Below are 56,180 nucleotides of genomic sequence, written 5' to 3'. Positions count from 1 at the left end.
CCCGGTTCGACGAGAAGGACGCCCCGGCGGCGGAGGCCGACGCGGGCACCGAGGGCACCGAGAGCACGGCGGAGACGGCCGCCGAGCCCGCGGCCCCGAAGGGCGAGAGCGCGCCGGAGGACGAGGCGCAGGGGCAGCCCGAGGCGGCCGACGGGCACGCGCACGCGGCCGCCGCCACCACGGACGTTCCGGAGGACACCACCCCGGAGCCGGCCGAGCAGGAGGCCCGCCCCACGACGGCGCCTTCCGCCAACTCCGTCAAGCCCTCGGGCCACTTCACGGTGCCGACCGCGGTGGCGGTCCTGCCGGCCGCGCCGATCCCGCGCCCGCTGGTCACCGGCGGCTTCGACTTCTTCGGCACGCAGAAGGGCTCGCCCGCGGGCGGTCTGGAGGCCATGCACAACGAGGACCTCGCGGACGTCGTCGGCCAGGAGACGCTCGCGCTCCACAAGGCCGAGTCCGAGGCCGAGTTCAAGCCCGCCGACGCGCAGGCGCGGGGCGTCGGCCAGGTCATCGACCTGACCGCGCACGACGAGACCGAGCAGATCAACCTCGGCGGCCTGCGCAGCGCCGCGTCCTGAACACGCGGCGGTTCTGAGCCGGGGACGGACGGTCGGTGGTCGGGTGCGGCGCCGTCGTGGCTGGTCGCGCAGCAGTTCCCCGCGCCCCTGAAGGGGCGCTCACCGCGCCGACCTGCTTTTAGGGGCGCGGGGCCGTATTTGATATGCGGCTGCCGCCGCGTGGGCGCGACCAGCCCCCACGCACCCGCACCCGATCACCGACCGGTCCGGCCGTCAGGCCATCCAGCGGTCCGGCCGTGCGGTCCGGCGTCCCGTCCGTGACCGCTCGGCCTGCTCCCGCAGCAGCGACGCGGCCTCCCCGGCGCCCCGCAGACGGGCCGTGACGGTCTTGTCGGCCCCCGTGTCCACATGCACGTCCGCGAGCCGCCACAGCCGCCCCCAGGGCCCCTGGGTCAGCCGTACGCTCTGGACCTTGGCGTGCGGGACGAGCGCGAGGCGCCGGCGCAGCAGCCCGTGCCGGGCCGCGAACACCGCGTCCGTGACCGCGAGGCCGTACCCGCGCCACCACAGCGGCACGCACCACCGGGCCCGCCCCGGCGGCCGCAGCAGCTCCCCGGGCACCGTCGCGCCGGGCAGCACGCGCGCGACCACCGACTCGGCGACCGCGCGCGGGGCGACCGGCACCAGCACGGAGTTCGCCGACCCGGCCACGTCCAGCTCCACCCGCACCCAGCGCAGCGGCCGCCACATCAGCGGCTCCACGATCCGCACGGTCTGCACCCGGCCCGGCGGCACCGTCTCGTGCGTGCGGTCGAGGAGCCCGTGGTCGATGCGCAGCCCGTCCGGGGACTCCCCGACCGTCCAGTCGTACTCCCCGACGAACCGCCCCACGCTGGTCGTGGCCGCCGCGCCGAGCAGCGGCACGGCGGTGGCGAGGACCGTCCACACGCTGTGGGTGGTCAGCCAGAGGAACGGCGGGGCGACGAGGGCGGCGGCCAGCGAGCCCCAGGTGGCACCCGTCAGCAGGATCGAGATCGCGAGCTTGCCCGGGGGCACGCGCATCAGCTCGTGCGACGGCGCCTCGCCGACCTCACGCGCCGTCTCGGGCGCGAACCCGGCGGCGCGCGCGAGCAGCTCCGCGCGGAGCCGACGCGCCTCGCCCTGGCCCAGAAAGGCCAGTTCGTCCTTCTTGTCGGTGCCGACGACGTCTATGCGCAGCTTGGCGACGCCCGCCACGCGCGCGAGGAGCGGCTGGGTGACGTCGACGGCCTGGATCCGCTCCAGCCGGATGTGCGCGGTACGCCGGAACAGCAGGCCGGTACGTATCCGAAGTTCGCTGTCGGTCACCGCGAAGTACGTGAACCACCAGGTCAGGAAGCCGTAGAGGGCTCCCGCCGTGACCAGGACGGCGAGCCCGCCCAGGAACATGGTCGTGGTCAGCTTCGTCAGCTGCTCCTGTGCCTGGTTCGGGTCGTGCACGGCCCAGCCGGTGAGCACCGCGACCGGCGCCCACGCCCGCCGGAACGGCGTCACCGGGTGCAGCCGCCGCTCACCCACGGCCTTGCCCGCGTGTATGGCGCCCTCGACGCCCGGCGCGGTCACAGCCCCGCCGATCGGGCCTCGCCGAGCTCGGTGAGCCGGTCGCGCAGCCGTTCCGCCTCGGCCGGGTCGAGCCCGGGGATCGTCGCGTCGGTGGCCGCGGCAGCGGTGTGCAGCTGCACGCTGGCGAGCCCGAAGTACCGCTCGACCGGCCCCGAGGTCACCTCCACCAGCTGCATCCGCCCGTACGGCACCACGGTCTCCTCGCGCCACAGCACCCCGCGGCTGATCAGCAGGTCGTCGGCGCGCTCGGCGTACCGCCAGGAGCGCCAGTTGCGGCCCAGCAGCACCCAGCCCCAGGCCAGCAGGGCCAGCGGCAGCAGCGCGAAGGCCGCCCACACCGGGCCCGCGAGCAGGCCCGGCAGCAGTCCCACGGCCAGGGCGAGCAGCCCCAGCCACACCACCAGCAGCAGCCGGCGCATCCGCAGCAGCCCCGGCGGCAGCCCTGTCCACTCCGGCTCGGTCCCCGTCGTCTCGGCGCCGGCCGCGCTCCCCGTCTCCATAGGGCCAGCGTACGTAGGGGAGACTGGGTCCATGACGCCTACGACGGAGACCACGGTCGGGATCGGCGGTGCCGCGGAGAGCACCGACATGGTGCTCAACATCGGCCCCCAGCACCCCTCCACGCACGGCGTGCTGCGGTTGAAGCTCGTGCTGGACGGCGAGCGGATCGTCTCCGCGGAGCCGGTGATCGGCTATATGCACCGCGGCGCGGAGAAGCTCTTCGAAGCGCGCGACTACCGGCAGATCATCATGCTCGCCAACCGCCACGACTGGCTGTCGGCCTTCTCGAACGAGCTGGGCGTGGTCCTCGCCGTGGAGCGCATGCTGGGCATGGAGGTGCCCGTCCGCGCGGTGTGGACGCGCACCCTGCTCGCCGAGCTGAACCGGGTCCTCAACCACCTGATGTTCCTCGGCTCGTACCCGCTGGAGCTGGGCGGGATCACCCCGGTCTTCTACGCGTTCCGTGAGCGCGAGGTGCTGCAGAACGTCATGGAGGAGGTCTCCGGCGGGCGCATGCACTACATGTTCAACCGCGTCGGCGGCCTCAAGGAGGACCTGCCGGCCGGCTGGGCCGCACGCGCGCGTGGCGCCGTCTCCGCCGTGCGCTCCCGCATGGACGTCTTCGACGACCTGGTTGTCGGCAACGAGATCTTCCGTGGCCGCACCCGGGGCGTGGGCGCCCTCGCGCCGGAGGCCGTGCACGCGTACGGCGTGAGCGGCCCCATCGCGCGCGCCTCGGGCGTCGACTTCGACCTGCGCCGCGACGAGCCCTACCTGGCCTACGGCGAGCTCCAGGACACCCTCAGGGTGGTCACCCGGACCGAGGGCGACTGCCTGGCCCGCTTCGAGTGCCTCCTGGAGCAGACGCACATCGCCCTGGACCTGGCCGACGCCTGCCTGGACCGGCTCGCCGACCTGCCGCCGGGACCGATCAACCAGCGGCTCCCCAAGGTCCTCAAGGCGCCCGAGGGCCACACCTACGCCTGGACCGAGAACCCCCTCGGCATCAACGGCTACTACCTCGTCAGCAAGGGCGAGAAGACCCCGTACCGGCTGAAGCTGCGCTCGGCGTCGTACAACAACATCCAGGCCCTGACCGAACTGCTGCCGGGGACGCTGGTGGCGGACATGGTCGCGATCCTCGGGTCGATGTTCTTCGTGGTGGGGGACATCGACAAATAGAGCCGACGGCTGGAGGACCGACGGCTGGAGGACCGCCGGCTAGAGGGTCGACAGCTAGAGCAGCGGGTTCTCGATGCCCACCGGCTGGAGCAGCCAGCCGAAGTCGCCGAGGCCGCCGGGGGCGGTGAGTTCGGTGGCCTCTCCGGCGATCGACAGGGCACGCACATAGGCCGTGGGGTGCGTGGAGGCGAGCGTGAGCGGGGGGCGTGCGCCGATCAGGCCCAGGGCGCGCAGGGCGTCGCGTTGCGTGCACAGGAGCGCCTCGGGGAGCCTCAGCGCCGGGTCGAGCGCCGCGCAGGCGTCCAGTGCGACGTGCGCCGTGATGTCGCACGACCCGTCCGGCACGGGCGCCGTCCCGCGCCCCTCCCGGAAGCCGGTGAGCGTCCCGAACGGGGGACGCGCGGCCGCGGTGTGCGCGTAGTCCACGGCCACCGCGAGCCCTCGCTGGAGGCTGGTGACGGCGGTCGCCCACGCCTGGTCCCGGGGCAGCCCGATCTCCGCGCGCAGCCCCGGCTCGCCACCCAGCGGCCACCACCGGGCGAGCCACTCCGCCTCCGCGCCCGACACCGCCCGCCCCAGCACTTCTCCGCCGTCGCGGCGGACCAGCACCAGCCGGGACACCCCGGCCGCGTCCACCTCGGCGACCTCGACCGGCACGTTGTCCAGCCACTCGTTGGCGAAGAGCAGGCCGGTGACCGTGCGCGGGAGTTCGGTCAGCCAGGTGATCCGGTCGGGAAGGCCCGGCGGGCGGTCGGCGAGTTCGACGGCGTACGCACGCACGCGTGGAGCCACGTCGGCGGGCAGGGCCGCGAGCACGCCGGTGACCAGCTCGCCCCGGCCGGCGCCCATGTCGACGAAGTCCAGCGTCCCGGGGCGGCCCAGGGCCTCGTCGACCCGGCACAGCAGCTCGGCCACGGCCTCGGCGAACAGCCGCGAGGCGTGCACCGACGTACGGAAATGCCCGGCCGGGCCCTCCGGGCGGCGGTAGAAGCCGCCGGGGCCGTACAGGGCCGCCTCGGTGGCCGCCCGCCAGCCACGGGCGTCCTCGGCCGTCTCTCGCGTCGCCTCATCCGTCACCGGGCCAGACTAGGCGCACAGGTGATCACCTTCTCCACCTTGCGGAGTACGCGTGCGGAACAGGGATCGGCCCTCCGGTTGACCCCTGCACCTATCACGCTTCCCTACTCTGGGTTACGTGCAGCGCCTCTATGACTTCCTCCGCAGGCACCCGACATGGGTCGACAGCTTCTGGGCCGTCGCCCTGCTCGGGATCTCCGGCGCGAGCATCTGGAAGCTCGGCGGGAACGAGGGGCACCACGGACCAAGGGCCGCCATGGTGGCCGTGTCCGTCGTGATGAGCGTCGTCGTCGCGCTGCGCCGCCGTTACCCGGAGCCGATGCTGCTGCTGGCCGCGGCCACCGGCCTGGCCCAGCTGGTGCTGGACGTGGAGACGACCGTCGCCAACTTCGCCATGCTGGTGATCGTCTGCACGAACGCCGCCGTCGGCGCGCGCTGGGCGTCCCGGTTCGGTCTCTACGCCGGGCTGTGCGCGGCGCCCCTGGCGCAGATCAGGTGGCCGCAGCAGGAGGCGAGTTTCCCGGGGCACGTCGCGATCGTGCTGTTCCAGACGGTGCCGTTCGTGCTCGCCTGGGTGCTCGGCGACTCCATGCGCACCCGCCGCGCCTACTTCCTGCAGCTGGAGGAGCGTGCCGCCCGGCTGGAGAAGGAGCGCGAGGCGCAGGCCAAGGTCGCGGTCGCCGCCGAGCGCGCCCGGATCGCGCGCGAGCTGCACGACGTGGTCGCGCACAACGTGTCCGTGATGGTGGTCCAGGCCGACGGCGCCGCCTACGTCCTCGACGCCGCCCCCGACCAGGCGAAGAAGGCCCTGGAGACGATCTCCTCGACCGGCCGCCAGGCCCTCGCCGAGATGCGCCGCCTGCTGGGCGTGCTGCGCACCGGCGAGCACAAGGAGGTCGGCGAGTACGTCCCGCAGCCCGACGTCGAGCAGATCGACGAGCTCGTCGAGCAGTGCCGCAGCTCCGGCCTGCCCGTCGACTTCAAGGTCGAGGGCACCCCGCGCCCGCTGCCCAGCGGCGTCGAGCTCACGGCGTACCGGATCGTGCAGGAGGCGCTGACCAACACCCGCAAGCACGGCGGCCCCAACACGGGCGCCAGCGTGCGGCTGGTCTACTTCGACGACGGACTCGGCCTGCTGGTCGAGGACGACGGCAAGGGCGCCCCGCACGAGATGTACGAGGACGGCGGCGCCGACGGCCAGGGCCACGGCCTGATCGGCATGCGCGAACGGGTCGGCATGGTGGGCGGCACCCTCGACGCGGGCCCCCGCCCTGGCGGAGGATTCCGCATCAGTGCCCTGCTGCCGCTCAAACCGGCGCATTGACGCGGACGCACGCCCCCAGTTGACACCTGTCACGCCCCCAGGCCGAACGGCCGAACAAGAAACGGAAGAGGACCCGATGACGATCCGCGTGATGCTCGTCGACGACCAGGTGCTGCTGCGCACCGGGTTCCGGATGGTGCTCGCGGCCCAGCCGGACATGGAGGTCGTCGCAGAGGCGGGCGACGGCGTCGAGGCCATCCAGGTGCTGAGGACCACCCCCGTGGACGTCGTCCTGATGGACGTGCGCATGCCCAAGCTGGACGGCGTGGAGGCCACCCGCCGCATCTGCGCCGAGCCCGACGCGCCCAAGGTGCTCATCCTGACCACCTTCGACCTCGACGAGTACGCCTTCTCGGGGCTGAAGGCGGGTGCCTCCGGCTTCATGCTCAAGGACGTGCCCCCGGGCGAGCTGCTGACCGCCATCCGCTCCGTGCACAGCGGCGACGCCGTCGTCGCGCCCTCCACCACCCGGCGCCTGCTCGACCGCTTCGCGCCGATGCTGCCCTCCGCCGGCAAGGACCCCCGGCAGCAGGAACTGGACCGGCTCACCGAACGCGAGCGCGAGGTGATGGTGCTGGTCGCACAGGGCCTGTCGAACGGCGAGATCGCGAGCCGGCTGGTGCTGTCCGAGGCCACCGTGAAGACCCATGTGGGCCGCATCCTGACCAAGCTCGGGCTCCGCGACCGCGTGCAGGTGGTCGTGCTGGCCTACGAGACCGGGCTGGTGCGGGCGGGCGGCGGGCACCTGTGACGCCGCGCTGCGGCTAGCGGAGCATCCCCTCCAGGAAGTCGCTGCCGAGCCGGGCGACGACCGTGACGTCGAGCTGGTGGAGCACGTAACGCCCGCGCCGGCGCGTCGTGACCAGGCCCGCCTTCTTGAGCACCCCCAGATGCCGGGAGACCTCCGGCGCCGACAGGCCGTGCACCTGCGCCAGCTCGCTGGTGGTGTGGGCGCTGCGCGCCAGCTGCCGGCACAGCCGCATCCGGACGGGGTGGGACAGCGCCGCCATCCGCAGCGTCAGCTCCTCCACGGACGCGGGCGAGGCGAGCTCGGGCGAGCCGACCGGGTAGTGCAGCACCGGCTGCCAGCCGTAGCGGTGCAGGACCATCAGATGCGGCCGGCCCAGGCTGGTGGGCACCAGCAGCAGGCCGTCGGCCGCCACGCGCGCGTGGCCGTCGGTGAGCTTGTCCACGGTGATCCGCGCGCCCGTCCCGTCGAGCGTCACGGCGGGGGAGACCGCCGCCAGCGCCTCGGCCAGTCCCTTGCGGCGCAGCAGCTCCGTCTTGTGCCGGGCGTCGGCCGCGAGCTGGTGGCGCAGCCGTGACCAGACCTCGTCGAAGAACGCCTCGGCACAGTCCGCCAGGAACCGGCGCAGCCAGGTACGTACGCTCGGCGGATCGTCGAGCAGCCGCTGGGCGAACCGGACCTGCCGCGGACCGCGCGAGGCGGCCACCTCCAGCGCCCGCCGACGCGCGGCGGGGTCCGAGAGCAGAGCCGGTACCTCGATGCCGTACGACAGCGCGCACGTGAACTCCAGCGCCGCGTCCACGAACTGTTCGTCCGACAGCCCGTCCAGCTGGTCCAGCTCCTCGGCCAGGGTGCCGCCCGGGACGGCGCCCGGGACGGCCGCGTACGGCAGGAACAGGTCCGAGAACGTCGACCGCCACAGGAAGTCCGCGTCGCACATCCGGTCGGCCAGATGCGGCTCCATACGGGCGGTCACGCCGGTCGCCCAGCCCTGCAGGCCGGGGTGGTGCCCCGGCTCGGACAGCGCGTGCAGCGCCATGCCGAGTTCGGCCAGCGGTGAGGGTACGAAGGTGACGCGCTCGGGGCGTAGCCCCGGGATGTCGATACGTACGCTCATATGTCCATCGTGCACGTTGCTGCGGCGTGGGTGGGCCGGGCGCCCAGTGGGGTGCCGGGTACGGTCGGGTGGCGGATGCGAGTCGATGGGGCCGGTCGCGCCCACGCGGCGGCAGCCGCATATCAAACACAGCCCCGCGCCCCTAAAGGGGCGCTTCAGGCAGCCGCCTCACGAAGTCCGCGACCGACGCCCTCACGTCCTCCGCCGTCCAGTCCAGGCCCTCGGCCGTCACCGTCACCTCGGTCATGGACAGGCCCGGGCCCTTCGGGTCCCAGAGGCCGACGAAGAGGTAGGTGCCGGTCTCCTCGGCCTGGCGCACCGCCGCCTCCAGCAGTACGTCCGCGTCGTACGGCAGCCAGAGCTGGAACTGGTGGGTGTGCGGTTCCCCGGGGTGGACGCGGGCCCAGGGGACGGCCGACCCGGCGAAGCCCTCGCGCAGGGCCGCGGCCACCACGCGCGCGTGCCGTACGTAGTCCGGGAGGCGGGGGAGTTCGCGCTCCAGGCCGATCAGGGCCGCGAGCGCCGTCGGGAACTGCTGGAAGACCATGCCGCCGTAGCGGTGGCGCCAGGTCTTCGCGTCCTCGACCAGGGACTTCGGGCCGGCCAGCGCGGCGCCGCCGAAGCCGTCGAGGGACTTGTAGAACGACACGTAGACGCTGTCCGCCAGGTCCGCGATCTCGGACAGGGAGTGGCCGAGGTGGACGGTGGACTCCCACAGGCGCGCACCGTCGAAGTGCACCACCGCGTCGCGCTCCCGCGCCGCCTCCACCAGCTCCGTGAGCTCCTCCCAGGAGGGCAGGACGAAACCGGCGTCCCTGAGCGGCAGCTCCACCATCAGCGCCCCGAAGGGCTCCGCGAAGTCGCGTATCTCCTGGGCGGTGGGGAGCCGGGGCTCGCCGGTGACGCGCACGGTGCGCAGGCCGGCCACCTCGCGGAAGGCGTCGCGTTCGTGCACCTCGGGGTGGGCGAGGGCGTGCAGGGCGACCGTGGGGTTGCCGGTGCGGGCCGCCCAGCAGCGCAGGGCGACCTGCTGGGCCATCGTGCCGGTCGGGAAGAACGCGGCGGCCTCCGTGCCCAGCAGGGCCGCGACGCGCAGCTCCAGGGCCTCGACGACGCCGTTGCCGTAGAGGTCCGACGGTTCGTCCAGGTCGTACACCTCGGGGGCCGCCTCCTGGAGCCGCGCGAGCCGTTCGCGGAGCGGGGCCCGCAGGCCCATGCGCGCGAGGACGCGGGTGGCCCCCCGGTAGGCGGCGGCGCGCCGCTCCCGCATCCGCTCCTCCGCCGACAGGGGTTCCTTCGGCTCTTCGTCCCGGGCCGTCGTCTCGTCCTGGGCCGTCGTCGTATCGCTCATGCCGTGGATGATGCCCTGGCCCGTCGAGCGGGGGCCTCGCATTTTCCGTGCCACCTTTCCGTGCCATCTTTCCGCGCCACCGGTGTGACCGGTCACCCACAGCCTGTGGACGGCCAATCGGCCCCGAACCGGATAGCGTTAACATGACGAGAAATCGTCCGGTACCCAGAGCGGACTGGAACGGGAAGGCCACCCTCGCGTGAGTACAGTCCAACAGCCAGACCTCGGCGACCGCCCCGCGCGGCTCACCGTCGGTGTCGTCGGCGCCGGCCGGGTGGGCCCCGCGCTGGCCGCGTCGCTGCAGCTCGCCGGGCACCGCCCGGTGGCCGTCTCCGGGGTCTCCGACGCCTCCCGGCGGCGCGCCGAGGCGATGCTGCCCGACGTCCCGCTGGTACCCCCCGCCGAGGTCCTCCGACGCGCCGACCTGGTCCTGCTGACCGTCCCCGACGACGCCCTGCCCGGCCTGGTCACCGGCCTCGCCGAGACCGGCGCCGTACGGCCCGGCCAACTGCTCGTGCACACCTCCGGCCGGTACGGCGCGAGGGTCCTGGACCCGGCCCTGCGCGCGGGCGCGCTGCCGCTGGCCCTGCACCCGGCGATGACCTTCACGGGGACGCCGGTGGACGTGCAGCGGCTGGCCGGCTGCTCGTTCGGGGTGACCGCGCCCGAGGAGCTGCGGCTGGCCGCCGAGGCCCTGGTCATCGAGATGGGCGGCGAGCCGGAGTGGATCTCCGAGGAGAACCGTCCGCTCTACCACGCGGCCCTCGCCCTCGGCGCCAACCACCTGGTCACCCTGGTCGCCCAGTCCATGGAGCTGCTGCGCACCGCCGGTGTCGAGGCCCCCGACCGGATGCTCGGCCCGCTGCTCGGCGCCGCCCTGGACAACGCCCTGCGCTCCGGCGACGCGGCGCTGACCGGGCCGGTCGCGCGCGGGGACGCCGGCACCGTCGCCGCGCACGTCACGGAGCTGCGACGGCACGCCCCGCAGGCCGTCGACGGCTACCTGGCGATGGCCCGCGCGACGGCCGACCGGGCGCTCGCGCACGGCCTGCTGAAGCCGGAGCTCGCCGAGGACCTGCTCGGTGTCCTCGCCACCGGGACGCACACGCCGCAGAACGGGGAAGACCGATGAGCCGCCGCCCCTTCGAACTCGCCCCCACCGTCGACGACCTCAGGCACGTGCAGGACCACTTCGCGGACTCGGGCCGCACCGCCGTCGTCATGACCATGGGCGCCCTGCACGAGGGGCACGCCACCCTGATCCGGGCGGCCCGCGAGCACGTCGGCCGCAAGGGCCTCGTGATCGTCACCGTCTTCGTGAACCCCCTGCAGTTCGGGCAGGGCGAGGACCTCGACCGCTATCCGCGCACCCTGGACACCGACCTGAAGATCGCGGAACAGGCGGGCGCGGACGCCGTGTTCGCCCCGTCCGTCGACGAGGTCTACCCGGGCGGGCAGCCCCAGGTGCGGGTCACCGCGGGGCCGATGGGCACGCTCCTGGAGGGCGCCTCCCGCCCCGGGCACTTCGACGGCGTCCTCACGGTCGTCGCCAAGCTGCTGCACCTCACCCGCCCCGACGTGGCCCTGTTCGGGCAGAAGGACGCCCAGCAGCTGGCCGTGATCCGGCGCATGGCGCGCGACCTGAACTTCGGCATCGAGATCGTCGGCGTCCCGACGGTGCGGGAGTCCGACGGGCTCGCACTGTCCAGCCGCAACCGCTACCTGTCGGCCGACGAGCGGCGCACGGCGCTCACGCTGTCCCGTGCACTGTTCGCCGGCCGCGACCGGCACGCGGCACAGGAGGCGCTGCGTGCGCGGGCGCGCGAGGTGCCGTCCACGCGGGCGCGCGCCGAGGCGCTCAGCGCCATAGGCGAATCCCGCGCGGCCGCCGACGCGCACGCCGTCGCCAAAGCCGTGCCCAACGCCGCCGCGGCGGTCCGCGCGGCCGCCCGCCAGGTCCTGGACGACGCGGTCCACTACGACCCGCCGCTCCAACTGGACTACCTCGCCCTGGTCGACCCGTCCGACTTCACCGAGATCGACGACGACTTCACCGGAGAGGCCGTCCTCGCCGTCGCCGCCCGGGTCGGGACGACCCGGCTGATCGACAACCTTCCGCTCACCTTCGGAACCCTCGGAGCCGCCTCGTGACCAGCACAGGCACCAGCACAGGCACCACCACCGGCATACGACTGCACGCGCCCGCCCCCGGGTGGAGCATCTCGGCGGACGTGGTCGTCGTCGGGTCCGGGGTGGCCGGGCTGACCGCCGCACTGCGCTGCCAGGCCGCCGGACTGACCACGGTCGTCGTCACCAAGGCCCGCCTGGACGACGGCTCCACGCGCTGGGCGCAGGGCGGCATCGCCGCGGCCCTCGGCGAGGGCGACACCCCCGAACAGCACCTCGCGGACACCCTGGTGGCCGGCGCCGGACTCTGCGACGAGGACGCCGTACGGATCCTGGTCACCGAGGGCCCCGGCGCGGTGCGGCGGCTCATCGACACCGGCGCCATCTTCGACGAGTCCTCCGAGGGCGGCCTCGACCTCACCCGGGAGGGCGGCCACCACCGGCGCCGGATCGCGCACGCGGGCGGCGACGCCACCGGCGCCGAGGTCTCCCGGGCCCTCGTGGAGGCGGTACGCGCGCGTGGGCTGCGCGCCATCGAGAACGCGCTCGTCCTGGACCTGCTGACCGACGCCGAGGGCCGTACGGCCGGTGTCACCCTGCACGTCATGGGCGAGGGCCAGCACGACGGCGTGGGCGCCGTGCACGCCCCCGCGGTCGTCCTCGCGACCGGCGGCATGGGCCAGGTGTTCTCCGCCACCACCAACCCGTCGGTGTCGACCGGCGACGGCGTGGCGCTGGCCCTGCGGGCCGGCGCGGAGGTCAGCGACCTCGAATTCGTGCAGTTCCACCCGACCGTGCTCTTCCTCGGCCCGGACGCCGAGGGCCAGCAGCCGCTGGTCTCCGAGGCGGTGCGCGGCGAGGGCGCCCACCTGGTCGACGCGGACGGCACGCGCTTCATGGTGGGACAGCACGAACTGGCCGAACTGGCGCCCCGGGACATCGTCGCCAAGGGCATCATGCGGCGCATGCAGGAGCAGGACGCCGAGCACATGTACCTCGACGCCCGGCACTTCGGCGCCGACATGTGGGAGCACCGCTTCCCGACCATCCTGGCCGCCTGCCGGGCCAACGGCATCGACCCGGTCACCGAGCCCATCCCGATAGCGCCGGCCGCGCACTACGCCTCCGGGGGCGTACGCACCGACGCGCGGGGGCGCACGACCGTCCCCGGGCTCTACGCCTGCGGAGAGGTCGCGTGCACCGGCGTGCACGGCGCGAACCGGCTCGCCTCCAACTCCCTGCTCGAAGGCCTCGTCTACGCCGAGAGCATCGCCGCCGACATCACGGCGGCCCGCGCGGAGCACGGCCTGCACGCGCGCGTGCCCGCACCGGTCCCGCACCCCGAGAAGCCCGCGCACCCGCTGCTCGCCCCCGAGACCCGCTTCGCCATCCAGCGGATCATGACCGAGGGCGCCGGCGTGCTGCGCTCCGAGGAGTCCCTCGCCCGGGCCGCCGAACAGCTCCAGCGGCTGCACGCCGACGCCCGCGGCGCACTGGACGAGAACGGCAAGACCGCCGAGCCCGGCGTCGACACCTGGGAGGCCACCAACCTCCTGTGCGTCGCGCGCGTGCTCGTCGAGGCGGCCCGCCGCCGCGAGGAGACCCGCGGCTGCCACTGGCGGGAGGACCACGCCGACCGCGACGACGCCCGGTGGGAGCGCCACATCGTCGTACGGCTGAATCCGGACCGCACGCTGGCGGTGGCCACCACCGACACCGCAGACTTCCCCCCTACCCGGCCCCACCAGCCACACCAGGAGCAGTGACAGACGTGAGCACCAACGACCTTCCCCTCGACGACGGCGGCGGCTGCGGCGACGGCTGTGCCTGCGGCGCCGAGGGCGACGAGGAGTACCTGGAGTGCGGGCTCGACCCCGCGCTCGCCGAGCTGCTGGCCGCGGCCGGACTCGACCCCATCGAGGTCGAGGACATCGCCAACGTGGCCATCCAGGAGGACCTGGCGGGCGGCTTGGACGTGACGACCGTGGCCACGATCCCCGAGGAGGCCGTGGCCACCGGCGACTTCGTCGCGCGCGAGGCCGGTGTCGTCGCGGGCCTGCGGGTCGCAGAGGCCGTGGTCTCCGTGGTCTGCACCGACGAGTTCGAGGTCGAGCGGCACGTCGAGGACGGCGACCGGGTCGAGGCCGGGCAGAAGCTGCTCTCGATCACCACCCGCACCCGCGACCTGCTCACCGCCGAGCGCAGCGCGCTCAACATCCTGAACCGCCTCTCCGGCATCGCGACGGCCACGCGCGTGTGGGCGGACGAGCTGGAGGGTACGCAGGCACGCGTGCGGGACACCCGCAAGACCACTCCGGGGCTGCGCTCCCTGGAGAAGTTCGCGGTGCGCAGCGGCGGGGGCGTCAACCACCGCATGTCGCTCTCCGACGCGGCCCTCGTCAAGGACAACCACGTGATCGCCGCCGGCGGTGTCGCCCAGGCCTTCAAGGCCGTCCGCGAGGCCTTCCCGGAGCTGGCGATCGAGGTCGAGGTCGACACCCTGCACCAGCTGCGCGAGGTCGTCGACGCGGGCGCCGACCTGATCCTGCTGGACAACTTCACGCCGATGGAGTGCGAGGAGGCCGTCGCGATCGTCGGCGGGCGCGCGCTCCTGGAGGCGTCCGGGCGGCTCACGCTGGACAACGCGCGGGCGTACGCCGACACGGGCGTGGACTTCCTGGCCGTCGGCGCCCTCACCCACTCCTCGCCGATCCTGGACATCGGCCTGGACCTGCGCGACGCGGAGTGACCCCATGCTCCTCACGATCGACGTCGGCAACACCCACACCGTCCTCGGGCTCTTCGACGGCGAGGACATCGTCGAGCACTGGCGCATCTCCACGGACGCGCGCCGTACCGCCGACGAGCTGGCGGTGCTCCTCCAGGGCCTGATGGGCATGCACCCGCTGCTCGGCGACGAGCTCGGCGACGGCATCGACGGGATCGCGATCTGCGCGACCGTGCCGAGCGTGCTGCACGAGCTGCGCGAGGTGACCCGGCGCTACTACGGCGACGTGCCGGCGGTGCTGGTGGAGCCCGGGGTGAAGACCGGGGTGCCGATCCTCACCGACAACCCCAAGGAGGTCGGCGCCGACCGGATCATCAACGCGGTCGCCGCCGTCGAGCTGTTCGGGGGGCCGGCGATCGTCGTCGACTTCGGTACGGCCACGACCTTCGACGCGGTGTCCGCGCGCGGGGAGTACGTCGGGGGTGTGATCGCGCCCGGTATCGAGATCTCCGTGGAGGCGCTGGGTGTCAAGGGCGCGCAGCTGCGGAAGATCGAGGTGGCGCGGCCGCGGAGTGTGATCGGGAAGAACACGGTGGAGGCCATGCAGTCGGGCATCGTGTACGGGTTCGCCGGGCAGGTCGACGGGGTGGTCGGGCGGATGGCGCGGGAGCTGGCCGATGATCCGGACGATGTGACGGTGATCGCGACGGGTGGGCTGGCGCCGATGGTGCTCGGGGAGTCGTCGGTGATCGACGAGCACGAGCCGTGGCTGACGCTGGTGGGGTTGCGGCTGGTGTACGAGCGGAACGTGTCGCGGATGTGAGCGGCCGGTGGGGGCGGGCGTGGGTGTTTCGCCCCCGCCGCCCCCGGGCCCCCGCTTCGGCCTGAACGGCCTCGTCCTCAAACGCCGGACGGGCTGGGGAGTGGCGGGCTTGTTGGTCGGCGGCGGCCAGGCGGGTGGCGCTGGGGCGCCACACCCGTGCGGTATGTCGAGTTTGTCTGATTTACGCGTATCTTCGGACCATGCCCACGCCATACGGATCCCGCGGCGGCATGGTGTTCGGTGCGGAGGAGCTGCGTGTGCTCCGCCGTGCTCTCGCCCTCGCCCTTCACCCCGGTCCCGTCTCCGCCGAGGACGTCAAGGACTGTCATCGGCTCGCCGAGTCGCTCGACGAGGCGATCGGCGAGGGGGCCCGGCTTCGTGCCTTCCTGGTGGCCGATCTGGCCCGGTACCGCGCCGCCCTGCCGGGGACCGTCGCCGGTTACCTAGCCCTTCTGGAGGAGGCGCTGGGGGCCGGGTACCGGCCCACCCCGGACGATCTCGCCGCGCTGCGGGCGCTGCGGGGGAACGCAGGCGCCGCCGCACTGCTCGGCCGCTGCCAGGACCTCGCCGAGCGCGATGTGCGGGCCCGGCTCGCCCAGGGGGCCCGGAAGGTGCCCGCCCCCGCCGTTCCGGGCTCCAGGGTCCGGCTGACGGCCCTGCCGGGCGGCGTGGCCAAGGAGCCGGAGAGGAAGCCCAAGGAGAAGCCCGCCGAACGGCCCGCCCCGCAGCCCGCGGCCCCCGAGCCCGACGCGCCGAAGCGGCCCATTCCGACTCCGGGCGAGGTCTTCCCCCGGCGTCGGCCCGCCTCGCCGCCGGCCGGGCCCCCGCAGCAGCTCGCCGCGGGCTGAGCGGCCGTCCGGGGGCGGTTCGCCCACCCCGCCCCTTTCGCCCGGTACCCCGTGGCTACTCTGGACGCATGGACTACGTCTCCGCGCTGCTGCCTCCGGTCGTCATGGCCGTCTTCTTCATCGGTCTGGTCCGGGTGATCGTGAAGACCCAGGGCGGGGCCGCCAAGGCCAAGGAGGACGCGGCCGTGGACGCCGCCCTCGAGCGCGCGGCGAGTGCCCGCCAGGCCGCCGTCTCCAAGCCCGACGGGGCCTGAACCGGGCCGCGGTCTCCCGGCGTACGGCTCGCCGCGCGTCGCCCGTCGAGGCCGCGCTTTCCGAGTCGTGCGCCCTTTTTGTTCGCCTTTGCTGATAAAAGTGCACGTCCGGCATGTCATTGGCAGGATCTCCCACTATTGTTCTGAGCTGTGCCTCGCCCATTGGGAGAACTCGAAGACGCGGTCATGACGCGGGTGTGGAAGTGGAACCGCCCGGTGACCGTTCGAGAAGTCCTGGAAGACCTTCAGCAGGAACGGTCGATCGCCTACACCACGGTGATGACCGTTTTGGACAATCTCCATCAGAAGGGCTGGGTCCGGCGGGAGGCCGAAGGGCGCGCCTATCGATATGAGGCCGTCTCCACCCGGGCCGCCTACGCCGCCGCCCTGATGAACGACGCCTGGTCGCAGAGCGACAACCCGGCCGCCGCACTCGTCGCCTTCTTCGGGATGATGAGCGACGAACAGCGGCAGGCCCTGCAGGACGCCGTACGCATCGTGCAGGGTCCGGATAGCCGGGAACGGCGGGAAGAGAGGGAAGGCCGGGAAGCTCCGCAAGAGGAGAACCCCGGCTCCGTGGCGGACACCCGCGGGCGATAGCGTCCGCTCATGTCAGCGACGCGCCCCGAAGTCACCGCAAAAGCCATCACCGTCCGGCGGGCCCGGACCAGCGATGTCCCGGCGGTGCGCCGCCTCCTCGACGCGTACGTTCGCGACCGCATCCTGCTCGACAAAGCCACCGTGACACTTTACGAGGACATCCAGGAGTTCTGGGTCGCGGAACGCGACGACAACGCCGAGGTGGTCGGCTGCGGCGCTCTGCACGTGATGTGGGAAGACCTCGCGGAAGTACGCACACTCGCGGTGAACCGGAGCCTCAAGGGCGCCGGTGTCGGTCATCAGTTGCTGGAGAAGTTGCTGGAGACCGCGCGTTGGCTTGGTGTTCGCCGCGTTTTCTGTCTGACCTTCGAAGTCGAGTTCTTCGGGAAGCACGGCTTCGTGGAGATCGGCGAGACGCCCGTCGACACCGATGTCTACGCGGAGCTGCTGCGTTCCTATGACGAGGGTGTCGCGGAGTTCCTCGGACTCGAACGAGTGAAACCGAACACCTTGGGCAACAGCCGGATGCTTCTGCATCTGTGATCGTCAAGAGGGAGCTATTCCCGGCGACCCGCCTTGCCCAGGTGCCCTATGTCCGAAACGCGCATGTTTCCGGGTGGGAGCGGGCCCCTCGGTCTCTCCCAGGGGTTTGTGTTTTTCCCGCAAAAGCGGTTTGCTTTCCGACGTACTGCAGTACTGCATATAACAGGGGGCGGCGAAACGGCGGACGCCGCACACCCCCGGCCCTGAAGTTTTCGATGAAAGGAAATCCGGTGGCACAGAAGGTTCAGGTCCTTCTTGTCGACGACCTCGACGGCGGCGAGGCGGACGAGACCGTGACGTTCGCGTTGGACGGCAAGACGTACGAGATCGATCTCACGACCGCCAATGCGGACAAGCTGCGCGGTCTTCTCGACCCCTATGTCAAGGGCGGTCGGCGTACCGGTGGCCGTGCGGCGGGCGGACGTGGAAAGGCCCGTGCGGCTTCCGGCGGCAGCCAGGACACCGCGCAGATTCGCGCGTGGGCCAAGGAGAACGGTTACGAGGTCAACGACCGCGGCCGTGTTCCCGCGACGATTCGCCAGGCCTACGAGGACGCCAACGCCTGACAGCCGTCCGGCCCGCGGCCCGCGCGCCGCAGCCGGATGCGGTGGCACTCCGTGGCCACCGTGTTCACCAGCCGTACGAGATCGGGGGCGCCTTTCACGCCCCCCATGGCCGACAGCGTCGGCAGCGAGGCCTCGACCTCGCACCCCGACTCGGGGGGCCGCAACCAGACGGCGGCCCCCTGTACGGGCCCGCACGGCCCGTCGCCGGGTCCGGACGACGACCGGACCCCGTCGACCGCCGGCCCGGGCCGCGCCGGGGCGTCCATCGCGCCCCCGGCGCCCAGCGCCCGTAGATCGAGGCCGAGGGCCGGCGCGCCCCACTCCAGCCAGTCCAGCAGCCCCGGCAGCTCCTCAGCGCTGCCCGCGGCAACCAGCAGCCGCATCCGGCCGCCCTGAAGGGCCACCGGAGAGCCCGGCGCCAGGTGCCCGAGCGCCCGCACGCCCGCCCGCGCCGGCACCTCGAGGACGTCGAAGCGCACACCCGTGACCAGCCGTAGCGGCTCTCCGGGCGTCGCGGGCACCGTCGCCCATCCCAGTTCGTTCTCGTACCAGTGCCGGAGCCGGCCCGGCTGCCCGGAATCGGGACCGGCACCGCACTCGGAACCGGAACCTGGGCCGGAACCGGAACCGGAATCGAACGGACGACGGGGGTGAGGGACCGTGGAAGCTGCCGGAGGCGCTGTGCCAGCCATGCCGGGTGCAACCGTCGCCAAGCCACCAGAGTTACGCTGGGTGTACGTGTGACCGCGCAGGGTGCCGGAAAACGGGTCGGGTGGGGGTCCGGAGAGACGCAAGGTTGTTCGCCCGTAGCGGAGGGACCGGGGGCCCACGGCATGGACTGTCCGTAGCTGCGGGTAAGACATCCCTAGTGGGAGGGGGCGACACGCAGGCGAGGCCGTCTCACGTTCGCCATCGGCGTACTGACGGAAGGGGTAACTGCCTGGCCTGCGGGAACATCGTCTCGCACCATCGGGTTGGAGCATATGTCGGCGTTCGGGGTCAGGAGGCCATCGACGGTGTCGGCAGTTGGAATGAGCGGTCCCCGCTTGCGGGACTAAGCTGCGGAAGGACAGGGAGGGGAAGTTCCCCCCACTGCCTGACCGCTCTGAGGAGCGATTAACGATGTTCGAGAGGTTCACCGACCGCGCGCGGCGGGTTGTCGTCCTGGCTCAGGAAGAAGCCCGGATGCTCAACCACAACTACATCGGCACCGAGCACATCCTCCTGGGCCTGATCCACGAGGGTGAGGGTGTCGCCGCCAAGGCCCTTGAGAGCCTCGGGATTTCGCTCGAGGCGGTCCGCCAGCAGGTGGAGGAGATCATCGGGCAGGGGCAGCAGGCCCCGTCCGGGCACATCCCCTTCACCCCCCGTGCCAAGAAGGTCCTGGAGCTGTCGCTCCGGGAGGCCCTTCAGCTGGGCCACAACTACATCGGCACGGAGCACATCCTGCTCGGCCTGATCCGTGAGGGCGAGGGCGTCGCCGCCCAGGTCCTGGTCAAGCTGGGCGCTGATCTCAACCGGGTGCGGCAGCAGGTCATCCAGCTGCTCTCCGGTTACCAGGGCAAGGAGACCGCCACCGCAGGCGGGCCTGCCGAGGGCACCCCCTCGACGTCCCTGGTCCTCGACCAGTTCGGCCGGAACCTCACCCAGGCCGCTCGTGAGTCCAAGCTCGACCCGGTCATCGGGCGCGAGAAGGAGATCGAGCGGGTCATGCAGGTGCTGTCCCGCCGTACCAAGAACAACCCGGTCCTGATCGGTGAGCCCGGCGTCGGCAAGACCGCCGTCGTCGAGGGCCTCGCCCAGGCCATCGTCAAGGGCGAGGTGCCCGAGACCCTCAAGGACAAGCACCTCTACACCCTGGACCTCGGCGCCCTGGTCGCCGGCTCCCGCTACCGCGGTGACTTCGAGGAGCGCCTGAAGAAGGTGCTCAAGGAGATCCGCACCCGCGGCGACATCATCCTGTTCATCGACGAGCTGCACACGCTGGTCGGTGCGGGTGCCGCCGAGGGCGCCATCGACGCGGCTTCGATCCTGAAGCCGATGCTGGCCCGCGGTGAGCTGCAGACCATCGGTGCCACCACCCTGGACGAGTACCGCAAGCACCTGGAGAAGGACGCGGCCCTGGAGCGCCGCTTCCAGCCCATCCAGGTCGCCGAGCCGTCCCTGCCGCACACGATCGAGATCCTCAAGGGTCTGCGTGACCGGTACGAGGCCCACCACCGGGTCTCCATCACGGACGAGGCGCTGGTCCAGGCCGCCACCCTGGCCGACCGCTACATCTCCGACCGCTTCCTGCCGGACAAGGCGATCGACCTGATCGACGAGGCCGGTTCCCGGATGCGCATCCGCCGGATGACCGCGCCGCCGGACCTCCGCGAGTTCGACGAGAAGATCGCCGCCGTCCGCCGGGACAAGGAGTCCGCGATCGACTCGCAGGACTTCGAGAAGGCCGCCTCCCTCCGCGACAAGGAGAAGCAGCTCCTGGCCGCCAAGGCCAAGCGGGAGAAGGAGTGGAAGGCCGGCGACATGGACGTCGTCGCCGAGGTCGACGGCGAGCTGATCGCCGAGGTGCTGGCCACGGCCACGGGCATCCCGGTCTTCAAGCTCACCGAGGAGGAGTCCTCGCGCCTGCTGCGCATGGAGGACGAGCTCCACAAGCGGGTCATCGGCCAGGTCGACGCCGTCAAGGCGCTGTCGAAGGCGATCCGCCGTACGCGTGCCGGTCTGAAGGACCCGAAGCGCCCCGGTGGCTCGTTCATCTTCGCCGGCCCGTCCGGTGTCGGTAAGACCGAGCTGTCCAAGGCCCTCGCCGAGTTCCTCTTCGGTGACGAGGACGCGCTGATCTCCCTCGACATGTCGGAGTTCAGCGAGAAGCACACGGTGTCGCGTCTCTTCGGTTCGCCCCCCGGCTACGTGGGCTACGAGGAGGGCGGCCAGCTGACGGAGAAGGTGCGGCGCAAGCCGTTCTCGGTGGTCCTCTTCGACGAGGTCGAGAAGGCCCACCCGGACATCTTCAACTCGCTGCTGCAGATCCTGGAGGACGGTCGCCTGACCGACTCCCAGGGCCGGGTCGTGGACTTCAAGAACACGGTCATCATCATGACGACCAACCTCGGCACCCGGGACATCTCCAAGGGCTTCAACCTGGGCTTCGCGGCCACTGGTGACACGAAGTCCAACTACGAGCGCATGAAGAACAAGGTCCAGGACGAGCTCAAGCAGCACTTCCGGCCCGAGTTCCTCAACCGCGTGGACGACGTGGTCGTCTTCCCGCAGCTGACGCAGGAGGACATCCTGCGGATCGTCGACCTCATGGTCGGCAAGGTGGACGAGCGCCTCAAGGACCGGGACATGGGCATCGAGCTCTCCCAGTCCGCCAAGGAGCTGCTGTCCAAGAAGGGCTACGACCCGGTGCTGGGCGCGCGTCCGCTGCGTCGCACGATCCAGCGCGAGATCGAGGACACGCTCTCGGAGAAGATCCTCTTCGGCGAGCTGCGCCCCGGTCACATCGTGGTCGTCGACACGGAGGGCGAGGGCGAGACCGCGACCTTCACCTTCCGCGGCGAGGAGAAGTCGGCGCTGCCCGACGTCCCGCCGATCGAGCAGGCGGCCGGCGGAGCCGGACCGAACCTGAGCAAGGAGGCGTAAGCCTCAGGGCCACGCCTTGAAGGGGCCGGTGCTTTTCGGAGCACCGGCCCCTTCAGCGTTCCACCAGGCCGATGTCCACTCCGGGGAAGTACTCGGAGAACCGGGACGTGGGAAAGGCGTGTCCCGGCATGTTCTGCAGGATCACGGAGCGCACCGCGGGCAGTCGGCGGGCCAGGACGGAGAAGTCCTCGGTGCCGAGCAGCCCGGGGACGCGCAGTGCCTTGACGCCGGAGAGCTCCGGCATGCGCTCGACGGAGCGCGGCAGCTCCCGCAGGATCCGCGCGTTCAGATGCAGGGTCCGCAGCTCCGGCAGTCCGGCGACCGCCTGCCAGTCGGCCGCCGTCAGCTCCGTGGTCAGTGGCCCGAGGCTGAGGTCCGTGAGGGTGGTCCAGTGCTCCAGGCCGCGCAGCCCGGTGCGGTTCGTGCTGTTCCGGCCGAGGAAGAGGAACTCCAGTGCCGCGTCGGCGGGCAGCACCTCGCCGAGGCTGTCGCCGGGGAGCTCCTGTTCCACGGTGAGCCGGACGAGCGAGCCCAGCGACCGCAGGCCGGAGACGTCGGCAATCTGTCCGCAGATCAGCTCGGTGATCCGCAGCTCCGCGAGCCGCTCCAGGCCGTGTGCCGCCGGACAGCGGGCCAGCAGCAGATCGCGCAGGGACCCGAAGGGCGACAGGTCGCCCAGGTCGCTGAGGAGCGGGTTGTCCCGCAGGTCCAGGAGGGTCAAGGCCCCGGGCTCGCGGACCGCGTCCAGGATCTGGTCGGCCGAGTGCCGGCCCAGGAACGCGAGACCGCGCCAGGGCCGCATACCGGTCAGGGCGGCACGCTGCTCGGCGGACTCACAGGTGAGATAGAGGCCGGTGCGGGGCAGCTCGTCCAGCACCTCCGACGCGTAGGCCGTGGTGTCGAAGCGGCTCCAGGTCCCCACCAGCTGCCGGCGCACCTTGAGGTCCGGGTGGTCGCGGAACCGGCGCAGCACTGCGAGGGCTCCCTCCGGTTCCTCGGCGCCGAGCAGGGAGGCGGTGACGGTGACGCTCCGCGCCTCCTCCGCCGTCAGCCCCTCGGGCCCCGGCAGCAGCTCCAGCACCAGGGGCCCGGCCTCCGCGAGCACCTTCGCGTCCTCGGTGGTCCGCGGCGGGATCAGCTCCGCCGCCCGCCGCTCCACCTCCGCCCGCACGCCCGCGTCCAGCGCCACCGCGTGCTCCAGACAGGCCAGCGCCAGCAGGGTCAGCCGGGGCGACCGCGCCGCGAGCAACCGCCTTAGCAGCGCTGCCCGTTCCGCGGGCCGCGCATGGGCCACGGCCATGCGGATCACGTCCTCCCACTGCGTGTCGTCCGCATGGTCGGCGAGGACGTTCAGGTGGCCTTCCTCCACCGCGTACCGGGCACCCAGGTAGTCCTGGAAGGTCCGGTGGACGAAGTCCAGTACGCCGTCGGCGGGCCGGCGGATCAGGCCGCTGCGCAGGAGCAGGGTGCGCAGCACGGCCGACGCGTCCGACTGCCCGCGCGGCAGCGCGAGGGAGGGCAGACTGCGGTCCACGATCGTTTCGGCGGTCTCCAGGTCCATCTCCGTACGGTTGCCCAGTACGAGCGCGTAGGCGAGCCGTTGCAGCAGCTCCAGCCGGGCCTCCTCGCTCAGCTCCACCTCGTCCACCGGGCCCATGCCCCGCTCCCGGTCGCGGCGGGCCAGCAGCATCGTGAGGGCGGCGTCGTAGAGCTCCTTGCGGCCGGTGGGCAGGTAGCCCCGGCGTTCCCGGTGCAGGGCGCAGATCAGGCCGCACATCAGGGGGTTGGTGGCGAGGCGGGCCAGGTCGCGTTTGGTGCGCAGGGAGTCGAGGAGCGGGCCCTCGAACTGCGGGGCGTCGGCCGCCGTGTGCCAGCGGTGGACGAAGACCGCCACGTCCGCGCGGCGCATGGGGGCCAGGGTCAGTTCGCGGAAGCCCTGGGCGGCGAGCCAGTCCGGGCGGACCGCGGTGGGGCGGGAGGTCAGCAGCCAGCGGTTGCCCGGGTAGGCGTTGATGAGGGAGAGCAGCCAGTCACGGACGTAACGGCGGTCGACGGTGGGGATCTCGTCCAGACCGTCGACGAGGATCATGGCGCGGCCCGCCCGGAGGACGCGTTCCGTCCACCCTTCGGGTGCGGACAGCGGGGCGCCCACCGAGCTCACGAAGGCGGAGGGGAAGGGCAGCGCGCCGGAGCCGCGGATCACGGTACGCAGCGGAAGGACGTACGGGATGTGGACGCCCTCGCGTGCCGCCGTCACCGCCAGCCACTGGACCAGCGTCGTCTTGCCGGAGCCGGCGTCGCCGCGAACCAGGACGCGGTCGTGGGTGAGCAGGGCTTCCTCGGCGGGGAGCTGGACGGTGACCGGGGCCGCGCCGGGGCCGTCACCGGGGAGGGCGTCGTCGTCGGCGGCGGCCGTCGCCTCCAGGCTGAGATAGGCGACTTCGAGCGGCCAGCGGTCGGGGGAGTCCCGCAGGTCGATGCCGTAGATGGTGAGGTGGTTGTGGCGCTCGGCGACGTAGGAGCGGTAGCGGCGCTCGAAGGCGGTGTCGCGGCCGTCGGGGCGGGGGATGCGGGCGAGCAACTCGTCGGTCTTCGCGATGAGTTCGGCCTGGACCCGGGTCTGTTCCACGAGGGTGCGGGCGACGAAGGTGGAGCGGCGGGTGAAGAACTCCAGGATCTGCAGGCAGGCCCACTCCGTCGCGGAGTCGAGGAAGTGGCCGGCGTCGGCGGAGAGTCCGTCGGGCGCGGGTGACGAGCGCACGAGTGTCCGGGCGAGTTCCCCGTGGCCGAGCCGTACGGCCTGGACGTCGTCCATGTCCAGGTCGCCGAGGGCGAGCAGCCGGCGGGCGAGGGCGTCGGCGACGGCGATCCGCTCGTCGGCCCGGAAGGGCGGCTCACCGGGCGAGTCCACCGCCTGCCGGACCAGGTGCTCGGCGAGTCTGTGCACGTCCTTCTCGACCAGCACACGCTTCTCGCCCCGGAACGACACCAGGTCCTTCAGCCGCACCGGCCGATCCACCAGCCCCGCGCCCGGCCCGTCGGCCACGAACAGCTTCTTCAGCAGCGGGCCCATCAGGCTCGACGCCAGCTTCCCGCCCAGTACCGTCGGCTCCATCCGCCACCCCCGTGAGTCCCGTCAGCGGATGGAGCCTATCGGCGGCCTACGACAACTGGCCGTTGTAGTCCGGCAGCTTGAACGCCTTGTCGGCGTGGCCGCCCGAGAGGTCGGAGGCGCTGTTGCCGATGTTCGCGATGATGTCGTAGCCCTTGTTCTCGATGTCGACGCGCTGGGCGGTCTTGTAGGCGGCGACGTCCTTGAACAGGTCGAGGAAGCCGCGCGCGTAGAGACCGGAGACCTGGTAGCCGTCGTACTCGAGGTTGTACTCGGTCGGCAGGTAGATGATGCCGGGGCGGGCGGTGACGAAGAACAGGGAGACGCCGTGCTGCTGGGCGTACTTGGCGACGTTCAGGACCGGCTTGTTGGCCGGCTGGGGGTAGCTGAAGCCGAAGTCGGTCTCCAGCGTGGTGTTGTCGATGTCGAAGACGATCGCCTGCTTCTCGCCCGGCTTGGCGGCGGCGATGCGCTCCTTCAGGTACGGCAGGGCCTGGTCCATCACGGACTGGCAGTCCTGCTGCCAGGTGGCGTAGTCGACCGTGGTGGAGCTGGTCTCCGTCGCGGCCTGGGCCGGCGCGGCCATCCCGGCGAGCGCGGCCACGGAGACGGCGGTGACGGAGATGCGGCGGGTCCAGCTGCCTGTGGTCATCGGTGGGGGTGTCCTCTCACGTCCGGCTGTGTCAGGGGCATGGTGAGCGAGGGAAGTGGCGTGAGGGGAACGGTAGGGTTACTGGGGAGTAGGTGGCTAGGGGCGTGCATCACGAGATCTGCGGTCGGAGAGGTCGGAGAGGTCGGGGAGAGAAACCACCGGCGTAGCGCCCGTCACATTTCGGTGGTTGTGGATCTCGGTCGCCGGTGACATAGCGCACGGGCGAAATGCCCGTTACTAGGTGACATAGTGGACCCGTCGTGAGGGCGAACAGGGATTTTTGCCTCACGGGGCGCATGCGGGCCGATTGCCGTGAATGGCCTGTCCGGTCAGGGTGGCTCTGTCAAGAAACGGTCAATTCTGGGCATTGTTACTAACAAGCCTCGTAGGCGGCGGGGTTTGAGCGGGGCCCGGCCTCCGGGTTACCAAGGGATGCCCCGTTCGGCGGCCGCCCCTGTGGGCCGGTGCCGGAGGGGGGTCCTGTTGTCTACCCCACGAGGTTCCGATGTCCCTGCGCGCCACTTCCCGTTCCCCCCGTACGTCCTCGCTCCGCAAGCGTGCCGCCGTTCTGGCCGCCGGTGTCGGAGTCGCGGCCGTGGTGGGGTCGGGGGTCGCGTCGGCCGCCACCTCCAGTGCCGCCGCCTGGGTCGACCCGGTGAAGAAGTACACGCTCTCCGCGACCTTCAACCAGGCCGGCGGCATGTGGGCCGCCAGGCACAGCGGTCAGGACTTCGCGGTGCCGAGCGGCACCGAGGTCGTCGCGGCGCACGGCGGCACCGTCGTCAAGGCCGGCGGCAACGGCGCCGGCGACGGTCCCGCGTACGGCAACGCCATCGTCGTCAAGCACGGCAACGGCCAGTACTCGCAGTACGCGCACCTGTCCCGCATCGACGTCAGGGTCGGCCAGATCGTCAAGACCGGTCAGCACCTCGCCCGCTCCGGCAACACCGGCAACTCCTCCGGCCCGCACCTGCACTTCGAGATCCGTACGACCCCGAACTACGGCTCCGCGGTCGACCCCGTCGCCTTCCTGCGCGCCAAGGGTGTGACCCTCTAAGAGGCGTCCGACGGCGCCTGGTCCGGGCCCTGGTCCGGGCCCTCGGCCGGGTGTGAGCCCCGGTGGGCCTGGGTCACCAGGTCCACGGCGACCTCCAGGACCGCCTCGCGCTTCTCCCGGGGGTCGCCCTCGACGTCCTGCATCACGAACATGCCGGCGTGCAGGGTGAAGAGCGCGCTGATGCAGCGGATCTGGTCGGTCAGCGCCGCGTCCGGGTCGATGATGATGTTCCGCAGGCCGCGCATCCGGTCCTTGAAGGTGTCGCCGATCCGCAGCTCCCGGACCGTCGCCTGGTTCTCCTGCATGAACCGGAACAGCGGTTCGGCGTCGGCGAGCGCCTTGTGGTACCGGCGTACGATCTCCTGCTTGGTCTCCAGGGTGTGCGGCTGGCCCTTGCCCCACTCGATCAGGTCCTCGATCGGCCGCGTCAGGTCCTCGAAGACGCTGACCAGGATCTCTTCCTTGGTCTTGAAGTGGTAGTAGAGGGCCGCCTTGGTCACGTCGAGGCGCTCGGCGATCTCCCGCAGGGAGGTCTTCTCGTAGCCCTGCTCGGCGAAGAGTTCGAGGGCCACGTCCTGGATGCGCTGGCGGGTGTTCCCGCGGCGCTGCTGCTTGGTGCCGTCCATGGTGACGCTCATCCTCTAACTCCTCGTGCTCCCGCGAAAACTTGCTTGCCGCCCGGCTAGTAAACTTACTTGACGCCCGGCTAGCAACGGGTCTAACTTCCGAGTGTACTGAACTAGCCGGGCGGCAAGTAAGTAGCTGTCGCCAGGGGGAGTGGGAGAGATGGCGGACACCCAGGCGGCCGAGACCGGCCAGGAATCACCGGGGGCACCGGCAGCGGCCGAGGTGCCGGAGAAAGAGCCGAAGAGCGTACGGGTCGTGATCCTCGCGCTCATGATCGCGATGATGCTCGCGATGCTCGACAACATGATCGTGGGCACGGCGATGCCGACCATCGTGGGCGAGCTGGGCGGTCTGGAGCACCTGTCGTGGGTCGTGACCGCGTACACCCTCGCGACCGCGGCGGCCACCCCGCTCTGGGGCAAGCTCGGTGACATGTACGGGCGCAAGGGCGCCTTCATGACCTCCATAGTCATCTTCCTGGTCGGCTCCGCGCTCAGCGGCATGGCCCAGGACATGGGCCAGCTGATCGGGTTCCGGGCTGTTCAGGGGCTCGGCGCCGGCGGTCTGATGGTCGGCGTCATGGCGATCATCGGTGACCTCGTGCCGCCCCGCGAGCGCGGCAAGTACCAGGGCATGATGGCCGGCGTGATGGCGCTCGCCATGATCGGCGGCCCGCTGGTCGGCGGCACCATCACCGACAACTGGGGCTGGCGCTGGGCCTTCTACATCAACCTGCCGCTCGGCGTCGTCGCGCTGGCCGCCATCAGCGCCGTACTGCACCTGCCGAAGAAGCGGAACAAGACGCGCATCGACTACCTGGGCGCCGCACTGCTGACCCTCGGCATCACCTCGATCGTGCTGGTCACCACCTGGGGCGGCTCCCAGTACGCCTGGACGTCCGCGCGGATCATGGAACTGATCGCCATCGGCGTCGTCGCTCTGATCGGCTTCGTCTTCTGGCAGACCAAGGCCGCCGAGCCGATCCTGCCGCTGCACATCTTCCGCAGCCGCAACTTCACCCTGATGTCGATCATCGGCTTCATCGTGGGCTTCGTGATGTTCGGCGCCACGCTGTTCCTGCCGCTCTACCAGCAGTCCGTACAGGGCGCGTCCGCGACCAACTCCGGTCTGCTGCTGCTCCCGATGCTCGGCGCGATGCTCGTGACCTCGATGGTCGCCGGCCGGGTCACCACCAACACCGGCCGCTACAAGATCTTCCCCCTCGCGGGCGGTGTGCTGCTGACCGTCGGGCTGTACCTGCTGTCCACGATGGACACGGACACCACCCGGTTCACCTCCGGGGTGTACATGGCCGTCGTCGGCCTCGGCATGGGCTGCCTGATGCAGATCACCATGCTGGTCGCGCAGAACAGCGTGGAGATGAAGGACATGGGCGTCGCGTCCTCGTCCACCACCCTGTTCCGCACGCTCGGCTCGTCCTTCGGCGTCGCCATCATGGGCGCGATCTTCAACAACCGGGTCAAGGACGTCATGGCCGAACGGGCCGGCTCGCTCGGCTCCAAGATCACCGAGCAGTCGGCACAGCTGGACGCGAAGAGCCTGGCGAAGCTGCCGGCCGCGGCGCGCGAGGCGTACCAGCACGCGGTGTCGGCCGGCACCCACTCGGCGTTCCTGCTCGGCGCCGTGGTCGCCGTGCTGGTGCTGGTGGCTGCGGTCTTCGTGAAGGAGGTCCCGCTGAAGGGCGGACCGCAGAAGACGGACGAGGCGGCGCCGCTGCCGGTGGTCGAGGCGGTCTGAGCGAGGTCCGGGTGGCCGCCGGGGCAGGCTGAGCAAGGCCCGCCGGCGCGGGACGGCCGATCGACATGCGGGTGGTTCCGGGGCTACGGCCCCCGGGACCACCCGCTTCGCCGTTCCGGGCCGAGAATGGGCGGCGTGGACAAACTGCGCCAGCTGCGCCTCGCCAAGGACGCCATGGACCGGGACTGGGCCGACCCGGCCCTGGACCTCGACGCGGTCGCCGCGCACGCCGGGTACTCGCGGTACCACTTCCTCCGCGCCTTCAAGGAGGCGTACGGCGAGACACCCGGCCAGTACCTGACGCACCGCAGGATCGAGCGGGCGGAGGAGATGCTCCGCGGCGCGGACCTCACCGTCACCGAGATCTGCCACCTGGTCGGCTTCAGCAGCCTCGGCACCTTCTCCGCGAAGTTCAAGGCCCGTACCGGGCTCAGCCCCACCGAGTACCGGACCGAGCACGTCGGCCGCGGCGCCTCCCTCATCCCCGGCTGCTACGCCCTCCTGTGGGCCGGCGGGTTCCCGAGCAGAAGCGCAACTTCCGAGAAGCGCGGCCCGGACCCGGCTGCCTACGGTGACGGACAGGAACAGCGACCGTCCGGCGGCCGCGGCCGGACAGGCAGGAGAGCGGAGCCATGATCCAGGGTCTGGCCATCACCACCGTGTGGACCTTCGACCAGCAGCGCACCAAGGCCTTCTTCACCGAGAAGCTCGGCTTCGAGCTGCGCGACGACATCGCGATGGGCGACATGCGCTGGGTCACCGTCGGCGCCAAGGGCCAGCCCGGCGTCGAGCTCGCCCTGATGCGCCTGGACGGGCCGGGCCTCGACCCCGAGTCCGCCGAGGCGCTGCGCAAACTGGTCGCCAAGGGGGTCATGGGGGCCGGCGCGTTCCGCACGGACGACTGCCGCGGCGACTACGAGACCTTCCGGGCGCGAGGCGTCGAGTTCGTCCAGGAGCCCAAGGAACGGCCGTACGGCATCGAGGCGATCTTCCGCGACGACAACGGCAACTGGTACTCGCTGACCGAGCGCAGCGAAGAGCTCGACTTCTCCAAGGAGTTCTGAGCGTGCCGACGGAGACCGGGCCCGACCACACCGCCGTCCGCACCGCCTTGTGGCGGGCGCTGCACCTGCGCGCCGATCCGCCGCCGTACGTGATCGAGGACGAGGTCGGGCTCCGGCTCGCCGAGCCGGACGCGGGCGGGGGCGGACAGGCCGGGGACGGAGACGGGCAGGCCGGGGGCGGGCACGCAGGGGACGGGAGCGCCGGAGACGGGCGCGCCGGGGTCGGGCGCGCCGGGGTCGGGGGTGCCGGGGGTGGCTGGTGGGCCCGGCCGGACATGGATGTCGAGGGCACCCGGCGGACCCGGGCGTCCATCGTGGCCCGGGCGCGGTTCGTGGAGGACCTGGTGCTGGCGGAGGCCGGGCGCGGGGTGGACCAGTACCTCGTCCTCGGCGCCGGGCTCGACACCTTCGCGCAGCGCCGGGCCGCCGACGCGGTGGCCGCCGGGCTACGGGTGTTCGAGGCCGACCGGGCCGGAGCCGTGGCCTGGAAGCGGCGGCGGCTGACCGAGCTGGGATACGGCGTGCCCGACTGGCTGGCGCTGGTGCCGGTGGACTTCGAGGGGGACTGGTGGGGGCAGCTGGTCGCCGCCGGGTTCGATCCGGGCCGGCCGGCCGTGGTCGCGTCCGCCGGGGTCACGATGTACCTCACGGAGGACGCCATCGCCGCCACCTTCCGGCACATCGCCGCGCTCGCCCCCGGATCGACGCTGGTCACGACGTTCCTGCGGCCCATCGAGGACGTCGAGCCGGACCAGCAGGAGCAGCTGCGGGTGGCCCAGCGGGGCGCGAGGGCCTCCGGCACGCCCTTCCTGAGCTTCTACACGCCCGAGCGGATGGCGGCCCTCGCCCGCGAGGCCGGTTTCCGGGGCACCCGGCACGTCCCGGCCGAGGAACTCGCCGACCGCTACTTCGCCGACCGCACCGACGGCCTGCGCCCGTCCCGCGGCGAGGAACTCCTCGTGGCCACCACCTGAGGGGTCACCTGAAGGGCTGGCTGAAGGGCCACCTGAAGGGCCCGCCGGGAGGAGCGCGCCCGGCCCCCGCCCGACCGCGGGCGGCTGTTCGTCAGCGGTTTCCCGACTGGGCGGGCCCTGGCAGCATCGGATAACTGCCCGTGGCCGTCGGCGCGTGCTCCGGGAGCCACAGCACGGCCACCGCGCCCTCCGCCGGGATGTGCTCGGGGGCGCCCGCCGGGCGGATGTTGCGGAAGGTCAGCCGGGCGCCCAGGACGCGCGCCTGGCCCGCCGCGATGGTCAGGCCCAGGCCGTGGCCCTGGCCCGCGCGGTCCTCGCTGCCGGTACGGAAGCGGCTCGGGCCCTCCGCGAGCAGCTTCTCGGGGAATCCGGGGCCGTGGTCGCGGACCCGGATGACCCGGCCCTCGACGGTCACCTCGATGGGCGGCTTGCCGTGCCGGGCCGCGTTGGCGAGCAGGTTGAACAGCACCCGCTCCAGCCGGCGCGGATCGGTGGTGACCTCCGACTCGTGCACCACCCGCACCTCGATCTCCGGGTCCTTCGCGGCCACCCGCCGGGCGACGAACTCGCCCAGCATGATGTCCTGCAGCTCGGCCCGCTCGGAGGCACTGTCGAGACGGGCCACCTCCAGCACGTCCTCGACGAGGGTGCGCATCGCCTTCGCCCGGTCCAGGACCAGTTCGGTCGGACGGCCGGGAGGGAGGAGCTCGGCCGCGGTGAGCAGACCGGTCACCGGCGTCCGCAGCTCGTGCGCGATGTCGGCCGTCACCCGCCGCTCGGCCTCGAGGCGTTGCTGCAACGCGTCCGCCATGGCGTCCACCGCCCGCGCCAGGTCGTCGGTCTCGTCCCGTACGACCCCGCCGATCGCCTCCCGGACCCGGACGTCCGGCTCGCCCTGGGCGACCTGGTTGGCCGCGGCAGCCGCCTTGCGCAGCCGCCGCGAGAGCTGTCCGCCGATCAGCACGCCGAGCGCGCTGCCGCCGAGGACGACCGCGATGGAGCCGATGACGAGGGCCTGGTCGAGGTCCTTCAGCACATTGCTGCTGCGGTTCGCGAAGGTGCTGTGCAGGGACAGCACACGCCCGTCCTTGGCCTGCACGGCCGCCCAGATGTCCGGGGCGCCGGTGCCGTGGTCGATGACGTCGGTCGCCCGGCGGCCCGCGTCGACCCGCTCGCGCAGCGCCGGCGGCAGCCGCGGGTCGTCGACCTTGACGTCCGGGAAGTTCGCCCTCCCGTACAGCTCGTAGTTGCGCTGGCCGATCTGCAGTCGCTCGTTGGCCAGCTCGCGCGCGTTGTCCAGCATCGAGACCCGGGCGGCGTTGTGCACCACCAGGCTCAGCGCGATCGCGACCAGCGCGCCGACCAGCGCGATCGCCGCGCTCAGCTTCCATCTGAGTCCGGTGCGCAGACCCGGACCCCTGTACCGGCTGGAGAACCCCCGCATGACCGCCTCGCTCAGGCCTTCAACTTGTAGCCGAAACCACGGACCGTCTCGATCCGGTCCTGGCCGATCTTGGTCCGCAGCCGCTGCACATGGACGTCGACGACCCGGGTGTCCCCGCCCCAGCCGTAGTCCCAGACGCGTTCGAGCAGCTTGTCGCGGGAGAGCACGGTCCCCGGTGCCGAGGAGAACTCCAGGAGCAGCCGCATCTCGGTGGGCGTGAGCGCGACGGGCTGCCCGGCCCGGCGCACCTCCATGCCCTCGGTGTCGATCTCCAGGTCGCCGAAGACGAGCAGGCCGCCGGAGACCGGAGCCGCGTCCTCGTGCGGCTTCTCGCCGCCGCTCGCGTGCCCGAAACGGCGCAGCACCGCCCGGATCCGGGCGACCAGTACGGCGCCGTCGAACGGCTTGGTGACGTAGTCGTCGGCGCCCGCCTCCAGGCCCAGCACCACGTCGATCGAGTCGGCGCGCGCCGACAGCATGATCACCGGGACGGTCGACTCGTCGCGGATGCGCCGGCACAGACTCACCCCGTCCAGGCCCGGGACCATCACGTCCAGCAGGGCGATGTCGGGCCGGTCGGCGCGGAAGGCATCGAGGCCCGACAGACCGTCGGGCATGGCGGTGACCACGAAGCCGTCCCGCTCCAGGGCGAGCTGGGTGGCCTCGCGGATGACGTCGTCGTCCTCGACGAACAGAACGTGGGTCTGGTCTGCCATCCCGGCTCTCTCGGTGGTCGGTGGGTGCTGGGGGTCGAACGGGTTGAGCGTGTGGCGCGGGTTCAGCGGGTTCTATGGCTTCAGTTGCCGGGGGAGGGCTCCGGCGTGACGTCGTCGCCGCCGGCCGCGTTGCCGTAGTCCGTGTGGTGGAAGTCCTCCTGGACGAAGCGTCCCGCGGCCCAGCTGTAGGTGATCACGTTCTCGCCGGAGGGGCTCGACACTGGGTCGCCCTTCTCGTACACCTGCTTGGTCACGCTCAGGTCGCCCCGGTCTATCTCCGCGTACACCGGGGACTCCTCGGCCTTGAAGACGTTCTTGTACGCGCCGCTCTCGCTGCGGTACACGTACGCCCCGACCCCGACCGCGTCCCCGCAGGTCAGCACGTTGACGACGATGTCCTCGACCGAGCCTCCGGTCAGATCGCCGTACGTCACGTCGACGGGGTACTCGTCGCCCGAGCACGGCTTCAGGTCCCGCTTCACCGTGGCCGAGACCACCGGGTCGGCCTTCACCAGGGCGACCGCGTCGACCTTCTCGTACGTCTGCGACGGGTTGGGCGAGGGGGCCTTGGCGGCCGGGGCGGGCGCGACCGAGTCCTCGTGCGCCGGGCCCTCGTCACGGGCTCCGGTACCGCCGGTGCCGCAGGCCGCGGCGAAAAGGGCGAGGGCGGCGAGCACGGCCGTCGCCGTGATCGCCGCCTGTGCACTCGCCGGGCCCCTGCTGGGCCCCGTGCCGGTCAGGCCGCGCAACGCTCCCGCTCCTCACGCTCCAGCGCGCGTGCGTCGAGGTCGCGTGACTCCAGCTCCTCGCGGAGCCGGGCGAGCGCCCGGTGCAGCGTGCTCTTGACCGTTCCGGCCGACATGCCGAGGGCGGCGGCCGTCTCCTCCGTGGACATCTGCTCCCAGTGTCGCAGCACCACGACACTGCGCTGCTTCGGAGCCAGCACCTTCATGATGTCCATGAGCAGAGCGCGGTCCGCGTGCTGCTCGGTGGAGTCCTCCACGCAGGCGTCGGGCAGCTGCTCGGTCGGGACCTCCTCCAGCTTCCGGGCCCGCCACCACTCGGTCCGCGTGTTGATCATGACCCGGCGCAGGTAGGCGTCGGCGAGCTTCTTGTCCTCGATGGTCTCCCACCGGCCGTACGTCCGTACCAGCGCGGTCTGCAGCAGGTCCTGGGCGTCCGTCGGGTCCGGGACCAGCCGGCGGGCGCTGCGCAGCAGCGCGTCCTGCCGAGTGCGGACGTACTCCTCGAATTCGAGCACCTCGCCCTGCGCCATGATCAACCGCCTCCCGATCCCCGTTTTCCCCGGCCCTGTGCCTGAGTTCCCGCCGTCCCGCGGTCCTGGCGGGCACAGAAACGAAGCTACGGACCCGTTGTCACGGGCCTGTGCGGAGCAGCCTGCGGGTAGCAATCGGCTGTCCGTCGGTTGTGTAACGGAAGTAGGTGCGGGGTAGGCGGGTACGGGTTTATGCCCGGCTATACGGTGATTTGGGATGCGGATGGGGCCGTAACAGAGCCCCTTCCGCTGTGATGTGGCTGTACGTCAGCCCAGCGGAAGCCGGTACAGGCCGCCCGCGAGCGGCTCCACCAGCCCGTCCGAGACCAGCCCGTCCAGCGCGCGGGCCCGCTGCACCGGCTCGTGCCACACCCGGTCGAGCGCCGTCTGCGGTACGGGGGTGTGCGCCTCGCGCAGGACGGCGAGCAGCTTGCCGCGCACCTGGCGGTCGGTGCCGGCGTACGTCTGCCCGCGCCGGGGCGGTCCCTCGTGCTCCGGCTTGCCGGCCAGCCGCCAGGCGCACTCCCCGGCGATCGGGCACCGCCGGCACGTCTCGTTCTTCGCCGTGCACACCAGCGCGCCCAGCTCCATCGAGGCGGCGGCCCAGCGGGCGGCGGTCTTCTCGTCCTCGGGCAGCAGCTCGCGGGCGAGCCTGCGCTCGGCGGCGGTGGTGGCGTTCGGCGGGTACTGCACGCCGGTGACCGCCCGTGCGAACACCCGCCGCACGTTGGTGTCGAGCACGGCGTGTCGCTGCCCGTAGGCGAAGGAGGCGACGGCCGCGGCCGTGTACTCGCCGATGCCCGGCAGCGCGAGCAGCTGCGCGTGATCCGTCGGTACGTCGCCGCCGTGCCGTTCCGTTATGGCGACGGCGGCGCCGTGCAGCCGCAGGGCGCGGCGCGGGTACCCGAGCCGCCCCCAGGCCCGCACGGCCTCCCCGGGCGCCTCCTCGGCGAGGTCGGCGGGGCGCGGCCAGCGGGCCAGCCACTGCTCGTACACGGGCTGCACCCGGCTCACCGGGGTCTGCTGCAGCATGAACTCGCTGACCATCACCCCCCACGGACCCGCCTCCGGGCGGCGCCAGGGGAGGTCGCGGGCGTGGGCGTCGAACCAGGCGATCACGGGGGTGTGCAGCTTCTCAGTCATGGCCCTTCCGATCCTGCCACGTCCGGCGACGGCAGGGGCGGACGTGGTCCGCGGCGGGGTCGGGGGTTGACGTGACGAAGAGGGGCCGTGCCGACGGGAGTTGCCGAAATGATGATCCGGAAAAGTTGAGGTTTGGGCGGTGGGTGGGGCGAGGAAGTGCACGGATCTCTCGTACAGTTTGGGCCGTGGGATCTCTGCGCAATCCGGTCGGGCCGCTTCCCTCCTCCATCTACTGGCGACGGAGGGTCTTCATGCTGTCGGCGCTCGCCGTCCTGGCGCTGCTGATCGCGTGGATCGTGACGTCGAACGGCGGGGGCGGCAAGAAGAACGCCGGCGGGTCGGACGGCAAGAACCCCGTGTCCACCATCACGCCGGGGCCGTCCGGCAGCGGGCCGGCGATCAGCCAGGCACCGGGTGGACGGGACGAGTCGAGCGGGGGCGGTTCCGGCTCCGGCGGCGGGAGTTCGGCCGGGACGGGCGGTGCCTCGTCGCCCGGTTCCGCAGGTTCGTCGGGTTCCTCGGATTCTTCGGGCTCGTCGGGCTCGTCGGGTTCCTCGTCCGGCTCGGGTGACGACGTCACGTCGGGTTCCGGCGGTACGGTCGCCTCGCTGCCGGGATCCTCCGCACTGCCCAACTGCACCGCCGGTTCCGTGGCGTTGAGCCTGAAGAGCCTGCACAACTCGTACTCGCCGGAGCAGACGCCGACCTTCGAACTCACCGCGCGGAACACGTCGTCCAGCGACTGCAAGATCGACCTCGGGCCGAAGAGCGCGGTGCTGACCATCACGCAGGCCAGCGCGGACGACAGCTACTGGTCGTCGGCGGACTGCCCGAAGGCGGCGGGGAGCCGGTGGTACCGGGTGCCGGCCGGCAGCAGCATCACGTACACGCTGAAGTGGGACCGCAAGCCGAGCGCCGCCCAGTGCGCGACGCCTCCGGCGGGGTCGGCCGGGACGGGCACGTACCTGCTGGAGGCGGCGGCCCCGGGGCACGCCAAGGCGCAGGCGTCCTTCGTACTGACGGCGGACTAGCGCGAGCCGGGGGTTGGGACGCTTGCCGGCGCTGGCAGGGCGCCGCCCGCGCCCACCCGTGCCGCCCCAGCGGCACGACTGCCCGCGGCTGGGAGAAGCGGCGGGCGAAGCGCCCCGTAAGGGGCGCGGGGAACTGCGCGATCAACCCCCACCGGGCCGCACACGCCACACGACGCAGCCCGCCGAGCTAATCGGCGAAATCAGACATACCGTTCAAGAATCGAAGACTCCGCCAGCCTCGACAGACCCTCCCGGACGCTGCGGGCGCGAGCCTCTCCCACCCCGTCCACGGTCTGCAGGTCGTCGACGCTCGCAGCGAGCAGCTTCTGCAGGCCCCCGAAGTGCTCCACCAGCCGGTCGATGATCGCCCCCGGCAGCCGCGGCACCTTCGCCAGCAGCCGGAACCCGCGCGGCGACACCGCGGAGTCCAGCGCCTCCGGCGACCCCGTGTACCCCAACGCCCGTGCCACCGTCGGCAGTTCCAGCAGCTCCGCATGGCTCAGGGCATCCAGCTCGGAGAGCGCCTCGTCGACCGTGCGAGAGCGCTTGGCCGTGGGCTCGGGGACGTAGTCCCGGACCACCAGCTCGCGCTCGGGCTCGACCCCGGCGATCAGCTCGTCCAGCTGGAGGGCGAGCAACCGCCCGTCGGTGCCCAGTTCGACCACGTACTCGGCGATCTCCGTGGCGATCCGGCGGACCATCTCGAGACGCTGGGCGACGGCGGACACGTCCCGGACCGTCACCAGGTCCTCGATCTCCAGCGCCGACAACGTTCCCGCGACCTCGTCCAGGCGCAGCTTGTACCGCTCCAGCGTCGCCAGCGCCTGGTTCGCGCGGGAGAGGATCGCCGCCGAGTCCTCCAGGACGCGGCGCTGACCGTCGACGTACAGCGCGACCAGCCGCATCGACTGGGAGACCGAGACCACCGGGAAGCCGACCTGCTTGGAGACGCGGTCCGCCGTGCGGTGCCGGGTGCCCGTCTCCTCCGTGGGGATCGTCGCGTCGGGCACGAACTGCACGCCCGCCCGGAGGATCTTCGACAGGTCGGAGGAGATCACGATGCCGCCGTCGAGCTTGCACAGCTCCCGCAGCCGGGTCGCCGTGAACTCGACATCCAGCACGAAACCGCCCGTGCACATCGCCTCGACCGTCCGGTCGAAGCCGAGGACGATGAGCCCGCCGGTGTTGCCGCGGAGGACCCGCTCCAGGCCGTCCCGCATGGACGTGCCCGGCGCCACGGCGCTCAGCGAGGCGCGCATCAGGCCATCGGAACCGGCACTCCCACCGGACTTTCCGGGAGCTCCTGCCCGGTCGTTGGCTGCCACTGCACTCCTCCGGTCGCAGGTTCTGAGGCGCTGCCGTCCCCGTACTCGGTTCGTACGGACGGGCGAGACCAGGGCAAAGTCTACCGGCGCTCCTCCGCCTCCCGTGGGGCCTCTCGCCGACGGGAGCGCGGCAGCACCCGCAGGGCGTCCCCCATGTCGGCGACTTCCAGGACCTTCATGCCCGGCGGGATCTTGCCGGGATCGCCCGGCACGAGGGCGTGCGTGAAGCCGAGCCGGTGCGCCTCCGTGAGCCTGCGCTGCACCCCGGTGACCCGTCTGACCTCGCCCGCGAGGCCGACCTCGCCGATGGCGACCAGGTTCTTCGGGAGCGGGGTGTCGCTGGCCGCGGAGGCCAGGGCGAGGGCGATGGCCAGGTCGGCGGCGGGCTCGGAGAGCTTCACCCCGCCGACCGTCGCCGAGTAGATGTCCCGCTTCCCGAGCGCGCTGATGCGCCCGCGCTGCTCCAGCACCGCCAGCATCATGGACACCCGGGAGGTCTCCAGGCCGGAGGTGGTCCGGCGCGGGGAGGGGATCTGCGAGTCCACCGTCAGCGCCTGGACCTCGGCGACCAGCGGGCGGCGGCCCTCCAGGGTGACGGTGAGGCAGGTGCCCGGGACCGGTTCGGCGCGGCGGGTCAGGAAGAGGCCGCTCGGGTCGGCGAGGCCCGTGATGCCTTCGTCGTGCAACTCGAAGCAGCCGACCTCGTCCGTGGCGCCGTAGCGGTTCTTGACGCCCCGGACCAGGCGGAGGCGGGCGTGCCGGTCGCCCTCGAAGTGCAGGACGACGTCGACCAGGTGTTCGAGGAGCCGCGGTCCCGCGATCGCGCCGTCCTTGGTGACATGGCCCACGAGGAGGGTGGACATGCCCCGCTCCTTCGATGCGCGGATGAGCGCCCCGGCCACCTCCCGCACCTGGGCCATGCCACCCGGGGCGCCGTCGATCTCGGGGGAGGCGACCGTCTGCACGGAGTCCAGGATCAGCAGCGACGGCTTCACCGCGTCCAAGTGGCCGAGGACGGCGGCCAGATCGGTCTCGGCGGCGAGATAGAGGTGGTCGTCGATGGCGCCGATACGGTCGGCGCGCAGCCGGACCTGGCTCGCCGACTCCTCGCCGGTGACATACAGCGTGCGGTGCTCGTCGCTGGCCGACTTGGCCGCCACGTCGAGCAGCAGGGTGGACTTGCCGACGCCGGGCTCGCCGGCGAGCAGCACCACCGCGCCGGGGACCAGTCCGCCGCCGAGGACGCGGTCCAGCTCCGGGACGCCGGTGGTGCGGGCGGTGGCCTGACGGCCGTCGACCTGGCCGATCGGCACCGCGGAGGTGGTGACCCGGCCGGGTGCCGTCGTACGGACCGCGGGCGTGCCGTACTCCTCGACCGTCCCCCACGCCTGGCACTCGGCGCACCGGCCGAGCCACTTGGCCGTCTGCCAGCCGCACTCGGTGCAGCGGTAGGACGGACGGTCCTTCGAGGTCTTGGTACGGGCAGCCATGCGGAAACCGTAGCCCCCGCCACTGACAGTGGGTCCGCGGTGGCCCGAGTGACAGGTGTGGGTGGACCGGTCCCGGCCACCCCGGGACGGGAACGAGCCACGGTAGAACAGGTTCCTGTCCCCTATTGAGGGATCGTTTCACCCGTACGGATTAAAAGAGCTCAAGCCGCCAGAAGGGGCCATACGGCGCCGCCTACGGTCGCACGGGTGATGAGCATCAGTCCGGAAACCTCGCCCCGCATGACCGGCGCACACCGGGCGCACCGGGAGGCGCGCACGGCGCGTGACCGCGCGGCGGCGCGTGCGCTGGCGCAGCGGCCGCCGGCCCGCTACGAGCCGTACCTGGACGGGCTGTTCACCTACTGCCTCTCGGTGCTGTGCGACCACGACGCGGCCACCACCGCCCTCGGGGACGTCCTCGCCCTCGCCGAGCGGCGCGGCCAGCGCGTCCCGGAGGCCGCCGGGGACCGCAGGGCCTGGCTGTACGCGCTGGCCCGCTGGGCCTGTCTGCGCGGGCTCGCCCAGGCCAAGCAGAAACGTCAGGCCACCCACGCGGCGGGCCGGCACAGCGCCCCCGACCCCGTGGTCCCCGCCGACACCCAGGAGCAGCGGCGCGGCGAACTCGCCCTGCTCGCCTGGCCGGAGGCCGCCGGCACCACCCCAGAGCAGCGCGAGGCCCTCGAACTCGCGGTACGCCACCACCTCGCCGCCCACGAGGTCGCCGCCGTCCTCGGCATGGACCTGGCCGGCGCCCGGGAACTGCTCGCCTCCGCCGCCTGCGAGGTGGAACGCACCCGCGCGGCCCTCGCCGTCGTCGAGACCGGCGGCTGCCCGAGCGTCTCCCACCTCACCGGCGACAGCCAGCTGGTCCTCAGCAGCGCCCTGCGCCGGGAACTGGTCCGGCACGTCGACGACTGCCCGCGCTGCCGCCGTACCGCCGAACGCGCGGCCCCCGGCCGGTGGCCCGGCGCGATGACCACGCCCGCCGAGCTGCCCGTCCTGGAGGCGCCCCGCGCGGCCCTGCACATGGCCATGGCACACCAGCCACGCGCGCGTGGCGCCGCCGCCCCGCGCTTCGACCGGCGCGGCTTCCCGATGGACCCCAAGGACCGCGCGGCCCGCCGCGACCGGATCCGCGCGCGTGCCGTCACGACGACCGTCGTCGCCACGGTGGTGGCCGCGCCGGTGCTGGCCCTGTGGGCCGCGTACCGGGGGTCGCCGGCGGGGGAGAGCCACGAGGCGCCGTCCGCGACCGCGCGCGAGTCCGCCGGCCCCGACGCGCTCGACGGCGACACGGGCGGGGGCTACGAGAACGCCGGCAACGCCAGCACCAGACCCGGGCCGCGGATCGGCAAGGACGGCAAGGCCGACGTGTCGGTGGAGGTGATCGGCGTCACCGGGGCCGACCGGACGAAGGTCGGTGCGGGGCTCCTCGCGGTGACGGCCGCGAACGACGGCGACACCACACTGATCACGCTCGCGGCGTCCGGGGACGCGGCGGTGCGGTGGTCGGTGTCCACCCCGGCGGGCTGGCTGTACTTCTCCCGGCCGTCGGGAACGCTGCGGCCGGGCGAGTCGATCACGATCAAGGTGTACGTCGATCAGCTGCGGGAGCCGTCCGGGTACTGGAGCGCACGGGTGGCGGTGGCGCCGGCGGGGGCGGTGGTGTCGATCGACGGGTACGGGACGGCTCCGCCGACGGGCCGAGGGCCGAAACCGCCCCCTGCGGGGAGGCCGACGCCGACGGCATCCGACCCGACCCAGCCGACCCCACCGGCCACCGATCCACCGACCTCGGCCTCGCCCACACCGACACCCACGGAGTCGGACCCCGCGACCCCGACGACGTCGCCCTCACCAACGGACCCCGACAGCGAGAGCCCACCACCGACTGCGTGAGTGCCGGGGGCCCGCTGCGGGCGTAGCGGGCCCACGACCGACTCCGCGGGCACCGTCACCGGCGGCCCTCTTTCCGCCGGTCCGTTCCTCCGCCGGTCCGTTCCTCTGCCGGTCCGTTCCTCTGCCGGTCCGTTCCTCTGCCGGTGCCCTTCTTCCGCCGGTCTCTTCTTTCCGCCGCGACGGTGCTTCGCCACGACGGTGGAGTTCGGCGGTGCCGGGTTGGGCGCGCCATTCGCCGTTGCGGATGCGGTGCGTCGGTGGGTGCGGCGCCGTCGTGGCTGGTCGCGCCCACGCGGCGGAGCCGCACAGCGAATACAGCCCCGCGCCCCTTTCGGGGCGCTTCAGTGGGCGCCGGTCGAGAGGATCTGCTCTCCCCGCGCCCCTGATGGGGCGCTCTCGCGGGCGTCAGTCGGAAGGGTCCGCCGGATGCGGGGCCAGTACGGGGAGCTGGGAGGCGAGGCGGGTCTCGCAGAGTTCTGTGAGGCGGTCGTAGCCGGCCTTGCCCATCAGTTCGGTCAGTTCCGCGCGGTAGGAGACGTAGACCGGGTCGCCCGCGCCGTGGGCCGAGGTCGCCGAGGTGCACCACCAGTGCAGGTCGTGGCCGCCCGGGCCCCAGCCCCTGCGGTCGTACTCGCCGATCGAGATCTGCAGGACGCGCGTGTCGTCGGGGCGGTCGATCCAGTCGTACGTGCGGCGGATCGGGAGCTGCCAGCAGACGTCCGGCTTGGTCTCCAGCGGCTCGCGGCCCTCCCGCAGCGCCAGGATGTGCAGCGAGCAGCCGGCGCCGGCGGCGAAACCGGGGCGGTTCTGGAAGATGCAGGAGCCGTTGTACGGGCGGGTCTGGCGGGAGCCCTCGTCGTCCTCCGAGACCCAGCCGTGCTCGGTGCCCTCGGCGTGGTTCTGCCAGATGTCCGGGGTGAGCCGCGCCACATGATCGGCGACCCGCTTCTCGTCGTCCTCGTCCGAGAAGTGCGCGCCCAGCGTGCAGCAGCCGTCCTCCGCGCGGCCCGCCTGGATGCCCTGGCAGCCGCTGCCGAAGATGCAGTTCCAGCGGGAGGTCAGCCAGGTCAGATCGCAGCGGAACACCTGCTCGTCGTCCGCCGGGTCAGGGAATTCCACCCAGGCGCGCGCGAAGTCGAGGCCCTTCTCGTCCGCGGCGAGGGCCTTCTTCGACAGCATCGGCGTCTTCGCCACCTTCGCCGGCTTCACCTGCGAAGAACCATCGGCTGATTTGGCACCCTTGTGGTCCTTCGTCTTTTTCGTCTTTGGCACCCGTCCAGGGTAAGTCGCCGAGAGCGACTCCGGGGACTGCTCAGGGCCCGCGGTCAGCAGTGTTCCGTACAGTTCCGTACATGAGACTCGGTGTCCTCGACGTGGGATCTAACACGGTGCATCTGCTGGTGGTGGATGCACACCCCGGCGCGCGCCCGCTTCCGGCGCACTCGCACAAGGCGGAGTTGCGCCTTGCCGAACTCCTCGACGGCAACGGGGCGATCGGCCCCGACGGGGTCGAGAAACTGGTCGGTGTCGTCAAGGACGCCCTCCAGGCCGCGGAGGACAAGGGCGTCGAGGACCTGCTGCCGTTCGCCACCTCCGCCGTGCGCGAGGCCAGCAACGCCGACGACGTCCTCGCGCGCGTGAAGGCCGAGACCGGTGTCGAGCTCCAGGTCCTCAGCGGCGCCGAGGAGGCCCGGCTGACCTTCCTCGCGGTCCGCCGCTGGTTCGGCTGGTCCGCCGGAAAGCTGCTGGTCCTGGACATCGGCGGCGGCTCCCTGGAGATCGCCTACGGCATCGACGAGGAGCCCGACGCGACCGTCTCGCTCCCGCTCGGCGCCGGCCGGCTCACCGCGGGCTGGCTCCCCGGCGACCCGCCCTCCTCCGACGACATACGGGCGCTGCGCCGCCATGTGCGCGCCGAGATCGCCCGTACGGTCGGCGAGTTCAGCCGCTTCGGCGCCCCCGACCACGTGGTCGCCACCTCCAAGACCTTCAAGCAGCTGGCCCGCATCGCCGGCGCGGCCCGCTCCGCCGACGGCCTCTACGTCCAGCGCGAGCTCAAGCGGGGCTCCCTGGAGACCTGGGTCCCGAGGTTGGGGGCCATGACCACGGCCCAGCGCTCCGCACTCCCGGGGGTGTCGGAGGGACGGTCGGGCCAGCTGGTGGCGGGTGCGCTGGTGGCGGAGGCGGCGATGGACCTCTTCGAGGTGGAGAACCTGGAGGTGTGTCCGTGGGCGCTCAGGGAGGGGGTCATCCTCCGGCGCCTTGATCACATGGGATCAGCTTGAGCGCCCAGTCGCCGGCGCGACCCTGGTCACACCGGCGAGCAGGCGCCCCCTGCCCACTCACCCCCACCCCGTAACCTGTCCCTCGTGGCAAACCCAAGGGACGTCGTCCGCATCCCGGATGCGAAGGTCGCGCTCTCCACGGCCTCCGTCTACCCGGAGTCGACGGCGACAGCCTTCGAGATCGCCGCGCGCCTCGGCTACGACGGCGTCGAGGTCATGGTGTGGACCGACCCGGTCAGCCAGGACATCGAGGCCCTGCGCCGGCTGAGCGACTACCACCGCGTCCCGATCCTCGCCGTTCACGCCCCCTGTCTGCTGATCACCCAGCGGGTCTGGTCCACCGACCCCTGGGTGAAGCTCCAGCGGGCCCGGGCCGCCGCCGAGAAGCTGGGCGCGAGCACGGTCGTCGTGCACCCCCCGTTCCGCTGGCAGCGCCAGTACGCCCGCGACTTCGTCGAGGGGATCTGGCGCATGGCGAACGAGACGGACGTGCGGTTCGCGGTGGAGAACATGTATCCGTGGCGCTACCGCGACCGTGAGATGCTCGCGTACGCCCCGGACTGGGACGTCACCAAGGACGACTACCGGCACTTCACGATCGACCTCAGCCATGCCTCGACGTCCCGCGTCGACGCGCTCGCCATGCTCGACCGCATGGGCGGCCGGCTCGGCCATGTCCACCTCGCCGACGGCCGCGGCTCCGCCAAGGACGAGCACCTGGTGCCCGGCCGCGGCACCCAGCCCTGCGCCGAGCTGCTGGAGCGGCTCGCGGTCACCGGCTTCGACGGGCATGTCGTCATCGAGGTCAACACCCGGCGCGCGATGTCCGGCGCGGAGCGCGAGGCCGACCTCGCGGAGGCCCTGGCCTTCACCCGGCTGCACCTGGCCTCGGCGGTGAAGGTGCCCCGCCGATGACGGACGCCCCCGCCGGAAAGGGCACCGGCGCCCGCCGCCGCGGCCGGCCGCCGCGTACCGAGTCGGCCGACACCCGGGACCGCATCCTCGTCACCGCCCGCGAGGAGTTCTCCGAACACGGCTACGAGAAGACGTCCGTACGCGCCATCGCCAAGGCCGCCGGGGTCGACTCCGCCCTGATCCACCACTACTTCGGCACCAAGGAACAGATCTTCGAGGCCGCCATCTCGGTCGCCTTCGCGCCCGCGCTCAACGCGCCCACCGCCATCGCGGACGGCCCGCTGGACGGCGTCGGCGAGCGCCTGACCCGGTTCATCTTCGGCATCTGGGAGAACCCCACCACCCGTACGCCCCTCCTCGCGATCCTCCGCTCCGCCGTCACGAACGAGACGGCCGCCGCCGTCTTCCGCCGCCTGATCGTCTCCCAGCTGCTGCGCCGTCTCGCGGAGCAGCTGGACCTCCCCGACGCGGAACTGCGCGCCGAACTGGCGGGGGCACAGCTGGTGGGCTGCGCGATGCTGCGCTACGTGATCAAGGTGGAGCCGCTGGCGTCAGCGGACGTGGAGCAGCTCGTGGCCAGGGTCGCACCGGCGGTGCAGCGGCATCTGACCGGGCCCTGAGGCCCTCGACCGGCTCCTTCCCGGTCCCGCTCCCAGCCGGCTCCCGGCCCGCTCCCAGCCCCCACTCCCGGCCCCGCTCCCGGCCCGTCCTCCCGAGACACTCGTCCCGCATTCCGGACACCTCGTCCCGAGGCCTGAACAACGGGCGTACGCTCGTTAGCAGCCCTATCTGTCTGAAGGAGCGAGCGACGATGCCCGAGCTGAGGTCCCGCACAGTCACCCACGGTCGCAACATGGCGGGCGCCCGCGCCCTTATGCGCGCCTCCGGTGTACCCGGTGCGGACATCGGCCGCAAGCCGATCATCGCCGTCGCGAACTCCTTCACGGAGTTCGTGCCGGGCCACACCCACCTCCAGCCGGTCGGCCGGATCGTCTCCGAGGCGATCAAGGAGGCGGGCGGCATCCCGCGCGAGTTCAACACGATCGCCGTCGACGACGGCATCGCGATGGGCCACGGCGGCATGCTGTACTCCCTCCCCTCCCGCGACCTGATCGCGGACAGCGTGGAATACATGGTCGAGGCACACTGCGCCGACGCCCTGGTCTGCATCTCCAACTGCGACAAGATCACCCCGGGCATGCTCATGGCCGCCCTGCGCCTGAACATCCCGACGGTCTTCGTCTCCGGCGGCCCCATGGAGGCCGGCCGCGCCACCCTGGTCGACGGCACGGTCCGCACCCTCGACCTGATCGACGCGATGGTCGACGCGGCGAACGAGAACGTCTCGGACGAGGACGTCCTCCGGATCGAGGAGAACGCCTGTCCGACCTGCGGCTCCTGCTCCGGCATGTTCACCGCCAACTCGATGAACTGCCTGACGGAGGCGATCGGCCTCTCCCTCCCCGGCAACGGCTCGGTCCTGGCCACCCACACGGCCCGCAAGCAGCTGTACGTCGACGCGGCCCGCACGGTCATGGACCTCACCCGCCGCTACTACGAGCAGGACGACGAGACGGTCCTGCCGCTCAACATCGCGACCTTCGCCGCGTTCGAGAACGCGATGGCCCTGGACATCGCGATGGGCGGCTCCACCAACACGATCCTGCACCTGCTGGCGGCGGCCCAGGAGGCGGGCGTCACCTTCGGCCTCCCGGAGATCGACGCGGTCTCCCGCCGGGTCCCCTGCCTGGCCAAGGTCGCCCCGAACGTCGCGAAGACCCGCACCTACTACATGGAGGACGTGCACCGCGCCGGCGGCATCCCCGCCCTCCTCGGCGAGCTGCACCGCGGCGGCCTGCTCAACGAGGACGTCCACTCCGTCCACAGCCCCTCCCTCGCGGACTGGCTGAAGACGTGGGACGTGCGCGGCGGCTCCCCGTCCCCCGAAGCCGTCGAGCTGTGGCACGCGGCCCCCGGCTGCGTCCGCTCCGCCGAGGCCTTCTCCCAGTCCGAGCGCTGGGAGGCCCTGGACGAGGACGCGGCGGAGGGCTGCATCCGCAGCGTCGAGCACGCGTACTCCAAGGACGGCGGCCTCGCGGTCCTCAAGGGCAACCTCGCCGTCGACGGCTGCGTGGTGAAGACGGCCGGCGTCGACGAGTCCATCTGGACCTTCGAGGGCCCCGCGGTCGTCTGCGAGTCGCAGGAGGAGGCCGTCGAGAAGATCCTCAACAAGCAGGTCACGGACGGCGACGTCGTCGTGATCCGCTACGAGGGTCCCAAGGGCGGCCCCGGCATGCAGGAGATGCTCTACCCGACGTCCTTCCTCAAGGGCCGCGGCCTCGGCAAGAGCTGCGCCCTGATCACCGACGGCCGCTTCTCCGGCGGCACGTCCGGCCTCTCCATCGGCCACGCGTCCCCCGAAGCGGCCTCCGGCGGCACGATCGCCCTCGTCGAGAACGGCGACCGCATCCGCATCGACATCCCGAACCGCACGATCGAGCTCCTCGTCGACGAGGCCGAACTGTCCCGCCGCGAGCAGGCCCTGAACGGCGTGTACGCCCCGAAGAACCGCGACCGCAAGGTCTCCGCGGCCCTGCGCGCCTACGCCGCGATGGCCACCAGCGCCGACAAGGGTGCGGTGCGCGACGTGTCGAAGCTGGGCTGACCCGCCGAAGCCGCCGAAGGGGCCGCCTCCCGCACAAGGGGGGCGGCCCCTTCGCCGTCACCAGCCGGCAGGATCCTCCGGGTCCACGGCGAAGACGGTGCCGTCGGGGGCGGCGGCGTAGAGGTGGCCGTCGATGATCAGCGGAGTCGGCAGGGCCGCGGTGATCTGGCCCGAGTTCGCACCGAGGCGCGCCGGGGTCTGGCCCGTGAGCGTTCCCTTGCGGGCGTCGACGGCGAGCAGGCGTCCATCGGGCGCCGTGAAGAACACGTGCCGGTCGTCGGCCACGGGCGCCGAGCCCCGGGTCACCGATGTCTGGAGCGCCCAGAGCCGCTTGCCGCTCCCGAAGTCGACGGCCTCCAGCGAGCCGCCGGCGGCCAGCAGATAAACGACATCGCCGCGCACGCCGGCACCCGGAGCCACCCGGGGAACGGGCAGCGTCACCCGGCTGGTCGCCTTCGCGTCCGGCGCGTAGCGCACCACCGCGTCCGTCTCCCCGGAGGACGTGTTCACGGAGAGCAGGAACAGGGACCCGCCCGAACCACCGACCGGCCGCAGGTCCCCTGCCAGCCGGGCTTCCCAGCGCTTGGCACCCGTGGCCGGATCCAGCGCGGTGACCAGGGTGTCCGTCCCGTCGGCGGTGGTGCTGGTCATGTACGCCAACGGATCTCCGGTGAACGAGCTCAGGGACGGCGTGCCGCTGCCGGAGAAGGGCAGGGTCCACTTGGTGTGGCCGGACCTGCTGTCCACTCCCGTGATCACCCTGTCGGCCCCGACGAGCAGCACCGTACTGCCGGTGATCTCCGTCCCACGGTGTGCGGGCATGGTCTGCTTCCAACGTGACGTACCCGAGGCGGGGTCGAGCGCCTCGACCTGCCGGCCACCGTCCGTCCGCAGCAGCAGGAGCCCGCCGGACAGGAACGGTGAGCCGCTCGTACGATCGTCCGCGACCTTGTGCCGCCACAGCAGACGGCCGTCCGCCGGATCGAGGGCGAAGGCCAGTCCGGACCGGAAGCACAGCAACTTTCCCGCACCGGCGACGCATTGAGGCATCCCCGAACCGCCCTTGGCGACTGCCTCCGCCTGCCATGCCTCGAACGCGGTCGCGGAGCTGTGCACCGTACCGCCCACCGGGGCCGGAGCACTGCCCCCGAGCCACAGCGCGGAGGCGAACACACCACCCAGGACCAGCACACCCGCCCCAGCAGCGACGACCATGCGCCGACGCGGCGCCTTCCGAGCCTTCCGCGCCGTCCGCTCCGGTACGGCGGCAGCCGGCTCCTCCGGCGGGTCGTCGTCGGCACCACTCTCGTCGTCGACCCTGACCCGCTGTGCCGGTATGAACGCCTGCGTGTCGTACGACGCCGACAACGACCGCAGCTCCCGCATCAGTTCGTCGGGCGTGGGCCGGTCCTCGGGCTCCTTGGCGAGGCAGCGCAGCACCAGCGGAGCGAGCTCCTCCGGCATGCCGGTGAGGTCGGGCTCGTCATGGACGACCTGGTAGGCGACGACGTAGGGACTGTCCGAGTCGAACGGCCCCCGCCCCGTCGCCGCGTGCACCAGCACCGACCCGAGCGCGAAGATGTCGGCGGCGGGCCCCACTTCACGCGGCCGCCGGAACTGCTCGGGTGCCATGAACGGCGGCGTACCGATCAACTTTCCGGTCTCGGTCCGCAGTTCGCTGTCTTTCGGCCGGGAGATACCGAAGTCGATGACCTTGGGACCGTCCTCGGCGAGCAGTACGTTGCTCGGCTTGAGATCCCGATGCACCACGCCGACCCTGTGAATGTCGCGCAGCGCCTCCGCCAGCCCGGCCATCAGCCGGCGCAACTGGGCAGAGGGCATCGGCCCGTTCCGCTTCACGTGCTCGGAGAGGGTCGGGCCGGGGATGAACAGGGTGGCCATCCAGGGCCGAGCGGCCTCGGGATCGGCGTCCACGACGGGTGCGGTGAAGGCGCCGCTGACCTTGCGCGCGGCGGCCACCTCCTGCCGGAAACGGCCCCTGAACTCACGGTCCTTGGCGTACTCCGCGTGCACGACCTTCACCGCGAGCTTCAGCCCCGAGGTGCTGCGGGCCAGGTGCACCACGCCCATGCCACCGGAGCCGAGGCAGGACTCCAGGCGGTAGTGCCCGGCGTACTCTGGAAGTTCCGCTTCCGCGCCCGCTCCGGTGTTGCGCTGTGGCGTCAAGGGACCACCCCCGTGCTGGTTCCGCGGAGCGCGACGCACGGAGCCTAGTCGATGACTCGTACGAGACAGAGGCGGCTTGCTAGCTTCGGCGTACGAGTTACGCACATGTGTTTCGTGGCTCGAATGCGGGGAATCAACGGGACTCCATGGCACTCATGGGTCCAGTGGGGGGAGCAGTACATGTCTGTCGGTCAAGCGCAGGAAGCCGGGAGCGGCGGCGAGGAAGAGGCCGTCACCACGCTGGCGGCGTCCGTGAAGACGTACGCGGTCGCCCCGGGCGTCCGCCTCAACGTCCGCAGCGGCCCGGGCACCAGCTACGACATCACGCGGACCCTCCCCGAGGGCACCCGCGTCCCGATCTTCTGCCAGACGCCCGGCACGACGGTGTCCGGCTACTACGGCACGTCCAAGATCTGGGACAACATCGACAACGGCGAATACGTCTCGGACGCCTACGTCAACACCGGCAGCGACGGTTACGTGGCCGACCGCTGCGCCTGACCCGGGCTCGCGGTCCGGTCTCGCCGTCCGGGCCCGCGAACCGGTTCTGCCTTATCCGGTCTTCGGACTCCGGAGGACTCGTATGACATCGCTCAGACGCAGATCCACCCTCTTATTGGCGGCAGCCACCGGCAGCGCCTTCCTCATGCTCCTCGGCTCCGCCGCCACGGCGAACGCCGCCGCCAGTGTCCGCTACTACGACGTCGCCCCGGGCGTTCGACTGAACGTCCGCAGCGGCCCGGGCTCCAGCTACGACATCACGCGCACCCTCCCCGAGGGCGCCAAGGTGCCGATCTACTGCCAGACACCTGGTTCCACCGTGTCCGGCTACTACGGCACCTCGAACATCTGGGACAACATCAGCAACGGCGAATTCGTCTCGGACGCCTACGTCAACACGGGCAGCGACGGTTACATAGCCGACCGCTGCTCCTGACGAGACCGGTCCGACCCGACCCGGAGCCCGCGGCCGACCGGCGCCATAATCGTCCCGTGAGCGACGAACCAGGCACCCCGGACACCCCCGCGGGCTCCACCGGCGGACCCCGCCCCGAGCCCCTCCGCTTCTTCGGCACGACCTGGGTGAACCACGACGACGGCTACACCGCCCGCCGGATCGGCGTGGCCGTGGGCTCGCTCGCCGCCGCCGTCGTCTCCTGCCTGGTCCTCCGCCTCGCCTACGAGGGCGTGCAGCTGGCCGACACCGGTGCCTTCGTCTCCGTCCTCGTCGTCGCGATGTTCGCCATCTGCAGCGCCCTGGCCTTCCGCAACACCTGGGAGTCCTTCGGCAAGCGCCCCGACCCCGAACGCCAGGCCTCCCTGCGCGGCCTCCTCGCCATCGGCTTCGTCGGCTCGCTCCTCGCCTACTTCTTCCGCTCCCTCATCGAGGCCCCCGGCGAGAAACTCCACCGAGCCGAGTACGACACCGCCGTCCAGCAGCACGAACACCGCGCCACCCGCCGCTCGGGCAACCCGTCGAAGAAGAAGCGGAAGCGATAGGGCCGGCAGAGAGGCTGCTCCGGTCGCGCAGGAGATGCGCAGGCGTCGTCGCCGACGTGCCGGTCGGACAGAAAGCGCGCGGGCACAGAGGCCGGGCCGCCTGCCGGTCGTAGGTGAGGGGCGCGGGCACCGAGGCCGCCCGCCGGCCGCCCGCCAGCCACCAGCCGACCACCCCTCGGCTGCCCGTCGGCCGCCCGTGACATCTGGCCCACGCCCCCCCCCGGAAATCTCTGTCGCCCCCGGCCCGCCACCCGGGACCATGGCCGCATGACCACAGGCCAGTCGCAGTCGTATCCCCGGAACGTGATCCCGACCTCGACCCCCGCTCCCTCCCACGCCGCACGCGCCCGCTCCTTCGACGCCGCCGCGGCCCAGTACGCCGAGAACCGCCCCTCCTACCCGCCCGCCCTGCTCGACGCCGTCGAGGAGGAGGCCGGCCGCTCCCTCAGGGGCGCCCGGGTGGTCGACGTCGGCGCGGGCACCGGCATCGCGACCGCCCTCCTGCACGCGCGCGGCGCCGACGTGGTCGCGGTGGAGCCGGGGGACGGCATGGCGGCGCAGTTCCACGCCACCCTCCCCGACGTCCCGATCGTCCGCGGCAACGGCAACGCCCTCCCGCTCGCCGCCGAAACCGCCGACTTCCTCACCTACGCCCAGGCCTGGCACTGGACCGACCCGGCCCGCTCCGTGCCGGAGGCGCTGCGCGTGCTGCGTCCCGGCGGGGCGCTGGCACTGTGGTGGAACACCGACGCGCTCGACGTCGACTGGATCGCCGAATCCGCCGACCGCATCAGCCGGTTCTTCGGCATCGACGTCAGGGCGGAACAGAGCAAGTCCGCCGACCGCACCGACCTCGCCGACCCCAGCGGCCGCCTCCGCTTCGCCCGCCGCCAGGTCCGCTGGAGCCGCCGCGTCCCGGTCGACACCCACCTCGCCAACATCGGCAGCCACTCGGCGTTCCTCGTCACCCCCGAGGACCGCCGCACCGCCTTCCTCGCCGAGGAACGCGCGCACCTCCTGAAGGCCTTCCCGGACGGTGTCGTGGAGGAGACGTACGACGTCCTCCTGCTCGTCGCCCTCAACACCTGAGCGCCGCCACACCCCCCCACCGGCCCGCGGCAGCGACTCGGCCGCGGGCCGGTGGGGGCTGGTCGCGCAGTTCCTCCCCCAGCCTTCGGCCGGGGGTACCCCCAGCGGCCCTGACGGGGGCGCTACATGCGCCGCTCGTTTCAGTGCCGCCCGCGCCCGCACCCGCGCCCCCGCCCCCAAGCCCGCCACGGCCCCGGCCCTCGCCCCTTGACGCCCCACCCCCTCCCGAGCATTATTCATCACATGGTGAATTACTCGCCGGAGCCGCCCCAGGCCCCCGGCAACTCCGCCCTGCCCCCCTCCGTCCAAGCCGCCGGACTCACCGCGGTCCGCGGCCCCCGCACCGTTCTGCGCGGTCTCGACTTCACCGTCCCGCGCGGTCAGATCACCGGCCTCCTCGGCCCCTCCGGATGCGGCAAGTCCACCCTGATGCGCTCCATCGTCGGCACCCAGGCCAAGGTCACCGGCACCCTGAACGTCCTCGGCCGCCCCGCCGGTCACCCCTCCCTGCGCACCCGCATCGGCTACGTCACCCAAGCCGCCTCCGTCTACGACGACCTGACCATCCGCCAGAACCTCGACTACTTCGGCTCGATCCTCGACCCCACCCGCCCCACCGCCGCCCGTCGCGCCGACGTCGACCGGGTCCTCGGCGAAGTCGACCTCACCAGCCACGCCGACGCCCTCGCCGGCAACCTCTCCGGCGGCCAGCGCAACCGCGTCTCCCTCGCCGTCGCCCTGCTCGGCAGCCCGGAACTCCTCGTCCTCGACGAACCCACCGTCGGTCTGGACCCCGTCCTGCGCCGCGACCTCTGGAACCTCTTCCACTCCATCGCCGCCACCCGCGGCGCCACCCTCCTCATCTCCTCCCACGTCATGGACGAGGCCGAACGCTGCCACCGCCTCCTCCTCATGCGCGAGGGCGAGATCCTCGCCGACGACACCCCCGAGGCCCTGCGCACCCGCACCGGCTCCGACACCGTCGAGGCCGCCTTCCTCCACCTCGTCGACGAAGCCGCCGCCAACTCCCGCACGAAGGAAACGGCACGATGACCACCCAGACCGCGACCACCACCGCCGCCGACACCATCCCCGTCGGCGCCCTCAACCTCTCCCGCACCACCGCCACGGCCGCCCGCGTCCTGCGTCAGCTCCGCCACGACCCCCGCACCATCGCGCTGCTGATCCTCATCCCCTGCCTGATGCTGGTGCTGCTCCGCTACGTCTTCGACGGCAGCCCGCAGACCTTCGACAACATCGGCGCCTCACTCCTCGGCATCTTCCCGCTCATCACGATGTTCCTGGTGACCTCCATCGCCACCCTCCGCGAACGCACCTCCGGCACCCTCGAACGCCTCCTCGCCATGCCCCTCGGCAAAGCCGACCTCATCGCCGGCTACGCACTCGCCTTCGGCATCCTCGCGATCATCCAGTCGGCCCTCGCCACCGGCCTGGCCGTCTGGCTCCTCGGCCTCGACGTCACCGGCAGCCCCTGGCTCCTGCTCCTGGTCGCCCTGCTCGACGCCCTGCTCGGCACGGCCCTCGGTCTCTTCGTCTCGGCCTTCGCGGCCTCGGAATTCCAGGCGGTCCAGTTCATGCCCGCGGTGATCTTTCCCCAGCTCCTCCTCTGCGGCCTCTTCACCCCCCGCTCCGAGATGCACCCCGTCCTCGAGGCCATCTCCGACGTCCTCCCGATGTCCTACGCCGTCGACGGCATGAACGAGGTCCTCCACCACACCGACATGACCGCCACCTTCGTCAGGGACGTCCTGATCGTCGCCGGCTGCGCCCTGCTGGTCCTGGCCCTCGGAGCGGCCACCCTGCGACGCCGGACGGCCTAGCCACCGCCGCCCACCGTCGGCAGATGCGCCGAAGTCCGGCCAGCGGACAAACGACCCCCGCCCCGACCCCCGGTGCCAGACTGAACCGCATGAGTCAGAAAGTCGCAGTCCTCGGCACCGGCAAGATCGGCGAAGCCCTGCTCAGCGGAATGATCCGCGCCGGCTGGGCCCCCGCAGACCTCCTGGTCACCGCCCGCCGCCCCGAACGGGCCGAAGAACTCCGCGCCCGCCACGGAGTCACCCCGGTCACCAACCCCGAGGCCGCGAAGACCGCCGACACCCTGATCCTCACGGTCAAGCCGCAGGACATGGGCACCCTCCTCGACGAGCTCGCCCCGCACATCCCCGCCGACCGCCTCATCATCAGCGGCGCGGCGGGCATCCCCACCTCCTTCTTCGAGGAGCGCCTCGCCCCGGGCACCCCGGTCGTCCGTGTCATGACGAACACCCCCGCCCTCGTGGACGAGGCGATGTCCGTCATCTCCGCCGGCAGCCACGCCACGGCCGCCCACCTCGCCCACGCAGAGGAGATCTTCGGCGCAGTCGGCAAGACCCTCCGGGTCCCCGAGTCCCAGCAGGACGCCTGCACCGCCCTCTCCGGCTCGGGCCCGGCGTACTTCTTCTACCTGGTCGAGGCCATGACCGACGCCGGCATCCTGCTCGGCCTGCCCCGCGACAAGGCCCACGACCTCATCGTCCAGTCCGCGATCGGCGCCGCCGTGATGCTCCGCGACAGCGGCGAACACCCCGTCAAGCTCCGCGAGAACGTCACCTCGCCCGCCGGCACCACCATCAACGCCATCCGCGAACTGGAGAACCACGGCGTCCGCGCCGCCCTCATCGCCGCCCTCGAAGCCGCCCGCGACCGCAGCCGCGAACTCGCCTCCGGCAAGAAGGACTAGCTAGGGACTTGGTGGAGCCGAAAGGTCTGTGGATCCGTGGGGCGGTGGATCACCGCCCCACAGGCTCCTGCGCCTACCGTGCCGCGTTCAACGCGGGCTCCGCCCCCACCGCCCCCGAGCCCGAGAAGGCGCCCGGCGGCAACAGTCCGATCGCCCGGTAGGCCGTATCGACGATCGGCCGGGCGATCGCCCGAGCCTTCTCCGCCCCATGCCGCAGCACCTCCTCCACATATCCCGGATCGGCACACAGCTCCTTGTGCCTGGCCTGCACGGGCCTCAGCGTCTCCAGCACCGCCTCCGCGGTGGCCTGCTTCAGAGCGCCGTACGAATCGTGAACGGCTGCCAGTGACTCAGGGTTCCCGTCCGTGCACGCAGCGAGAATCTCCAGCAGATTCGCGACCCCGGGCCGCTCCTCCCTGTCGTACACGACCTCCCGCCCGCTGTCGGTCACGGCCCGCATGACCTTCTTCCGGATCACGTCCGGCTCGTCGAGCAGATAGACGATCCCGGGTCCGGAGTCGTCGCTCTTCCCCATCTTCGACGCCGGATCATGCAGATTCATCACCCGCGCCGCCACCGCCGGCACGGTCGCCTTCGGCACTACGAACGTGTGCCCGTACCGCTGGTTGAACCGCACCGCCAGATCCCGCGTCAGCTCCACGTGCTGCGACTGGTCGTCCCCGACCGGCACCTCGTCCGCCCCGTACGCCAGGATGTCCGCCGCCATCAGCGCCGGATACGTCAGCAGGGACAGCCGTACGCCCCGCCCACGCGCCCCCTCGCTCGCGACCTTCTCCTTGTACTGGATCATCCGCCGCATCTCACCGTCGGTCGCCACGCACTCGATGACGTAGGACAGCCGGGTGTGCTCGTCGACATGGCTCTGTACGAACACGGTGCACAGCTCCGGATCCAGCCCCGCGGCCAGCAGCAGCGTCGCCGCTTGCCGGGTGAGCCTGCGCAGCCGGGCCGGATCGTGGTCCACGGTCATCCCGTGCAGATCGACGACGCAGAACAGGGCGTCGGCCTGGTGCTGGTCCACGGCGGCCCACTGCCGCATCGCTCCCAGGTAGTTCCCCAGTGTCAGGTGCCCGGTCGGCTTGATCCCGCTGAAGACCCGTGTCATTCCCACTCCACCTCCTGGTCGGGACCGCCGTCCCCGGCGGCCGGCCCTCAGAGGTTCTGGAGGGAGATACGCGAACGGCCGCCGAAGCGGCGGCCGTTGAATACGTACGTGAGCGCGGCCGCCGTCAGGCGGGCCACCACTGCTGGGTACACGTACGCGTAGTCATGCCGGCCACGATACGCCCCGGGGGTGCCGTCCCGCCGCGAGTTGACACGCCCCAACCGGGTACGTAGTGTTCTCCGAGTTGTCCGACGTGAGCGCCGACCTCGGTCGGTCCCCGGACAGCCATTCCGCAAGTAGCTACCAGCAATCGGCGATACGTCGTCGGGGGCTTTGGCGTGCGTATTTGCGAAATGAGGAATCCACGTTCGAAAGGACGCGGCCCCGATTAGCTCGGAGGCCGGGAATCCGCTAAAGTCTCACTCGTCGGAACGGCCCAGCGGCCGGGAAGACAACTCCCGCTGACTGGGAATCAGACGCCGAAAGGATCTGATAGAGTCGGAACCGCCGGAAAGGGAAACGCGAGAGCGGAAACCTGGAAA

52 protein-coding genes (1 of these 52 running past the window's edge) are annotated in these 56,180 nt (G+C 71.9%); 33 read left to right on the top strand and 19 right to left on the bottom strand.

Annotated features, from left to right (window positions below; genetic code table 11):
- A protein-coding gene (locus tag ACFWPQ_RS44895; RefSeq protein WP_384048883.1) for a hypothetical protein crosses the window boundary here: on the top strand, positions 1–581 show its 3' portion. 604 nt of this gene lie to the left of the window's left edge; 581 of the gene's 1,185 nt are visible here — the last part of the coding sequence; the start codon falls outside the window, past its left edge; it ends in the stop codon at positions 579–581.
- Positions 582–794: 213 nt separating this feature from the next.
- Here the strand turns inward: ACFWPQ_RS44895 and ACFWPQ_RS44890 are convergent, their stop codons facing one another.
- Both ACFWPQ_RS44890 and ACFWPQ_RS44885 read right to left on the bottom strand, forming a co-directional pair.
- The gene (locus ACFWPQ_RS44890) at positions 795–2,123 is read right to left on the bottom strand and encodes a PH domain-containing protein (protein WP_384048880.1); all 1,329 of its coding nucleotides are present in this window, start codon (positions 2,121–2,123) and stop codon (positions 795–797) included.
- A complete protein-coding gene (locus tag ACFWPQ_RS44885; protein WP_384048877.1) occupies positions 2,120–2,623 on the bottom strand; it encodes a PH domain-containing protein in 504 nt (167 codons plus the stop codon). The genes ACFWPQ_RS44890 and ACFWPQ_RS44885 overlap by 4 nt, the downstream gene beginning before the upstream one ends.
- 31 nt (positions 2,624–2,654) lie before the next feature.
- Here ACFWPQ_RS44885 and ACFWPQ_RS44880 point away from each other — a divergent pair, with 31 nt between their 5' ends.
- A complete protein-coding gene (locus tag ACFWPQ_RS44880; RefSeq protein ID WP_384048874.1) occupies positions 2,655–3,806 on the top strand; it encodes an NADH-quinone oxidoreductase subunit D in 1,152 nt (383 codons plus the stop codon).
- Positions 3,807–3,860: 54 nt separating this feature from the next.
- Here ACFWPQ_RS44880 and ACFWPQ_RS44875 read toward each other — a convergent pair whose 3' ends face one another.
- Positions 3,861–4,883 (bottom strand): SAM-dependent methyltransferase, encoded by a 1,023-nt coding sequence (locus tag ACFWPQ_RS44875; RefSeq protein ID WP_384048871.1) that lies wholly within the window; start codon positions 4,881–4,883, stop codon positions 3,861–3,863.
- Positions 4,884–5,001: 118 nt separating this feature from the next.
- On the opposite strand from ACFWPQ_RS44875, the gene ACFWPQ_RS44870 reads away from it, so the two are divergent.
- A complete protein-coding gene (locus tag ACFWPQ_RS44870) occupies positions 5,002–6,207 on the top strand; it encodes a sensor histidine kinase (protein ID WP_384048868.1) in 1,206 nt (401 codons plus the stop codon).
- A 76-nt stretch (positions 6,208–6,283) separates the two neighbouring features.
- Complete coding sequence (locus ACFWPQ_RS44865; protein ID WP_384048866.1) at positions 6,284–6,958, top strand: response regulator; 675 nt, start codon at positions 6,284–6,286, stop codon at positions 6,956–6,958.
- A gap of 13 nt (positions 6,959–6,971) precedes the next feature.
- On the opposite strand, the gene ACFWPQ_RS44860 is transcribed toward ACFWPQ_RS44865, so the two are convergent.
- Together ACFWPQ_RS44860 and ACFWPQ_RS44855 are read right to left on the bottom strand one after the other, a co-directional pair.
- Positions 6,972–8,072, bottom strand: coding sequence for a DUF5937 family protein (locus tag ACFWPQ_RS44860; RefSeq protein ID WP_384048863.1), 1,101 nt, complete (start codon positions 8,070–8,072; stop codon positions 6,972–6,974).
- A 142-nt stretch (positions 8,073–8,214) separates the two neighbouring features.
- Positions 8,215–9,423: a threonine aldolase family protein gene (locus ACFWPQ_RS44855; RefSeq protein ID WP_384048860.1), complete on the bottom strand. Its 1,209-nt coding sequence runs from the start codon at positions 9,421–9,423 to the stop codon at positions 8,215–8,217.
- Positions 9,424–9,622: 199 nt separating this feature from the next.
- On the opposite strand from ACFWPQ_RS44855, the gene ACFWPQ_RS44850 reads away from it, so the two are divergent.
- The 10 genes from ACFWPQ_RS44850 to ACFWPQ_RS44805 all read left to right on the top strand — a co-directional run bounded on the left by ACFWPQ_RS44850 (position 9,623) and on the right by ACFWPQ_RS44805 (position 17,912).
- Positions 9,623–10,555: a Rossmann-like and DUF2520 domain-containing protein gene (locus ACFWPQ_RS44850; RefSeq protein ID WP_384048857.1), complete on the top strand. Its 933-nt coding sequence runs from the start codon at positions 9,623–9,625 to the stop codon at positions 10,553–10,555.
- Positions 10,552–11,574, top strand: coding sequence for a pantoate--beta-alanine ligase (gene panC, locus ACFWPQ_RS44845; RefSeq protein WP_384048854.1), 1,023 nt, complete (start codon positions 10,552–10,554; stop codon positions 11,572–11,574). The genes ACFWPQ_RS44850 and panC overlap by 4 nt, the downstream gene beginning before the upstream one ends.
- Positions 11,571–13,316 carry an L-aspartate oxidase gene (locus ACFWPQ_RS44840; RefSeq protein ID WP_384048851.1) on the top strand — a complete coding sequence of 582 codons (1,746 nt, stop codon included), beginning with the start codon at positions 11,571–11,573 and terminating at the stop codon, positions 13,314–13,316. The genes panC and ACFWPQ_RS44840 overlap by 4 nt, the downstream gene beginning before the upstream one ends.
- Before the next feature lie 5 nt (positions 13,317–13,321).
- A complete protein-coding gene (nadC, locus tag ACFWPQ_RS44835; protein ID WP_384048849.1) occupies positions 13,322–14,299 on the top strand; it encodes a carboxylating nicotinate-nucleotide diphosphorylase in 978 nt (325 codons plus the stop codon).
- Between the two features lie 4 nt (positions 14,300–14,303).
- Complete coding sequence (locus ACFWPQ_RS44830; RefSeq protein WP_359030816.1) at positions 14,304–15,101, top strand: type III pantothenate kinase; 798 nt, start codon at positions 14,304–14,306, stop codon at positions 15,099–15,101.
- A 230-nt stretch (positions 15,102–15,331) separates the two neighbouring features.
- Positions 15,332–15,949, top strand: a complete 618-nt coding sequence (locus ACFWPQ_RS44825) for a hypothetical protein (RefSeq protein WP_384048915.1) — start codon at positions 15,332–15,334, stop codon at positions 15,947–15,949.
- Positions 15,950–16,017: 68 nt separating this feature from the next.
- On the top strand, positions 16,018–16,203 hold the full coding sequence (locus tag ACFWPQ_RS44820) for a hypothetical protein (protein ID WP_361285912.1): 186 nt from the start codon (positions 16,018–16,020) through the stop codon (positions 16,201–16,203).
- Positions 16,204–16,389: 186 nt separating this feature from the next.
- Positions 16,390–16,803, top strand: coding sequence for a BlaI/MecI/CopY family transcriptional regulator (locus ACFWPQ_RS44815; RefSeq protein WP_384048846.1), 414 nt, complete (start codon positions 16,390–16,392; stop codon positions 16,801–16,803).
- A 9-nt stretch (positions 16,804–16,812) separates the two neighbouring features.
- A complete protein-coding gene (locus tag ACFWPQ_RS44810; protein ID WP_089099898.1) occupies positions 16,813–17,346 on the top strand; it encodes an amino-acid N-acetyltransferase in 534 nt (177 codons plus the stop codon).
- A gap of 230 nt (positions 17,347–17,576) precedes the next feature.
- The gene (locus ACFWPQ_RS44805) at positions 17,577–17,912 is read left to right on the top strand and encodes an Lsr2 family protein (RefSeq protein WP_384048842.1); all 336 of its coding nucleotides are present in this window, start codon (positions 17,577–17,579) and stop codon (positions 17,910–17,912) included.
- Here the strand turns inward: ACFWPQ_RS44805 and ACFWPQ_RS44800 are convergent.
- A complete protein-coding gene (locus ACFWPQ_RS44800) occupies positions 17,891–18,604 on the bottom strand; it encodes an SCO3374 family protein (protein ID WP_384048840.1) in 714 nt (237 codons plus the stop codon). The two genes, ACFWPQ_RS44805 and ACFWPQ_RS44800, sit on opposite strands and share 22 nt — an antisense overlap.
- Positions 18,605–19,034: 430 nt before the next feature.
- On the opposite strand from ACFWPQ_RS44800, the gene ACFWPQ_RS44795 reads away from it, so the two are divergent.
- A complete protein-coding gene (locus ACFWPQ_RS44795; protein ID WP_384048837.1) occupies positions 19,035–21,560 on the top strand; it encodes an ATP-dependent Clp protease ATP-binding subunit in 2,526 nt (841 codons plus the stop codon).
- 52 nt (positions 21,561–21,612) lie between these two features.
- Here the strand turns inward: ACFWPQ_RS44795 and ACFWPQ_RS44790 are convergent, their stop codons facing one another.
- The gene (locus tag ACFWPQ_RS44790; RefSeq protein ID WP_384048834.1) at positions 21,613–24,675 is read right to left on the bottom strand and encodes an NACHT domain-containing protein; all 3,063 of its coding nucleotides are present in this window, start codon (positions 24,673–24,675) and stop codon (positions 21,613–21,615) included.
- Between the two features lie 46 nt (positions 24,676–24,721).
- The gene (locus tag ACFWPQ_RS44785) at positions 24,722–25,324 is read right to left on the bottom strand and encodes an HAD family acid phosphatase (protein ID WP_384048831.1); all 603 of its coding nucleotides are present in this window, start codon (positions 25,322–25,324) and stop codon (positions 24,722–24,724) included.
- Positions 25,325–25,829: 505 nt separating this feature from the next.
- On the opposite strand from ACFWPQ_RS44785, the gene ACFWPQ_RS44780 reads away from it, so the two are divergent.
- Positions 25,830–26,381: a M23 family metallopeptidase gene (locus ACFWPQ_RS44780; RefSeq protein ID WP_384048827.1), complete on the top strand. Its 552-nt coding sequence runs from the start codon at positions 25,830–25,832 to the stop codon at positions 26,379–26,381.
- Here ACFWPQ_RS44780 and ACFWPQ_RS44775 read toward each other — a convergent pair.
- Positions 26,378–27,019, bottom strand: coding sequence for a TetR/AcrR family transcriptional regulator (locus ACFWPQ_RS44775; protein WP_384048824.1), 642 nt, complete (start codon positions 27,017–27,019; stop codon positions 26,378–26,380). The two genes, ACFWPQ_RS44780 and ACFWPQ_RS44775, sit on opposite strands and share 4 nt — an antisense overlap.
- A gap of 148 nt (positions 27,020–27,167) precedes the next feature.
- Between ACFWPQ_RS44775 and ACFWPQ_RS44770 the strand changes: the two genes are divergently transcribed.
- The 4 genes from ACFWPQ_RS44770 to ACFWPQ_RS44755 all read left to right on the top strand — a co-directional run bounded on the left by ACFWPQ_RS44770 (position 27,168) and on the right by ACFWPQ_RS44755 (position 30,804).
- On the top strand, positions 27,168–28,766 hold the full coding sequence (locus ACFWPQ_RS44770) for an MDR family MFS transporter (protein WP_384048821.1): 1,599 nt from the start codon (positions 27,168–27,170) through the stop codon (positions 28,764–28,766).
- Positions 28,767–28,892: 126 nt separating this feature from the next.
- Positions 28,893–29,402: a helix-turn-helix transcriptional regulator gene (locus ACFWPQ_RS44765; protein ID WP_384048818.1), complete on the top strand. Its 510-nt coding sequence runs from the start codon at positions 28,893–28,895 to the stop codon at positions 29,400–29,402.
- Positions 29,399–29,830, top strand: coding sequence for a VOC family protein (locus ACFWPQ_RS44760; RefSeq protein WP_384048817.1), 432 nt, complete (start codon positions 29,399–29,401; stop codon positions 29,828–29,830). Before ACFWPQ_RS44765 ends, ACFWPQ_RS44760 begins: the two co-directional genes overlap by 4 nt.
- A 2-nt stretch (positions 29,831–29,832) precedes the next feature.
- Positions 29,833–30,804 (top strand): class I SAM-dependent methyltransferase, encoded by a 972-nt coding sequence (locus tag ACFWPQ_RS44755; RefSeq protein WP_384048814.1) that lies wholly within the window; start codon positions 29,833–29,835, stop codon positions 30,802–30,804.
- Positions 30,805–30,895: 91 nt separating this feature from the next.
- Here the strand turns inward: ACFWPQ_RS44755 and cseC are convergent, their stop codons facing one another.
- From cseC to ACFWPQ_RS44730, 5 genes are all read right to left on the bottom strand, one after another.
- Complete coding sequence (gene cseC / locus ACFWPQ_RS44750) at positions 30,896–32,248, bottom strand: two-component system sensor histidine kinase CseC (RefSeq protein ID WP_384048811.1); 1,353 nt, start codon at positions 32,246–32,248, stop codon at positions 30,896–30,898.
- An 11-nt stretch (positions 32,249–32,259) separates the two neighbouring features.
- Positions 32,260–32,964: a two-component system response regulator CseB gene (cseB, locus tag ACFWPQ_RS44745; RefSeq protein ID WP_384048809.1), complete on the bottom strand. Its 705-nt coding sequence runs from the start codon at positions 32,962–32,964 to the stop codon at positions 32,260–32,262.
- A gap of 80 nt (positions 32,965–33,044) precedes the next feature.
- Positions 33,045–33,713 (bottom strand): hypothetical protein, encoded by a 669-nt coding sequence (locus tag ACFWPQ_RS44740; RefSeq protein WP_384048806.1) that lies wholly within the window; start codon positions 33,711–33,713, stop codon positions 33,045–33,047.
- Entirely contained in the window at positions 33,701–34,240 is a 540-nt protein-coding gene (locus ACFWPQ_RS44735; protein ID WP_217559609.1) for a SigE family RNA polymerase sigma factor, read from the bottom strand. The genes ACFWPQ_RS44740 and ACFWPQ_RS44735 overlap by 13 nt, the downstream gene beginning before the upstream one ends.
- Before the next feature lie 267 nt (positions 34,241–34,507).
- Positions 34,508–35,383 carry an A/G-specific adenine glycosylase gene (locus tag ACFWPQ_RS44730; protein WP_384048803.1) on the bottom strand — a complete coding sequence of 292 codons (876 nt, stop codon included), beginning with the start codon at positions 35,381–35,383 and terminating at the stop codon, positions 34,508–34,510.
- Between the two features lie 185 nt (positions 35,384–35,568).
- Here ACFWPQ_RS44730 and ACFWPQ_RS44725 point away from each other — a divergent pair, with 185 nt between their 5' ends.
- Positions 35,569–36,414 carry a hypothetical protein gene (locus tag ACFWPQ_RS44725; protein ID WP_384048800.1) on the top strand — a complete coding sequence of 282 codons (846 nt, stop codon included), beginning with the start codon at positions 35,569–35,571 and terminating at the stop codon, positions 36,412–36,414.
- 200 nt (positions 36,415–36,614) lie between these two features.
- Here the strand turns inward: ACFWPQ_RS44725 and disA are convergent, their stop codons facing one another.
- Together disA and radA are read right to left on the bottom strand one after the other, a co-directional pair.
- Positions 36,615–37,739, bottom strand: a complete 1,125-nt coding sequence (gene disA, locus ACFWPQ_RS44720) for a DNA integrity scanning diadenylate cyclase DisA (RefSeq protein WP_384048798.1) — start codon at positions 37,737–37,739, stop codon at positions 36,615–36,617.
- 80 nt (positions 37,740–37,819) lie between these two features.
- Entirely contained in the window at positions 37,820–39,229 is a 1,410-nt protein-coding gene (gene radA / locus ACFWPQ_RS44715; RefSeq protein ID WP_384048795.1) for a DNA repair protein RadA, read from the bottom strand.
- A 207-nt stretch (positions 39,230–39,436) separates the two neighbouring features.
- Here radA and ACFWPQ_RS44710 point away from each other — a divergent pair, with 207 nt between their 5' ends.
- On the top strand, positions 39,437–41,128 hold the full coding sequence (locus ACFWPQ_RS44710; RefSeq protein WP_384048792.1) for a hypothetical protein: 1,692 nt from the start codon (positions 39,437–39,439) through the stop codon (positions 41,126–41,128).
- A 405-nt stretch (positions 41,129–41,533) separates the two neighbouring features.
- On the opposite strand, the gene ACFWPQ_RS44705 is transcribed toward ACFWPQ_RS44710, so the two are convergent.
- Positions 41,534–42,400, bottom strand: coding sequence for a hypothetical protein (locus ACFWPQ_RS44705; protein WP_384048789.1), 867 nt, complete (start codon positions 42,398–42,400; stop codon positions 41,534–41,536).
- 80 nt (positions 42,401–42,480) lie between these two features.
- Here ACFWPQ_RS44705 and ACFWPQ_RS44700 point away from each other — a divergent pair, with 80 nt between their 5' ends.
- The 4 genes from ACFWPQ_RS44700 (at position 42,481) to ilvD (ending at position 46,993) form a co-directional block, all read left to right on the top strand.
- The gene (locus ACFWPQ_RS44700) at positions 42,481–43,413 is read left to right on the top strand and encodes a Ppx/GppA family phosphatase (protein WP_384048786.1); all 933 of its coding nucleotides are present in this window, start codon (positions 42,481–42,483) and stop codon (positions 43,411–43,413) included.
- 84 nt (positions 43,414–43,497) lie between these two features.
- Positions 43,498–44,328, top strand: a complete 831-nt coding sequence (locus ACFWPQ_RS44695) for a sugar phosphate isomerase/epimerase (RefSeq protein WP_361285847.1) — start codon at positions 43,498–43,500, stop codon at positions 44,326–44,328.
- Positions 44,325–44,948 carry a TetR family transcriptional regulator gene (locus ACFWPQ_RS44690; protein WP_384048783.1) on the top strand — a complete coding sequence of 208 codons (624 nt, stop codon included), beginning with the start codon at positions 44,325–44,327 and terminating at the stop codon, positions 44,946–44,948. Before ACFWPQ_RS44695 ends, ACFWPQ_RS44690 begins: the two co-directional genes overlap by 4 nt.
- A gap of 191 nt (positions 44,949–45,139) precedes the next feature.
- On the top strand, positions 45,140–46,993 hold the full coding sequence (gene ilvD, locus ACFWPQ_RS44685) for a dihydroxy-acid dehydratase (RefSeq protein WP_384048781.1): 1,854 nt from the start codon (positions 45,140–45,142) through the stop codon (positions 46,991–46,993).
- Positions 46,994–47,050: 57 nt separating this feature from the next.
- Here the strand turns inward: ilvD and ACFWPQ_RS44680 are convergent, their stop codons facing one another.
- Entirely contained in the window at positions 47,051–49,180 is a 2,130-nt protein-coding gene (locus ACFWPQ_RS44680) for a serine/threonine-protein kinase (RefSeq protein WP_384048778.1), read from the bottom strand.
- 180 nt (positions 49,181–49,360) lie between these two features.
- On the opposite strand from ACFWPQ_RS44680, the gene ACFWPQ_RS44675 reads away from it, so the two are divergent.
- From ACFWPQ_RS44675 to proC, 7 genes are all read left to right on the top strand, one after another.
- Positions 49,361–49,681, top strand: coding sequence for an SH3 domain-containing protein (locus ACFWPQ_RS44675; protein ID WP_384048775.1), 321 nt, complete (start codon positions 49,361–49,363; stop codon positions 49,679–49,681).
- An 82-nt stretch (positions 49,682–49,763) separates the two neighbouring features.
- Positions 49,764–50,117, top strand: coding sequence for an SH3 domain-containing protein (locus ACFWPQ_RS44670; RefSeq protein WP_384048772.1), 354 nt, complete (start codon positions 49,764–49,766; stop codon positions 50,115–50,117).
- A gap of 56 nt (positions 50,118–50,173) precedes the next feature.
- The gene (locus ACFWPQ_RS44665) at positions 50,174–50,680 is read left to right on the top strand and encodes an EamA/RhaT family transporter (protein ID WP_384048770.1); all 507 of its coding nucleotides are present in this window, start codon (positions 50,174–50,176) and stop codon (positions 50,678–50,680) included.
- A gap of 267 nt (positions 50,681–50,947) precedes the next feature.
- On the top strand, positions 50,948–51,769 hold the full coding sequence (locus tag ACFWPQ_RS44660; protein WP_384048767.1) for a class I SAM-dependent methyltransferase: 822 nt from the start codon (positions 50,948–50,950) through the stop codon (positions 51,767–51,769).
- Positions 51,770–52,012: 243 nt separating this feature from the next.
- A complete protein-coding gene (locus ACFWPQ_RS44655) occupies positions 52,013–52,822 on the top strand; it encodes an ABC transporter ATP-binding protein (RefSeq protein ID WP_384048764.1) in 810 nt (269 codons plus the stop codon).
- Complete coding sequence (locus ACFWPQ_RS44650) at positions 52,819–53,610, top strand: ABC transporter permease (RefSeq protein ID WP_384048761.1); 792 nt, start codon at positions 52,819–52,821, stop codon at positions 53,608–53,610. Before ACFWPQ_RS44655 ends, ACFWPQ_RS44650 begins: the two co-directional genes overlap by 4 nt.
- Positions 53,611–53,699: 89 nt before the next feature.
- On the top strand, positions 53,700–54,512 hold the full coding sequence (gene proC, locus ACFWPQ_RS44645) for a pyrroline-5-carboxylate reductase (protein ID WP_384048758.1): 813 nt from the start codon (positions 53,700–53,702) through the stop codon (positions 54,510–54,512).
- A 73-nt stretch (positions 54,513–54,585) separates the two neighbouring features.
- Here the strand turns inward: proC and trpS are convergent, their stop codons facing one another.
- Positions 54,586–55,638 (bottom strand): tryptophan--tRNA ligase, encoded by a 1,053-nt coding sequence (gene trpS / locus ACFWPQ_RS44640; protein ID WP_384048756.1) that lies wholly within the window; start codon positions 55,636–55,638, stop codon positions 54,586–54,588.
- Positions 55,639–56,180 lie beyond the last annotated feature (542 nt).

It is taken from the genome of Streptomyces sp. NPDC058464, from assembly GCF_042721035.1.
GTDB lineage: Bacteria > Actinomycetota > Actinomycetes > Streptomycetales > Streptomycetaceae > Streptomyces.
The sequence above is the reverse complement of the archived record's forward strand: the minus strand, read 5'-3'. Positions and strand labels throughout refer to the sequence as shown.

What these genes read in the sequence shown, in the direction of transcription:
- ACFWPQ_RS44830 (WP_359030816.1), top strand. Translation starts at nt 14,304, where the DNA reads ATGCTCCTCACGATCGACGTCGGCAACACCCACACCGTCCTCGGGCTC.
- ACFWPQ_RS44775 (WP_384048824.1), bottom strand. Translation starts at nt 27,019, where the DNA reads ATGAGCGTCACCATGGACGGCACCAAGCAGCAGCGCCGCGGGAACACC.
- ACFWPQ_RS44780 (WP_384048827.1), top strand. Translation starts at nt 25,830, where the DNA reads ATGTCCCTGCGCGCCACTTCCCGTTCCCCCCGTACGTCCTCGCTCCGC.
- ACFWPQ_RS44700 (WP_384048786.1), top strand. Translation starts at nt 42,481, where the DNA reads ATGAGACTCGGTGTCCTCGACGTGGGATCTAACACGGTGCATCTGCTG.
- ACFWPQ_RS44735 (WP_217559609.1), bottom strand. Translation starts at nt 34,240, where the DNA reads ATGGCGCAGGGCGAGGTGCTCGAATTCGAGGAGTACGTCCGCACTCGG.
- ACFWPQ_RS44790 (WP_384048834.1), bottom strand. Translation starts at nt 24,675, where the DNA reads ATGGAGCCGACGGTACTGGGCGGGAAGCTGGCGTCGAGCCTGATGGGC.
- ACFWPQ_RS44865 (WP_384048866.1), top strand. Translation starts at nt 6,284, where the DNA reads ATGACGATCCGCGTGATGCTCGTCGACGACCAGGTGCTGCTGCGCACC.
- ilvD (WP_384048781.1), top strand. Translation starts at nt 45,140, where the DNA reads ATGCCCGAGCTGAGGTCCCGCACAGTCACCCACGGTCGCAACATGGCG.
- ACFWPQ_RS44880 (WP_384048874.1), top strand. Translation starts at nt 2,655, where the DNA reads ATGACGCCTACGACGGAGACCACGGTCGGGATCGGCGGTGCCGCGGAG.
- ACFWPQ_RS44825 (WP_384048915.1), top strand. Translation starts at nt 15,332, where the DNA reads ATGGTGTTCGGTGCGGAGGAGCTGCGTGTGCTCCGCCGTGCTCTCGCC.
- panC (WP_384048854.1), top strand. Translation starts at nt 10,552, where the DNA reads ATGAGCCGCCGCCCCTTCGAACTCGCCCCCACCGTCGACGACCTCAGG.
- ACFWPQ_RS44730 (WP_384048803.1), bottom strand. Translation starts at nt 35,383, where the DNA reads ATGACTGAGAAGCTGCACACCCCCGTGATCGCCTGGTTCGACGCCCAC.
- ACFWPQ_RS44770 (WP_384048821.1), top strand. Translation starts at nt 27,168, where the DNA reads ATGGCGGACACCCAGGCGGCCGAGACCGGCCAGGAATCACCGGGGGCA.
- ACFWPQ_RS44820 (WP_361285912.1), top strand. Translation starts at nt 16,018, where the DNA reads ATGGACTACGTCTCCGCGCTGCTGCCTCCGGTCGTCATGGCCGTCTTC.
- ACFWPQ_RS44765 (WP_384048818.1), top strand. Translation starts at nt 28,893, where the DNA reads ATGGGCGGCGTGGACAAACTGCGCCAGCTGCGCCTCGCCAAGGACGCC.
- ACFWPQ_RS44655 (WP_384048764.1), top strand. Translation starts at nt 52,013, where the DNA reads ATGGTGAATTACTCGCCGGAGCCGCCCCAGGCCCCCGGCAACTCCGCC.
- ACFWPQ_RS44810 (WP_089099898.1), top strand. Translation starts at nt 16,813, where the DNA reads ATGTCAGCGACGCGCCCCGAAGTCACCGCAAAAGCCATCACCGTCCGG.
- ACFWPQ_RS44795 (WP_384048837.1), top strand. Translation starts at nt 19,035, where the DNA reads ATGTTCGAGAGGTTCACCGACCGCGCGCGGCGGGTTGTCGTCCTGGCT.
- ACFWPQ_RS44660 (WP_384048767.1), top strand. Translation starts at nt 50,948, where the DNA reads ATGACCACAGGCCAGTCGCAGTCGTATCCCCGGAACGTGATCCCGACC.
- proC (WP_384048758.1), top strand. Translation starts at nt 53,700, where the DNA reads ATGAGTCAGAAAGTCGCAGTCCTCGGCACCGGCAAGATCGGCGAAGCC.
- cseB (WP_384048809.1), bottom strand. Translation starts at nt 32,964, where the DNA reads ATGGCAGACCAGACCCACGTTCTGTTCGTCGAGGACGACGACGTCATC.
- cseC (WP_384048811.1), bottom strand. Translation starts at nt 32,248, where the DNA reads ATGCGGGGGTTCTCCAGCCGGTACAGGGGTCCGGGTCTGCGCACCGGA.
- ACFWPQ_RS44855 (WP_384048860.1), bottom strand. Translation starts at nt 9,423, where the DNA reads ATGAGCGATACGACGACGGCCCAGGACGAGACGACGGCCCGGGACGAA.
- ACFWPQ_RS44690 (WP_384048783.1), top strand. Translation starts at nt 44,325, where the DNA reads ATGACGGACGCCCCCGCCGGAAAGGGCACCGGCGCCCGCCGCCGCGGC.
- ACFWPQ_RS44800 (WP_384048840.1), bottom strand. Translation starts at nt 18,604, where the DNA reads ATGGCTGGCACAGCGCCTCCGGCAGCTTCCACGGTCCCTCACCCCCGT.
- ACFWPQ_RS44885 (WP_384048877.1), bottom strand. Translation starts at nt 2,623, where the DNA reads ATGGAGACGGGGAGCGCGGCCGGCGCCGAGACGACGGGGACCGAGCCG.
- ACFWPQ_RS44815 (WP_384048846.1), top strand. Translation starts at nt 16,390, where the DNA reads ATGACGCGGGTGTGGAAGTGGAACCGCCCGGTGACCGTTCGAGAAGTC.
- ACFWPQ_RS44675 (WP_384048775.1), top strand. Translation starts at nt 49,361, where the DNA reads ATGTCTGTCGGTCAAGCGCAGGAAGCCGGGAGCGGCGGCGAGGAAGAG.
- ACFWPQ_RS44670 (WP_384048772.1), top strand. Translation starts at nt 49,764, where the DNA reads ATGACATCGCTCAGACGCAGATCCACCCTCTTATTGGCGGCAGCCACC.
- trpS (WP_384048756.1), bottom strand. Translation starts at nt 55,638, where the DNA reads ATGACACGGGTCTTCAGCGGGATCAAGCCGACCGGGCACCTGACACTG.
- ACFWPQ_RS44650 (WP_384048761.1), top strand. Translation starts at nt 52,819, where the DNA reads ATGACCACCCAGACCGCGACCACCACCGCCGCCGACACCATCCCCGTC.
- ACFWPQ_RS44760 (WP_384048817.1), top strand. Translation starts at nt 29,399, where the DNA reads ATGATCCAGGGTCTGGCCATCACCACCGTGTGGACCTTCGACCAGCAG.
- ACFWPQ_RS44860 (WP_384048863.1), bottom strand. Translation starts at nt 8,072, where the DNA reads ATGAGCGTACGTATCGACATCCCGGGGCTACGCCCCGAGCGCGTCACC.
- radA (WP_384048795.1), bottom strand. Translation starts at nt 39,229, where the DNA reads ATGGCTGCCCGTACCAAGACCTCGAAGGACCGTCCGTCCTACCGCTGC.
- ACFWPQ_RS44785 (WP_384048831.1), bottom strand. Translation starts at nt 25,324, where the DNA reads ATGACCACAGGCAGCTGGACCCGCCGCATCTCCGTCACCGCCGTCTCC.